The 57,671-nt window shown below is 33.1% G+C and carries 52 protein-coding genes, 1 pseudogene and 1 riboswitch (2 of these 54 running past the window's edge); of the genes and pseudogenes, 31 read left to right on the top strand and 22 right to left on the bottom strand.

Translation table 11 applies throughout. The features are described from left to right. Positions 1 to 727, top strand: partial view of an arsenite efflux transporter membrane subunit ArsB gene (gene arsB, locus SOJ_RS10425; RefSeq protein ID WP_002508062.1) — the 3' portion only. 566 nt of this gene lie to the left of the window's left edge; the window shows 727 of its 1,293 coding nt (coding positions 567-1,293); its start codon lies off the left edge, out of view; it ends in the stop codon at positions 725 to 727. A 17-nt stretch (positions 728 to 744) separates the two neighbouring features. Next, positions 745 to 1,140 carry an arsenate reductase (thioredoxin) gene (gene arsC, locus SOJ_RS10420; protein ID WP_002508061.1) on the top strand — a complete coding sequence of 132 codons (396 nt, stop codon included), beginning with the start codon at positions 745 to 747 and terminating at the stop codon, positions 1,138 to 1,140. Positions 1,141 to 1,655: 515 nt separating this feature from the next. On the opposite strand, the gene SOJ_RS10415 is transcribed toward arsC, so the two are convergent. Beyond that, positions 1,656 to 1,868, bottom strand: coding sequence for a TM2 domain-containing protein (locus SOJ_RS10415; protein ID WP_002508060.1), 213 nt, complete (start codon positions 1,866 to 1,868; stop codon positions 1,656 to 1,658). 174 nt (positions 1,869 to 2,042) lie between these two features. Between SOJ_RS10415 and SOJ_RS10410 the strand changes: the two genes are divergently transcribed. Continuing rightward, a complete protein-coding gene (locus SOJ_RS10410) occupies positions 2,043 to 2,600 on the top strand; it encodes a GNAT family N-acetyltransferase (protein ID WP_002508059.1) in 558 nt (185 codons plus the stop codon). 111 nt (positions 2,601 to 2,711) lie between these two features. Here SOJ_RS10410 and SOJ_RS10405 read toward each other — a convergent pair whose 3' ends face one another. Continuing rightward, positions 2,712 to 3,650, bottom strand: a complete 939-nt coding sequence (locus SOJ_RS10405; RefSeq protein WP_002508058.1) for a 1,4-dihydroxy-2-naphthoate polyprenyltransferase — start codon at positions 3,648 to 3,650, stop codon at positions 2,712 to 2,714. A 189-nt stretch (positions 3,651 to 3,839) separates the two neighbouring features. On the opposite strand from SOJ_RS10405, the gene SOJ_RS10400 reads away from it, so the two are divergent. The 5 genes from SOJ_RS10400 (at position 3,840) to SOJ_RS10380 (ending at position 9,297) form a co-directional block, all read left to right on the top strand. Further along, positions 3,840 to 5,192, top strand: coding sequence for an isochorismate synthase (locus SOJ_RS10400; protein WP_002508057.1), 1,353 nt, complete (start codon positions 3,840 to 3,842; stop codon positions 5,190 to 5,192). Then, positions 5,185 to 6,867: a 2-succinyl-5-enolpyruvyl-6-hydroxy-3-cyclohexene-1-carboxylic-acid synthase gene (menD, locus tag SOJ_RS10395; RefSeq protein ID WP_002508056.1), complete on the top strand. Its 1,683-nt coding sequence runs from the start codon at positions 5,185 to 5,187 to the stop codon at positions 6,865 to 6,867. The genes SOJ_RS10400 and menD overlap by 8 nt, the downstream gene beginning before the upstream one ends. Beyond that, the gene (menH, locus tag SOJ_RS10390; protein WP_002508055.1) at positions 6,854 to 7,660 is read left to right on the top strand and encodes a 2-succinyl-6-hydroxy-2,4-cyclohexadiene-1-carboxylate synthase; all 807 of its coding nucleotides are present in this window, start codon (positions 6,854 to 6,856) and stop codon (positions 7,658 to 7,660) included. Before menD ends, menH begins: the two co-directional genes overlap by 14 nt. After that, positions 7,653 to 8,471, top strand: a complete 819-nt coding sequence (gene menB, locus SOJ_RS10385; RefSeq protein WP_002508054.1) for a 1,4-dihydroxy-2-naphthoyl-CoA synthase — start codon at positions 7,653 to 7,655, stop codon at positions 8,469 to 8,471. Before menH ends, menB begins: the two co-directional genes overlap by 8 nt. A gap of 373 nt (positions 8,472 to 8,844) precedes the next feature. Further along, positions 8,845 to 9,297: a MarR family winged helix-turn-helix transcriptional regulator gene (locus SOJ_RS10380; protein ID WP_002508053.1), complete on the top strand. Its 453-nt coding sequence runs from the start codon at positions 8,845 to 8,847 to the stop codon at positions 9,295 to 9,297. Positions 9,298 to 9,368: 71 nt separating this feature from the next. Here SOJ_RS10380 and SOJ_RS10375 read toward each other — a convergent pair whose 3' ends face one another. Further along, complete coding sequence (locus SOJ_RS10375) at positions 9,369 to 10,532, bottom strand: aminotransferase class I/II-fold pyridoxal phosphate-dependent enzyme (protein ID WP_002508052.1); 1,164 nt, start codon at positions 10,530 to 10,532, stop codon at positions 9,369 to 9,371. 123 nt (positions 10,533 to 10,655) lie between these two features. Then, positions 10,656 to 11,660: an acyltransferase family protein gene (locus tag SOJ_RS10370; RefSeq protein WP_002508051.1), complete on the bottom strand. Its 1,005-nt coding sequence runs from the start codon at positions 11,658 to 11,660 to the stop codon at positions 10,656 to 10,658. 204 nt (positions 11,661 to 11,864) lie between these two features. Between SOJ_RS10370 and SOJ_RS10365 the strand changes: the two genes are divergently transcribed. Further along, positions 11,865 to 12,287, top strand: coding sequence for a MarR family transcriptional regulator (locus SOJ_RS10365; RefSeq protein ID WP_002508050.1), 423 nt, complete (start codon positions 11,865 to 11,867; stop codon positions 12,285 to 12,287). Between the two features lie 144 nt (positions 12,288 to 12,431). Here the strand turns inward: SOJ_RS10365 and SOJ_RS10360 are convergent, their stop codons facing one another. From SOJ_RS10360 to SOJ_RS10345, 4 genes are all read right to left on the bottom strand, one after another. Then, positions 12,432 to 17,543 carry a GW dipeptide domain-containing protein gene (locus tag SOJ_RS10360; protein WP_002508049.1) on the bottom strand — a complete coding sequence of 1,704 codons (5,112 nt, stop codon included), beginning with the start codon at positions 17,541 to 17,543 and terminating at the stop codon, positions 12,432 to 12,434. Positions 17,544 to 17,776: 233 nt separating this feature from the next. Continuing rightward, positions 17,777 to 18,199: a GNAT family N-acetyltransferase gene (locus SOJ_RS10355; RefSeq protein ID WP_002508048.1), complete on the bottom strand. Its 423-nt coding sequence runs from the start codon at positions 18,197 to 18,199 to the stop codon at positions 17,777 to 17,779. A gap of 77 nt (positions 18,200 to 18,276) precedes the next feature. Next, complete coding sequence (locus SOJ_RS10350; RefSeq protein WP_002508047.1) at positions 18,277 to 18,747, bottom strand: DUF2538 family protein; 471 nt, start codon at positions 18,745 to 18,747, stop codon at positions 18,277 to 18,279. Positions 18,748 to 18,768: 21 nt separating this feature from the next. Further along, positions 18,769 to 20,073: an LCP family protein gene (locus tag SOJ_RS10345; RefSeq protein ID WP_002508046.1), complete on the bottom strand. Its 1,305-nt coding sequence runs from the start codon at positions 20,071 to 20,073 to the stop codon at positions 18,769 to 18,771. Positions 20,074 to 20,549: 476 nt separating this feature from the next. On the opposite strand from SOJ_RS10345, the gene SOJ_RS10340 reads away from it, so the two are divergent. Both SOJ_RS10340 and SOJ_RS10335 read left to right on the top strand, forming a co-directional pair. Next, on the top strand, positions 20,550 to 22,208 hold the full coding sequence (locus SOJ_RS10340; protein ID WP_002508045.1) for a phospho-sugar mutase: 1,659 nt from the start codon (positions 20,550 to 20,552) through the stop codon (positions 22,206 to 22,208). 19 nt (positions 22,209 to 22,227) lie between these two features. After that, positions 22,228 to 23,377, top strand: a pseudogene (locus SOJ_RS10335) (serine hydrolase domain-containing protein). 153 nt (positions 23,378 to 23,530) lie between these two features. On the opposite strand, the gene rihC reads toward SOJ_RS10335, so the two are convergent. From rihC to SOJ_RS10305, 6 genes are all read right to left on the bottom strand, one after another. After that, entirely contained in the window at positions 23,531 to 24,439 is a 909-nt protein-coding gene (gene rihC, locus SOJ_RS10330) for a ribonucleoside hydrolase RihC (RefSeq protein ID WP_002508042.1), read from the bottom strand. A gap of 202 nt (positions 24,440 to 24,641) precedes the next feature. Beyond that, positions 24,642 to 24,932 carry a cytochrome aa3 quinol oxidase subunit IV gene (gene qoxD / locus SOJ_RS10325; RefSeq protein ID WP_002508041.1) on the bottom strand — a complete coding sequence of 97 codons (291 nt, stop codon included), beginning with the start codon at positions 24,930 to 24,932 and terminating at the stop codon, positions 24,642 to 24,644. After that, a complete protein-coding gene (gene qoxC / locus SOJ_RS10320; protein WP_002508040.1) occupies positions 24,929 to 25,534 on the bottom strand; it encodes a cytochrome aa3 quinol oxidase subunit III in 606 nt (201 codons plus the stop codon). The genes qoxD and qoxC overlap by 4 nt, the downstream gene beginning before the upstream one ends. After that, positions 25,524 to 27,512, bottom strand: coding sequence for a cytochrome aa3 quinol oxidase subunit I (qoxB, locus tag SOJ_RS10315; RefSeq protein ID WP_002508039.1), 1,989 nt, complete (start codon positions 27,510 to 27,512; stop codon positions 25,524 to 25,526). The genes qoxC and qoxB overlap by 11 nt, the downstream gene beginning before the upstream one ends. Next, complete coding sequence (qoxA, locus tag SOJ_RS10310) at positions 27,512 to 28,633, bottom strand: cytochrome aa3 quinol oxidase subunit II (RefSeq protein ID WP_002508038.1); 1,122 nt, start codon at positions 28,631 to 28,633, stop codon at positions 27,512 to 27,514. The genes qoxB and qoxA overlap by 1 nt, the downstream gene beginning before the upstream one ends. Positions 28,634 to 28,903: 270 nt before the next feature. Then, positions 28,904 to 29,221 (bottom strand): DUF5011 domain-containing protein, encoded by a 318-nt coding sequence (locus SOJ_RS10305; protein ID WP_002508037.1) that lies wholly within the window; start codon positions 29,219 to 29,221, stop codon positions 28,904 to 28,906. A 308-nt stretch (positions 29,222 to 29,529) separates the two neighbouring features. Between SOJ_RS10305 and SOJ_RS10300 the strand changes: the two genes are divergently transcribed. Next, complete coding sequence (locus tag SOJ_RS10300) at positions 29,530 to 29,754, top strand: hypothetical protein (protein WP_002508036.1); 225 nt, start codon at positions 29,530 to 29,532, stop codon at positions 29,752 to 29,754. Positions 29,755 to 29,941: 187 nt separating this feature from the next. Here SOJ_RS10300 and folD read toward each other — a convergent pair whose 3' ends face one another. Beyond that, entirely contained in the window at positions 29,942 to 30,799 is an 858-nt protein-coding gene (gene folD / locus SOJ_RS10295) for a bifunctional methylenetetrahydrofolate dehydrogenase/methenyltetrahydrofolate cyclohydrolase FolD (protein WP_002508035.1), read from the bottom strand. A gap of 203 nt (positions 30,800 to 31,002) precedes the next feature. Between folD and purE the strand changes: the two genes are divergently transcribed. The 11 genes from purE to purD are packed head-to-tail and all read left to right on the top strand — an operon-like array spanning position 31,003 to position 42,232. Beyond that, the gene (gene purE, locus SOJ_RS10290; protein ID WP_037539562.1) at positions 31,003 to 31,485 is read left to right on the top strand and encodes a 5-(carboxyamino)imidazole ribonucleotide mutase; all 483 of its coding nucleotides are present in this window, start codon (positions 31,003 to 31,005) and stop codon (positions 31,483 to 31,485) included. Next, positions 31,472 to 32,605, top strand: coding sequence for a 5-(carboxyamino)imidazole ribonucleotide synthase (gene purK, locus SOJ_RS10285; RefSeq protein WP_002508033.1), 1,134 nt, complete (start codon positions 31,472 to 31,474; stop codon positions 32,603 to 32,605). Before purE ends, purK begins: the two co-directional genes overlap by 14 nt. Further along, positions 32,605 to 33,306, top strand: a complete 702-nt coding sequence (purC, locus tag SOJ_RS10280) for a phosphoribosylaminoimidazolesuccinocarboxamide synthase (RefSeq protein ID WP_002508032.1) — start codon at positions 32,605 to 32,607, stop codon at positions 33,304 to 33,306. Before purK ends, purC begins: the two co-directional genes overlap by 1 nt. 2 nt (positions 33,307 to 33,308) lie before the next feature. Continuing rightward, complete coding sequence (gene purS, locus SOJ_RS10275; RefSeq protein ID WP_002508031.1) at positions 33,309 to 33,569, top strand: phosphoribosylformylglycinamidine synthase subunit PurS; 261 nt, start codon at positions 33,309 to 33,311, stop codon at positions 33,567 to 33,569. Then, positions 33,569 to 34,240 carry a phosphoribosylformylglycinamidine synthase I gene (gene purQ / locus SOJ_RS10270; RefSeq protein WP_002508030.1) on the top strand — a complete coding sequence of 224 codons (672 nt, stop codon included), beginning with the start codon at positions 33,569 to 33,571 and terminating at the stop codon, positions 34,238 to 34,240. The genes purS and purQ overlap by 1 nt, the downstream gene beginning before the upstream one ends. Continuing rightward, on the top strand, positions 34,233 to 36,422 hold the full coding sequence (gene purL / locus SOJ_RS10265) for a phosphoribosylformylglycinamidine synthase subunit PurL (protein WP_002508029.1): 2,190 nt from the start codon (positions 34,233 to 34,235) through the stop codon (positions 36,420 to 36,422). Before purQ ends, purL begins: the two co-directional genes overlap by 8 nt. Further along, the gene (purF, locus tag SOJ_RS10260) at positions 36,401 to 37,888 is read left to right on the top strand and encodes an amidophosphoribosyltransferase (RefSeq protein WP_002508028.1); all 1,488 of its coding nucleotides are present in this window, start codon (positions 36,401 to 36,403) and stop codon (positions 37,886 to 37,888) included. The genes purL and purF overlap by 22 nt, the downstream gene beginning before the upstream one ends. After that, on the top strand, positions 37,881 to 38,909 hold the full coding sequence (gene purM, locus SOJ_RS10255) for a phosphoribosylformylglycinamidine cyclo-ligase (protein ID WP_002508027.1): 1,029 nt from the start codon (positions 37,881 to 37,883) through the stop codon (positions 38,907 to 38,909). The genes purF and purM overlap by 8 nt, the downstream gene beginning before the upstream one ends. 2 nt (positions 38,910 to 38,911) lie before the next feature. Then, positions 38,912 to 39,478: a phosphoribosylglycinamide formyltransferase gene (gene purN, locus SOJ_RS10250; RefSeq protein ID WP_002508026.1), complete on the top strand. Its 567-nt coding sequence runs from the start codon at positions 38,912 to 38,914 to the stop codon at positions 39,476 to 39,478. Between the two features lie 16 nt (positions 39,479 to 39,494). Further along, positions 39,495 to 40,973, top strand: a complete 1,479-nt coding sequence (gene purH, locus SOJ_RS10245; protein ID WP_002508025.1) for a bifunctional phosphoribosylaminoimidazolecarboxamide formyltransferase/IMP cyclohydrolase — start codon at positions 39,495 to 39,497, stop codon at positions 40,971 to 40,973. 23 nt (positions 40,974 to 40,996) lie between these two features. Further along, on the top strand, positions 40,997 to 42,232 hold the full coding sequence (gene purD, locus SOJ_RS10240) for a phosphoribosylamine--glycine ligase (RefSeq protein ID WP_002508024.1): 1,236 nt from the start codon (positions 40,997 to 40,999) through the stop codon (positions 42,230 to 42,232). Positions 42,233 to 42,379: 147 nt separating this feature from the next. Here purD and SOJ_RS10235 read toward each other — a convergent pair whose 3' ends face one another. The 4 genes from SOJ_RS10235 to graF all read right to left on the bottom strand — a co-directional run bounded on the left by SOJ_RS10235 (position 42,380) and on the right by graF (position 45,810). Further along, a complete protein-coding gene (locus SOJ_RS10235) occupies positions 42,380 to 43,186 on the bottom strand; it encodes an energy-coupling factor transporter transmembrane component T family protein (RefSeq protein WP_002508022.1) in 807 nt (268 codons plus the stop codon). Further along, positions 43,179 to 44,600, bottom strand: coding sequence for an ABC transporter ATP-binding protein (locus SOJ_RS10230; RefSeq protein WP_002508021.1), 1,422 nt, complete (start codon positions 44,598 to 44,600; stop codon positions 43,179 to 43,181). The genes SOJ_RS10235 and SOJ_RS10230 overlap by 8 nt, the downstream gene beginning before the upstream one ends. A gap of 12 nt (positions 44,601 to 44,612) precedes the next feature. Then, complete coding sequence (locus tag SOJ_RS10225; protein ID WP_002508020.1) at positions 44,613 to 45,188, bottom strand: ECF transporter S component; 576 nt, start codon at positions 45,186 to 45,188, stop codon at positions 44,613 to 44,615. A gap of 84 nt (positions 45,189 to 45,272) precedes the next feature. Then, positions 45,273 to 45,374: riboswitch (TPP riboswitch) on the bottom strand. A gap of 301 nt (positions 45,375 to 45,675) precedes the next feature. After that, on the bottom strand, positions 45,676 to 45,810 hold the full coding sequence (gene graF / locus SOJ_RS14620; RefSeq protein WP_002508019.1) for a glycopeptide resistance-associated protein GraF: 135 nt from the start codon (positions 45,808 to 45,810) through the stop codon (positions 45,676 to 45,678). Between the two features lie 255 nt (positions 45,811 to 46,065). On the opposite strand from graF, the gene auxA reads away from it, so the two are divergent. The 5 genes from auxA to ptsP all read left to right on the top strand — a co-directional run bounded on the left by auxA (position 46,066) and on the right by ptsP (position 51,478). Further along, the gene (gene auxA, locus SOJ_RS10220; protein WP_002508018.1) at positions 46,066 to 47,367 is read left to right on the top strand and encodes a lipoteichoic acid stability factor AuxA; all 1,302 of its coding nucleotides are present in this window, start codon (positions 46,066 to 46,068) and stop codon (positions 47,365 to 47,367) included. A 194-nt stretch (positions 47,368 to 47,561) separates the two neighbouring features. Beyond that, positions 47,562 to 48,731 carry a class I SAM-dependent rRNA methyltransferase gene (locus SOJ_RS10215; protein WP_002508017.1) on the top strand — a complete coding sequence of 390 codons (1,170 nt, stop codon included), beginning with the start codon at positions 47,562 to 47,564 and terminating at the stop codon, positions 48,729 to 48,731. A 57-nt stretch (positions 48,732 to 48,788) separates the two neighbouring features. After that, positions 48,789 to 49,331: a hypothetical protein gene (locus tag SOJ_RS10210; RefSeq protein ID WP_002508016.1), complete on the top strand. Its 543-nt coding sequence runs from the start codon at positions 48,789 to 48,791 to the stop codon at positions 49,329 to 49,331. 163 nt (positions 49,332 to 49,494) lie between these two features. After that, positions 49,495 to 49,761 carry a phosphocarrier protein HPr gene (locus tag SOJ_RS10205; protein ID WP_002508015.1) on the top strand — a complete coding sequence of 89 codons (267 nt, stop codon included), beginning with the start codon at positions 49,495 to 49,497 and terminating at the stop codon, positions 49,759 to 49,761. 1 nt (position 49,762) lies between these two features. Beyond that, entirely contained in the window at positions 49,763 to 51,478 is a 1,716-nt protein-coding gene (gene ptsP / locus SOJ_RS10200) for a phosphoenolpyruvate--protein phosphotransferase (RefSeq protein ID WP_002508014.1), read from the top strand. Positions 51,479 to 51,699: 221 nt separating this feature from the next. Here ptsP and SOJ_RS10195 read toward each other — a convergent pair whose 3' ends face one another. Beyond that, positions 51,700 to 51,930: a glutaredoxin family protein gene (locus tag SOJ_RS10195; RefSeq protein ID WP_002508013.1), complete on the bottom strand. Its 231-nt coding sequence runs from the start codon at positions 51,928 to 51,930 to the stop codon at positions 51,700 to 51,702. 202 nt (positions 51,931 to 52,132) lie between these two features. Between SOJ_RS10195 and SOJ_RS10190 the strand changes: the two genes are divergently transcribed. From SOJ_RS10190 to SOJ_RS10180, 3 genes are all read left to right on the top strand, one after another. Beyond that, a complete protein-coding gene (locus tag SOJ_RS10190; RefSeq protein ID WP_002508012.1) occupies positions 52,133 to 53,485 on the top strand; it encodes a cytochrome ubiquinol oxidase subunit I in 1,353 nt (450 codons plus the stop codon). Continuing rightward, positions 53,485 to 54,501: a cytochrome d ubiquinol oxidase subunit II gene (locus SOJ_RS10185; protein WP_002508011.1), complete on the top strand. Its 1,017-nt coding sequence runs from the start codon at positions 53,485 to 53,487 to the stop codon at positions 54,499 to 54,501. Before SOJ_RS10190 ends, SOJ_RS10185 begins: the two co-directional genes overlap by 1 nt. A 98-nt stretch (positions 54,502 to 54,599) precedes the next feature. Next, a complete protein-coding gene (locus tag SOJ_RS10180; RefSeq protein WP_002508010.1) occupies positions 54,600 to 55,259 on the top strand; it encodes a potassium channel family protein in 660 nt (219 codons plus the stop codon). Between the two features lie 554 nt (positions 55,260 to 55,813). Here the strand turns inward: SOJ_RS10180 and rnjA are convergent. Together rnjA and SOJ_RS10170 are read right to left on the bottom strand one after the other, a co-directional pair. Beyond that, on the bottom strand, positions 55,814 to 57,670 hold the full coding sequence (rnjA, locus tag SOJ_RS10175) for a ribonuclease J1 (RefSeq protein ID WP_002508009.1): 1,857 nt from the start codon (positions 57,668 to 57,670) through the stop codon (positions 55,814 to 55,816). After that, on the bottom strand, positions 57,670 to 57,671 hold a 2-nt sliver of the coding sequence (locus SOJ_RS10170) for a DNA-dependent RNA polymerase subunit epsilon (protein WP_002508008.1). Its footprint extends 214 nt past the window's final position; a 2-nt sliver of its 216-nt coding sequence is all that appears in the window; its start codon lies beyond the right edge, outside the window — the gene reads right to left on this strand; only part of the stop codon is in view: it crosses the right edge, with 2 bases visible at positions 57,670 to 57,671. The genes rnjA and SOJ_RS10170 overlap by 1 nt, the downstream gene beginning before the upstream one ends.

Below are 57,671 nucleotides of genomic sequence, written 5' to 3'. Positions count from 1 at the left end.
GATTGCAAGTATTCTTGTGTTATGGCTTTATTTCAGAAAATCTATTCCAGGTAAATTTAACGAAGTAAATATTAGAGAACCAAGAGAAGCGATTAAAGATAAAAAGCTTTTTAACATCTCTTGGATTGTACTTGCTATCTTACTCGTTGGTTATTTAATAAGTGAGTTTATAAATATTCCAGTATCTATTATTGCTGGTATGATTGCTTTAATATTTGTATTATTAGCGCGTAAATCTAAAGCCGTTCATACGAAACAAGTAATTAAAGGTGCGCCATGGAATATTGTTTTATTCTCTATTGGTATGTATCTCGTTGTATTTGGCCTGAAAAATGTGGGGATTACAACACTTCTTGGTGATGTACTAACAAATATTTCAAGTTACGGCTTATTTAGTAGTATCATGGGCATGGGCTTTATAGCTGCATTTCTTTCATCTATTATGAACAACATGCCAACTGTATTAATAGATGCTATAGCAATTGGTCAATCGAGTGCCACAGGAATATTAAAAGAAGGCATGATTTATGCCAACGTTATTGGGTCTGATTTAGGACCTAAAATAACACCCATTGGCTCTTTAGCCACACTTCTTTGGTTACACGTGCTAACTCAAAAAGGAGTGAAAATATCTTGGGGTGTGTATTTCAAAACGGGAGTTATTATCACAATCCCTGTTTTATTTGTAACCTTATTAGGTTTATATTTAACACTAATTATTTTTTAAATGAGAGGTAATCATAAATGGATAAAAAAACAATTCACTTTATATGTACTGGTAATTCTTGTCGTAGTCAAATGGCTGAAGGCTGGGGAAGAGAAATACTCGGCAAAGAATGGAATGTTTACTCAGCAGGTATCGAAACGCATGGTGTAAACCCTAAGGCGATAGAAGCTATGAAAGAAGTTAATATTGATATTTCAAATCATACATCCGATATGATTGATAGTAATATTTTAAAACAGTCTGATCTCGTTGTTACACTTTGTAGTGATGCTGATGATAATTGTCCAGTTATACCGCCTAATGTGAAAAAAGAACATTGGGGCTTTGATGACCCAGCAGGTAAAGCATGGTCAGAGTTTCAACGCGTAAGAGATGAAATAGGAGATACAATTAAACGATTTAAAGAACTATAATTATCTCAATTTTAAAAATGAGCATAAATTAAATCAGAAAAATAATAAAAACCTTCAAAGTAGACACTAAAAGTGAAAACTTTGAAGGTTTTTACACGTCAAAATTAAAAAGTGTATTAATAATTATAGTTTGTAAAATTTCAAATAACTAGTTAAAGAAAATAATTAAAAAACACTCACCATTTGGTGGGTGTTTTTTGTTAATCATAAGAATTCTATAAGGTAATTGTAAAAATAAAAGCTAATCGTTTCTAAAATTAGAAACGATTAGCTTTTCAATTTTTTCGTAAATTTCAATGTATATGAAATCTATTTTTTACTTATTAAATTTCTGATTCCTTTTATAATAAAGCCTACTACTACAGATCTGAAAACACGTGATATAATATTTTTCATTATTAGTCCTCCTAAGTTACAATTCAACTTTCCATAGTTTGCTATATAGTTTCTTTACCCAATTTCAGATGAAATATTGGAGAAAATAGAAAATATTTTATCTTTTAATAAAAAAGTGGTTATTTTTCAAAAGAAATAAGACCGTCTTCGTCTGCTTTGTTAAAGAAAATCGTAATGATGCCACTAATGATAGCGATAACGTATGGAATGCCTGTCCAAAAGAACACTAAATGTATAATACCTTGTAAAAGTTGATTTGAGTAAAATTTATGAATGCCACACCAACCGAGTAAAAATGCAAGTATAACGTAAATGACTTTATTTACTTTCATATGTCTAGTCCTTTCATTTTAAAGTTCTTATCTTAATTATCTCTTATATTAAGCGATTCAACAATCGAAAACAATTAATGAAAGACGATTTCTCGTAAAAACCAATTATTACTTCGAATTTTTTATTTAATTCATATATAATATAGTTAAATAAACATAATAAGGAGAATACAAATGATTAGAAAAGCTAAACCTACCGATAAGCATGAAATTGCAAAATTATGTTATATCATATGGAGTCAATTAGACATAGATTTAGTGGAATACACCGATAAAGAAAGATTACTAAAAATCATGGAACAAAGTATGGTGGATGTACCATATAGAGGTCATTATAGTAATACTTGGATATACGAAGTTGATGGTAACATTGCAGGTTGCTTAATTGCATATCCTGGTAACAAAGAGTTAGAGCTTGAAAAGGCTTGGTTAGATATGGAGTTGGATGAAGACATTAGAGCATATGGGACGCCGATGCCAATGAAAGAGGCTAATGATGATGAATGGTATATCGAAACAGTTGCTACATTCCCAGAATTTAGAGGGCAGGGTGTCGCTACTAAATTAATTAAACATGTATTAGAAACGTATCCAGATGAAAAATGGAGCTTAAATTGTGATTTACTCAATGATGGGGCGTTACATGTTTATAAAAAATTAGGATTCCAACCTACAAGTGAATTCGATTTATATGGTCATATGCATTACCACATGGTACATATAAAAGACTGAGTTTTTATCTCTGTTAAAAAACAAAAAATCGACCTTCATGAGTATGAAGATCGAAAAAGTAATACTTACTTTATTTGATTGCTGGGTTAAACTTGCTAATTGAGAAATATATTAAATACCACCGAGCAGAGCACTAATATAAATACCTAGTGCATACAGTAGACCGAAGAATGTATTCGTTTTTCCTGTTGCAGCCATTGCTGGCATCATAGTTGCTGGCGTGTCATTCTTTTTGAATCTACGTACAGCCTTGATAGGTAGCGGGAATGACAGTAATGCAAGTAAAAAGAAAATTGAACCACCAGGTTGGAAGAATGTAATATAGATAACTAATGCATACGCGACAATGTACATTAATGCTAAGAAGCGTATTGAATTATTTTTACCCAATAAAATAGGTAATGTCTTACGACCACTTTCTTTATCTTTAACACGGTCACGAATGTTATTAGCCATATTGATTAAACCGATTGTTATAACAATCGGAAGACTGATCCAAACAACTAGACTTTGTAAATTACCTGTTTGAATGAAGAATGCAATTAAAATAATAATCATACCCATGAAAATTCCAGAGAATACTTCACCAAAAGGAGTCCAAGAAATAGGGAATGGTCCACCCGTGTATAAATAACCAATTGCCATACACACGAGTCCAATTGGTATGAGCCAGAATGAACTGTTGATGGCTATCAATAATCCTAGTAAAGCAGCAATGACATAAAATGCAATGGCTATATTCATGACTAACTTAGGACTCATGCCATTTCGAACGATTGCACCACCGATTCCTACAGAAGTGTGGTCATCTAACCCTTTTTTGAAATCATAGTATTCATTAAACATGTTTGTCGCAGCTTGAATTAATAAACAAGCGGTTAACATGGCTAAAAGCAAAGTAAGACTTAGATGATCTTCACTACCAAGTAGGAATATTTTTGCAGTAGCAGTACCAACAAGTACTGGTACCACAGCAGCGGTTAAAGTATGTGGTCTCATTAAGTGCCAGTATTTTCTGACAGTAGAATATTGTTGATATTTAGATGCCATAAAATTTTATACCTCGAATTCTTTTATATTAAAATATTTTTTATCAAATTTATTTTAATGGAAGAACTTGTAAAGGTCAAATAACGTGAAAATTATATAAATGAAATAGGCTAGATACCATACACATATTGTGAAAAGTGGTACAATATTATAATGAGTGCAAACTGATAAATGAAAGAAGTGAAATAGATGACTTTGGACGTCAAGGAAAGTGAAATTGTCGAAGCGGTATACGAAAGTAATCATACTTGGGTTTCTGTAGAAGCAAAATTAAATTATGAATTAGATCCTACTGTATTATTCCATGTTACGGAAGACAGTGCAGGAGACCGTTTTTATTTTAAAAAAAATGACAACGAAACTTCATTCTTTGGCTATCATGCTATTAAAAGATTTAAAAATGACTTTGAAAGTAAACAATCTATTTTCCGAGAATGGGAAAAATATAAAAGTGATATTGATTTAATTCATCCAAATTCAGAACGACATCATTTAAAGATATGTGGTGGATTCCAATTTTCAACACATAAATCTGGAGATGAGTGGCGTGAATTTGGTATTAATCATTTTATATTACCTGAAGTATTGGTAACTATGGAAGAAGGAAACACGTATATTACCTATACTGTAAAAGCAGATCAATTTGAAATTGACTCATTTTTATCGATTATAGATAAGTTAACTCAAGAGAATGTTAGCCCAAATTTTGAAAAAGGTGAAATTAAGCGCATTGAGGATATTTATAAAGATGAGTGGCGTGATTTAGTTAAAGATACAATAGATATATTAGACGAAAATAAAAAAATTGTGCTTGCAAGAAAACGATTGATTATGTTTGATAAAAACATAAACATCCCTTATATCTTAAACCAAGCAACACTAGGTGAACATAATAGTTACTTATTTGTATTAGAATCACAAGACAGTGTATTCTTTTCACAAACACCTGAACAGTTAATGGAAATTAATGATGAAATACTATCTACCAAAGCAGTTGCAGGTACGATTAAACGTACCCACCAAGATGATGTGGATAATGAAAATATAAATGCATTTTTAAACGATGAAAAAAACTTAAATGAACATCGTTTTGTCGTAGACAGTATATTGAATGACATTGAATTGTATGTTGAAGATATTACATACAATAAAAAACCGCAAATTTTAACAAATGATCATTTGTATCACTTATATACGAAAATTAAAGGACAATTGATTAGCAAATCTTATATTGGTTTATTAGATAATCTTCATCCGACGCCGGCGCTTGGAGGTTATCCTAAAGAGGAAGCAATTGAATATATTGAACAAAATGAGTTTGGAACACGTGGGCTTTATGGCGCGCCAGTTGGCTATATTGACATGTATGATAATTGTGAATTTATTGTTGCAATTAGATCTATGTTGATTAAGAAAAATCAGGCAACATTATTTGCTGGTTGTGGGATTGTAAGTGATTCTGATGCGGATAGTGAAGTAGAAGAGACTGCTGTTAAATTTAGCCCAATGATGAAAGCTTTAGGAGTCGAGAAATATGAATAACCATACAACTGCATTAACAAAACAGGTATTTACTTTTGTTTCAGAATTATATGCATACGGAATAAGAGAAATAGTGATAAGTCCAGGGTCTCGTTCAACACCAATGGCAATTGCAATTGAGGCACATCCTAAAATGAAATCTTGGATTCATCCAGATGAACGTAGTGCTGCTTTCTTTGCGATGGGGTTAATGAAAGGTAGTGAGCGACCAGTTGCTATTCTTTGTACATCTGGTAGTGCTGCCGCGAATTATACACCAGCCATTTCTGAAAGTAGCTTGAGTCATTTACCACTAGTGGTATTAACAAGTGATCGTCCACATGAACTCAGAGGTATTGGGGCACCACAAGCAATAGATCAAACAAATATGTTTGCAAATTATACACAATATCAATTTGATTTCCCTATTGCTGATAGTAATGGTGACCAAGACTTTATGACGAATACAGTTAAATTCCAATTACAAAAAGCGAGTCAGTATTTATATGGCCCGCATCGAGGTCCAATTCATCTGAATTTGCCATTTAGAGAGCCGCTGACACCTGATTTAGAAAAAGTTGAATGGTTAACTTCAGATACGAAGATTATGCCACATTATCAAAAAACGACGAGTCTCAATGAAATAAATGTAATTGTTAAAAAACGCAAAGGACTTATTATCGTTGGTGATATGCAGCATCAAGATGTAGATCAAATACTCACATTTGCGACGATACATGATATGCCTATACTTGCTGACCCATTAAGTCAACTACGTCGTGAGCATCATCCTAATGTTATAACGACATATGACTTATTATTTAGAGCCGGATTAGAAGTAGATGTTGACTTTATAATTAGAGTAGGTAAACCAGTTATTTCTAAAAAAATAAATCAATGGTTAAAAGATACGAAGGCATTTCAAATATTAGTGCAGAATAACGATAGACCAGATGCATTTCCAATAACACCTCATGTTTCTTACGAGATGTCTGCAAATGATTTCTTTAGACAATTATCTGAGACAACTACAGTTGAACGTAAGCAATGGTTAGAAAAATGGCAATCATTAGAGAAACATGCCAAAGTTGAAATTAAAGATTATGTAAGAACTGCGACAGATGAAGCGGCCTACGTAGCAAATGTACTAGACAAATTAACAACAGATGATGCATTATTTGTGAGTAATAGTATGCCAATTCGAGATGTAGATAATTTATTTATAGACTGTGAAGCAGCAGTCTTTTCAAATCGTGGCGCTAATGGTATTGATGGTGTTACTTCAACAGCATTAGGTATGGCGGTACACAAGAAAGTGACATTGTTAATTGGCGATTTAGCCTTTTATCATGATATGAATGGCTTGCTCATGTCTAAATTAAATGACATCAATTTGAATATCGTGCTATTAAATAATGATGGTGGAGGAATCTTTTCCTATTTACCACAGAAAGATACAGCCGATGCATATTTCGAAAGGTTATTTGGAACACCAACTGGATTGGATTTTGAACATACTGCGCTACTTTACGACTTTACATTTAAACGATTTGAATCTATTGAAGCATTTAAGTACACTGAGTTATCCAAATTTGGCGCACATATTTATGAAATTATGACGTATAGAGAAGATAACCTACAACAACATCTTAAACTCTATAAAAAGTTGAGTGATATTATCAATGTTACATTATAAATTTCATCGAGCGAATCAATCAACTAATCAATTATTAGTGATGCTACACGGCTTTATTAGTGATCAACAGGCATTTGATAACCATATTCACATATTGAAAGAAAGCGTAAATATCGTGACTATTGACTTGCCTGGACATGGTGCAGATGAATCTCCATTTCATCGAGAGTGGGACTTTCCTTTTATTAGCCAACAGTTAGATGAAACGCTAGAAGTGTTTAGTGCATATCAATTATTTTTACATGGCTATTCAATGGGTGGTAGAATAGCGTTGTATCATGCAATTCATGGCAACACTACATTGACGGGTCTTGTCTTGGAAAGTACGTCCCCAGGCATTGAAGATAGAACAGCACAGATAGAAAGGCAACAAGTTGATTATGCACGTGCCCGAGTATTAGAAATTGCAGGATTAGAAGTTTTTGTTAATGATTGGGAAAAACTGCCACTATTTTATACACAACATGACTTAGATAAGATTACTAAATTAAGTATTCGTAACATGAGAATGCGTCAAGACGCATCTAGATTAGCAAAAGCGTTGAGAGATTATGGTACTGGAAAAATGCCTAATTTATGGTCGGAATTGAATCAAATACAAATCCCAACATGTATTATTGTTGGAAATTTAGATGGTAAATTTTGTGAAATTGCTCAAAAGATAGTTTCAATTATACCGAAGACTGAACTTTTTGAAATAGCACAGAGTGGTCATACTGTTCATGTGGAAGAAATGGCAGAATTTGATAGAATAGTATTAGGTTTTATTCAAAAGGAGGAGCAAAATGACTAGACAGTGGGAAACAATTAAAGAATATAAAGAGATTAAGTATGAATATTACGATGGAATCGCTAAAGTAACAATTAATCGACCTGAAGTTCGTAATGCTTTTACACCAAACACGGTACAAGAAATGATGGATGCATTTACTAAAGCACGTGATGATCAACGTGTTGCTGTTATTATTTTAACAGGTGAGGGAGATAAAGCATTTTGTTCTGGTGGAGATCAGTCAGTACGTGGCCACGGTGGCTATGTAGGTGAAGATCAAGTTCCTCGTTTAAACGTATTAGATTTACAAAGACTTATTCGTGTAATTCCAAAACCAGTTATCGCAATGGTAAGAGGTTATGCAGTAGGTGGCGGTAATGTATTAAATGTTGTATGTGATTTAACAATTGCTGCTGATAATGCTATCTTTGGCCAAACTGGACCGAAAGTAGGGTCATTTGATGCAGGTTACGGTTCTGGTTATTTAGCACGTATAGTAGGGCATAAAAAAGCGCGTGAAATTTGGTATTTATGTCGCCAATATAATGCACAAGAAGCACTAGATATGGGATTAGTTAATACAGTAGTACCACTAGACGAAGTAGAAGATGAAACTGTTAGATGGTGTGAAGACATTAAGAAACATTCACCAACTGCTTTAAGATTCCTAAAAGCTGCTATGAACGCAGATACAGATGGCTTAGCTGGACTTCAACAAATGGCTGGAGATGCAACATTACTTTACTATACAACGGATGAAGCAAAAGAAGGTAGAGATGCGTTTAAAGAAAAACGTGATCCTGATTTTGACCAATTCCCTAAATTCCCGTAAGGAATTATTATATTAACCGTTATTGAGAGGTTAACATAAAATGTCGACAAAGTATCAGACTTTGTCGACATTTTTTTGCGCTTTTGCGCAAGTACAACTTCGATTTTACTATGTATCCTTATACGGAATTATCTAAGATATGATTTCGGTACATTATTGTGACTTTATTCAGTGATTTTGCCCATAGTAAAAGAATAAAAAAGATGAATAACTGGAATCATTACATAGATTTTATTTTTATATGAAAATAAGATAGTGTATCAATTTATAGTTGGAAATACGTTGTTTAAAAAACTCTTTTAATACTTATAATATATTTGACTATAATTTAAAAATATATAAATATTATAATGAAAAGAAATGAGGGAGAACAATGGCATCAGACGCTAACGACCAAATACGAAAAGAAATGTGCTACTTATTTTATATTACGAGTAAAGAAGTTGTAAATCGTTTTAATCGCTACTTAAAACAGTATGATATCAGCTTTCCTAACTATATTGTATTACTTTATATTGAAAACGATAAAAATGTTTATATTAAAACGTTATGTGATGAACTCTATTTAGATTCTGGTACTATAAGCCCTATAATTAAACGTTTAGAAAAAAAAGACCTAATTAATCGAATCAGAACAGAAGAAGATGAACGTAGAGTTAAAGTGAGATTAACAGAAAAAGGTTTGAAACTTAAAGAAGAATTCAGCAAAATCTCCGAAGATGTTATTCAACAATTTGATATGGAAGGTGAAGAGTCAGTTACTTATTATCAAATTTTAAAAGCGTTTGCTGAGAAAAATGTTTTTAAGAAAAATGAAGATTTATAAATATAAAGCACCCGCTAAACATTGAAGATAATTCAACATTTAGCGGGTGCTTTTGTGTCTATAATAAAAAATTATTGTTGATAGTATTCCTTAAGAAATTCTTCAAGTCTTCTCATACCTTCTTTTAAGGCGTCAAGTTCATAAGCATAGGATATACGTACATGACCTTTACCTAAATCAGTAAAAGCTGAACCTGGTACCATTGCTACATGTGCTTTTTCAAGTACATTAATACAAAATTCAAAATCGTCATCAGTAAATTTTTTGATGCTAGGGAAGATATAAAAAGCACCTTCTGGCTTAGCATCAAGTTCAAATCCGAGAGACTCTAATTTTTGAATTAAAAAATCACGACGTTCAATATAAGCTTTATTCATATATTGTGGTGCTTCTAAGCCTTCATTTAAAGCAGCAATACAAGCAATTTGTGCTGGTACATTTGCACAAATACAATTATAAGCATGCATAAATGTTAACTTTTCAATTAAGTACTCAGGTCCAATTAAAAATCCAATACGGATACCAGTTGCAGAATGTGATTTACTTAAACCACCTACGAGTAAAAGTTGATCGCGGATAGCATCAAATTCTGCAAAAGAAGTATGTTTTCCACTAAATGTGTTTTCAGCATAAATTTCATCACTAATTATGAATATCTCTTTATCTTTCAAGGTCTCAGTGATTGCTTGAACCTCATCATACGATAATATGACGCCAGTAGGGTTAGTTGGATAGTTAAGTAATATTGCTTTTGTATTGTTCGTAATATGAGCTTCTATGGCCTCAGGAGTGATTTTATACTGAGACTGAGTTGTATCTATGAAAATTGGAACGCCACCCAGTGTTTTAATTAAAGGAATGTATCCTGCATAAATAGGGCCAGGAACAATAATTTCATCGCCTTGATTAATAATACTTCGTAATGCTGTATCTAAAGCTTCACTAGCGCCATTAGTAATAATAATTTCTTCAGTACTATACTTAAAATGATAGCGTTGCTCAAAATATTCACTTACAGCGTTTCTTGTTTCAAATAATCCTTTATTATGCGAATAGGTTGTTTGATCTTCATTTATCGCATTAATATATGCAGATTTAACTACATCTGGCATAGGAAAATCTGGTTGGCCAATTGTTAAATTGATACAGTTATCAATGTTCTTAATACGACTTGAAAATTGACGTATGCTTGGTGCACTTAAATATTTAGTATTATTGTTTAAAGAAAGTTTCATTGATTATTTCACCTCGAGATTAAAAATACCGAATTGTATTTTTATATGTATGATTAATAGATATCATCAAATTATTTCTATCATAACATATTTAAAATAAATACAATTCGGTAAAAGCTTTTATTAACCTTTGAATTTAGAAGGTGACTGCAAATTAATAACTGGGTTTGTCCATTTTGATACAAAACGTGTCGATAAAATATAAACAATGAAACATGTTGCACTTAAAAGATAAATATAAGTTAAAACAGATATTTCATCTTTAAACGGATGAAGACCGAAACCACGAACCACTCCGATTACAAGACCATGTAATAAATAGATATGCATTGTTCTACGTCCTATATAAGTAAAGAATTTTTCTTTTTCAGGTATTAAATTCAAGAAAGAAAACATTGTTGCTAAAATAATAAAATAAAGGAGTAATCTTTTGAACGGACTGTAAAGATCTTGTTTCCCTTCTAATGACATATATGGCGAATCACCTAACAACCAGTCTGAATTGATTGGATGAATGGTATAGATTATATAGAAAGTCACTAAAATTATAAAAGCAATAGGGACGAACTTTTTATTTCGTAAAATTTGAGTATGTTTACTTGTAAATAAATAACCTAAATAAAATATCGGAAAGAACATAATCGTTCTTGAAAAACTCAAATAATTATCAATATTGTCAGAATAACCAGCAAATAATGAAAAAATGATTGCTATTGGTAAGACAAAATAAGGTTTATAGTCTTTAACAATTACTAAAATCACATGAAAGAAGAATAATGTAAGTAAAAACCAAAGTGCGAACACTGGATCGAAAGGATCGAATTGAACGCTATCTTCTTTACCAGTTAAATAATAGTATATAGAGAAAAAAACAAAGAAAATAATATAAGGTATTAATAGTTTTTTAGAGACTTTTTCTAAATAACCAGCTTCTCCTGCTTTTTTTGCAAAGTAACCAGAAATAAATAAAAATGCTGGCATATGAAAGCTGTATATTGTTAAGTACAACGACGATAGATATGTACTCGATTCATTGTAAGGTTGTAATAAATGCCCAAAGACAACAAGAAAAATCAATATTGCTCTTGCATTGTCAAAAAAGTAATCTCTCTTTTTTAATTGTGCCATGCTTTTTCTCCTTTAAAAGTGCCGGGTGAATTTTATAATCACTGATACTAATTTATTATAAATCATATGAGAAATGCAACAAAATAGATCGATTTGTATTTTATTATTGTATATTATGTAGAATGACATTATAATATTAAGAAATATAATAGTGTCATTTGATTGGTAGTAACAAGTAAATTAACATAGTGGAGATGAAGCAACATGTACAAACAACTAGAACAATTAATTACACTGACGAGTAACGATTTGAACTTAGTAAGTAGAAGGTTTGGCCAACGTACAGATTTAACTTCAGAGCAATTAGAAATGTTAAGAATTTTATACAATTATGAAGTTTTATCTCAATATGACTTAACTATGAAAATTAATAAAGAACAATCAATTGTATCACGTTGGATAAAAAAACTTTGCCAAATGGGTTACATAACTAGTAAACAATCTAATAAAGATTTGAGATGTAAAGATTTAATGGTAACGGATAAGACAAAGGAACTCGTACAACAAATTAATGAGGTAAGGGTAGCTTTAATTGAAGCGCGTTGCCAAAATTTAACTTCACAAGATATAGAAGACTTAAACCATTTGCTATATAAATTAAACGTTCGTCATGCTTATTTACGTTAGATTATTAGGGCTGATTAATTTATAAGAAAGCACCAATAAATAAAAATTTAAGAGTACATGTTTCACTCATAGAAAATATCTGTTGAGTGATCATGTACTCTTATTTTAATTGTATAAAAGAAAATATAGTATTGTAGGTGTAAATTAAGCTTTATAAGTATTTACATCAAAATATTTACCTAATTTACCCATTGAATCATAGAATCCTTTAATACGTGTGGCATTGTGCTCTGCCCATCTTACGTCAGTTGCGTATTGATGTTCACCTGGATTTTCAGGGTTCCAACGCATTTTATAAAGTGTATTTTGACCTTGGCTGATGTATGAACTTGAGATGAATTTAGCGCCACCAACGATTGCTTTTTTAACTGTATCCCAACCGTTAGATTTGGCAGTAGCGAAACCTTGTTTAACTGCATCGTTATCAACTGCTCCGATACCAAACATATTATAATATTTGTTTGGACCATCTGTTACGACTTTATCATCTACTACATCGCCACCGTTAGCAAGTTTTGAAGTACCATCGCCTGTTTCTAATAGGGCATGTGAGATTAAATAAACTTCATTTATATTGTAAGCCTTAGCTGCTTCACTGAATGCTTCGCCTTGACCTTCTAAAATGCCTTTACCAACTAAAAGTTTATCTAAATCTGCTGAAGCAATATCTTGAGATTTATCTAAACGTAAGAATTGATATTTTTGAGTAGGGTCTTGTGCTAATTTACCAGTATCCATAGCATTTTTTATTTCGATAGGTGTAGCATCTTCCCATTTACCTGGTGTGTGTTGAATTTGAGGTTTGGTTTTTAAACCTGCTTGAATTGCAACAGCTTCATCTAGCGTTAGACCAGATTGATAATATTTGATTAATTCTTTGCGTAAGTCTTCTTCTTTAATCCAAACCATTTGGCCATTAGATAGTTTACCGTGATACCAAGTCACACCATTGATAACTTGTGTCTCGAATACTGTAAAGATACTTTCATAGAAATCATTTAATGAGCCTGCTGGTTGATTAGAAGTTGGATCTAAGTAATAACTACCATCAGCATTATAAATAACATAATCAAATTTATAAGGTGTAACTGCCGATTTAGTTACGCCAGATTTTTGAGTTTCGGTTGCAACTTTATTATTTGTATTTGTATTTAAATCTTTAGCTGCAATCCATCCAGTCTTGTTATTAACATTACCGTACACGTATTCATCTTTATCTACTTTAACTGATTTAGAAGCATTAAATTGATTGTTTTTCACATTTTTTAATGAATCTAATTGTTGAGCTTTTGTACCCCAAGGTACTGCATAAAGTCCATTATTTGTAGATTTAACTGTGAATTGACCATTTTTAGCAGATGTTTTACTTAAATCACGTGTATTGATGTCTTTTGTATTAACCCAACCTAATGGTGTGTTTTGGTTAGAATTTTGAATTAATACGTAAGTGTTATCGTCTTGTGTACGTTGTTTTGTAATGTTAAATGTACGGCCTGATAATTTAGATGCATCTTTGGCTTTTGTATCATTAACTTTAGTCTTAATACCAGAATTTGTATTATTTAATTGACCAATTTTACTTACTGATTGAGTTGGGTTTGCTGTATTTTTAGTAGCAGCTTCATTAACTGTAATATCACCGGTTTGCATCCAACCTATATTACTATTCGTTTTGTTATCTGTTATTAAGTAGAAACTATTACTTCCAAGTGTAGCTTTTTTACTTAATTTATAAGTATTGCCATTCACATATGGTTTTTGTACACCTTGTTTGTCGTAAACTGAAGTGTAGACACCATGATTTGTTTTGGCTACAGTACCTTGTTGGTTAGTAAGATTAGTTACTGATAATTGACCTGTATTTGCAGGTGGGGCAACAGTTGAACTTGGTGAAGACAACTTACTTAAACTTACCCAACCAGATAAATCATTTACAGAGCCATAAACATAGTTTGTTTTACCAATTTGTTGTTGTTTCGTTGCTTTAAATGTTTGGTTAGCGTTACCTGAAACAGTTCCAGCTTTTTGAGAGCTAGTACCCCAAGGGACTGTATATAAAATTTCGCCTGGTTTAATATTATAAGTTTTGTTTATCGCAGTAACAGGTTTAGCTGTATTATAATCCACATCATTTTGGTGAACCCAACCAATTAAGTTCCCTTTATTATAATCAGTTACCAAATAGAAATTTTCGTTGCCTATTTTGGCTGATTTTGTAACTTTTAGTGTTTGATTTGTACGATCAGTTTTTTTACCTTGGTGGTCGTAAACTGTTGCATATAAGCCATCATTCGTAGTATTAATACGGCCAACACCATTATTAGCTTCTACTGTTAATGAACCTGTTTTTGGTGGGGTAACAGTACTACCAGTGTTACTAGAACCACCTGTACTACCTGAGCCACCAGTATTGCTAGAACCATCTGTATTTGTAGATTCGTCTTTTCCACTAGTACTACCTGAAGACGTTGCTCCCCAAGGTGCTACTTGACCAGTTTTAATTAAATATTTTTCATAGATTAGGTCATATAATTCATCATAACTGTAGTTATATGAAGCTAAGTAACCATGAGGGTCCGTATGATTAGAACCACCTAGGAAAGTACTAACGGCTTGGTGAGTCCAAACTGTACCTTGTCCATCGTACTCAGCACTATCTGGTGAAAGACCATAATATTGTAAGTTTGTCGCTGCATAATCAGCATAATTGTTAATTGAACGTGCAAATGAATCATAATCATGTGTATGAACTAACTCAACATGAATAAATCGATCGTTTGCAGCTGGACCAGCGCCCCAAGCAAGATAGTCAGTATTTGCAGTTTCAATAATACGATTACCGTCAATATATGCATGAACAAAAGCACTATTATAATTATTCTTCATGTAGTTAATTTCACCAGTAATAGTTGAGTTATCATTTGCAGTTTCGTGTAAAACGATACCTTCTGGTTTACCATAACGATAATTATATTGCGGTAAATAACTTGCAATATCTTGTTCATAATTTGGAGCTTGGAAGTTATTGTTACGAATATAGTTATTAAGTGATGAACTCACTTGTGGACTATATGCTGGTAGAGAACTTGTTGTGCCTGCTTCTCTTGTTATTGCAGAACGCGTTGAAAGCGTATTATTTACATTAGTGGATGCTACTCTTAATTTAGGAGTAGCTTCTGTACTTACCGTTGTCGCAGTAGTACTTGGCGTACTAGGCTTAGTTGCAACTGCTGTCGCAGTTGATGTTGCCTTACTATCTTCGCTTGTGCTTTGTTCACTTACGTCAGAAGAGTCATCTACTTTATTATCTTCAGTAGTTTTAGCATCTTCATCATCTTGAACGTCTTCATTAGAAGCGTCTTCTTCAGATTGTTGAGTATCTTCAGAATCTTGTTCACTTACGTCAGAAGAGTCATCTACTTTATTATCTTCAGTAGCTTTAGCATCTTCAGAATTCTGTTCGTTTACGTCAGAAGAGTCGTCTATTTTATTATCTTCAGAAGTTTTAGCATCTTCACCATCTTGAACGTCTTCATTAGAAGCATCTTCTTCAGTAGCTTTAGCATCTTCAGAATTTTGTTCACTTACGTCAGAAGAAGTGTTGTCCTCTTTATTTTGTTCAGTAGATTGATTAGTTTCATCATCTTGAACGTCTTCATTAGAAGCGTCTTCTTCAGTAGCTTTAGCATCTTCAGAATTCTGTTCGTTTACGTCAGAAGAGTCGTCTACTTTATTATCTTCAGAAGTTTTAGCATCTTCACCATCTTGAACGTCTTCATTAGAAGCATCTTCTTCAGTAGCTTTAGCATCCTCAGGATTCTGTTCGTTTACGTCAGAAGAAGTGTTATCCTCTTTATTTTGTTCAGTAGATTGATTAGTTTCATCATCTTGAACGTCTTCATTAGAAGCGTCTTCTTCAGTAACTTTAGCATCTTCAGGATTCTGTTCGTTTACGTCAGAAGAAGTGTTATCCTCTTTATTTTGTTCAGTAGATTGATTAGTTTCATCATCTTGAACGACTTTATTAGAAACGTCTTCTTCAGTAGCTTTAGTATCTTCAGGATTCTGTTCGTTTACGTCAGAAGAAGTATTGTCCTCTTTATTTTGTTCAGAATTTTGATTAGCTTGATCGTCTTGAACGTCTTTATTAGAAGCGTCTTCTTCAATAGCTTTAGTATCTTCAGAATTTTGTTCGTTTACATCAGAAGAAGTGTTGTCCTCTTTATTTTGTTCAGTAGATTGATTAGTTTCATCATCTTGAACGTCTTCATTAGAAGCGTCTTCTTCAGTAGCTTTAGCATCTTCAGAATCTTGTTCACTTACGTCAGAAGAAGTGTTGTCCTCTTTATTTTGTTCAGAATTTTGAGTAGCTTGATTGTCTTGAACATCTTTATTAGAAGTGTCTTCTTTAGTAGCTTTAGTATCTTCAGAATTTTGTTCGTTTACATCAGAAGAAGTGTTGTCTTGAGCTGTATTTTGTTCAGTAGCTTGCGTATTTTCAACAGTTTGATTGTTATTAATTGGAGTGGTTGTATCATCAGTTGACTTATCTTCATTATTTTGAACATTAGTATTTTCTTCAGACTGTTGAGCATCTTCAGAACTTTGTTCGTTTACGTCAGAAGAAGTGTTGTCTTGAGCTGTATTTTGTTCAGTAGTTTGCGCATTTTCAACAGCTTGACTGTTATCAACTGCAGTAGTTGTATCATCAGTTGAATTGCCTTCGTTGTGTTGAATATTTTGATTAGAAGTATCTTCTACAGATTGTTGAGTCTCTTCGGAATCTTGCTGGTTTAGGTCAGAAGAAGTATTGTTTTGAGCGGGCTCTTGTTCAATACTTTGAGCATCTTCAGAATCCTGATTGTTTTCAGTTACTTCATTAGCTTCAGATTGCGTGTTCGCTTGGTCTTCTTGACCTGAAATTTGTGGATTGTATGTATCTTGACTTGGTGTTTGCTCAGAGTTCAACTCATCTAATTCTGCATCGTAAGTGTTAACTTCGTTTGCTAAGGTCTGTTCAACTTGTGTAGGGTCTTGGTATGATTGTGTACCTGAAATATTAGCGGTAGGTTTACTAACTTCAGATTTGATTTGTTCACTTTGTTTAAGTGTATTCTTATCATCTAACACATTCTCGTTTGTAGATTTATTTTGTACGTCATCTGCAGCTTGTGCTTGATGAGATGTTAAAGCTGTACCTGCTAACGTTAGTGCTACCATCGACGGTACTTTATAAGTAAACTTTTTCTTAGTCATTAAACTGCCCCTTTAACTATATAATTTAATATCTATTATAATACGACTTTTGGAGGAGTGGTTTACTTTTTACTGATTTGTAATATAAAATTAATCTAATTAAGTTTTGGAAAAGTTATAACATCTGATTTAATGCGTTATAAAGCTTAATTTTGAAAATATTGAAATATTACACAAATCGAAATATTACAAAAGATAGTTGCAATATAAATACAAAAATATATTAAATTGGGTTAAATAGATTTTGTCATAGCAATATGATCAATATTTTCCTCAATAAAAATCTTTCCAAAAGGTTTATATCCTAGAGATTCATAAAAAGTTTGTGCGTGGCATTGTGCATTTAGCATTAAGGAATGATGGCCTTGATTTTTAGCGATTTCTTCTAAAAATTGCATGAGTAGTTTGCCATATCCAGATTTTCTATGAGATGAAATAATAGCAACTCTTTCTATTTTAACGGCATTGTCATAAGGACGAAATCTACCAGTGGCGAAGGGGATGTTGTTTTCATCATATCCAATGATATGCGTAGCAATAGCTTCGTATTGATCTATTTCATTTTCTAACGGTACACCTTGTTCAAGAACAAATACTTGTTTTCGTACACTGTATGCATCTTCCATCATGGAAGACGTTGTAACAATTTTAAACATAACTATTCCTCGTTTCATTTATTTTGGTTAAAAAAACACCCTATCAAAGTTTAATATGATAGGGCGTTTTTTAATGATTATTGTGCTTCTTTTCTAATTATCGCAGTATATTGCCAAAAAATTCGCATTTGTGCAATATTCCAATTATTCATACCCATTGTAAAACCAGATGGTCTAAATAAATTAACATCTGTAACCTCTAATGCAGCCGCAATAAGATATTGGATGGGTACGCTAATTTCTTTCATTGTTTCTGTAATACCATTTTGATTATAAACCCATGAAAACGGTAATTCTGATTCAAAAACATCAACTTTTTCGAATATTTCTGGAAGTCCAACAATATAACATGCACCATCGATGATAGGATTATTATCACTATCTTTATAGTATATGCGTAAAGCTTCATAGTTTTCACGGTGTTCATGATTGACATAGAAAAATTCATTTCTAAAAAGCGCCATATCTTTGCTGTGTATCATTTGTTGTTCTAAAACATTAAACATTCCGTTTATATGAGCAAGTTTTTCGTATGTTTTGCGTGACATATAGTGAGCTCCTCTCTACAGTTAATATTGATTAGTTGGTACTTCTTGAGTATTTTGTTGCTGGTTAGGATCTATTTGTTGCTGATTATTATTGTTTTGTTGCTGATTATTATTGTTTTGTTGCTGATTATTATTGTTTTGTTGCTGATTAGGATCTACTTGTTGTTGATTAGGATCAATTTGTTGTTGATTGTTATTCTGTTGTTGTGAATTATCATTGTTTTCAGTGCCATTTAATTCTGATGAATTGTCTTCATCATTATCATTGGAAGTATCATTTTGATTTTTTCTAAGTAGACTACTGTCTAACTCTGTTTGTGGTACGAGTGTACCATAAAAATCAGTGACACGTTGATTTAAGAAATCACTTGTATCTTCAATCTTAGGTAAATTTAAATCATCACGTAGTAAATTTGAAGTGTCTTGAATACTATTAATATCTGGATTGTAATAATAGATTCCATTTAAGTAATCATCTTCACCTTTAAGTTGTTTACTTTTGATTTCAACATCATCTTTTAAATAAGATGTTGCAAGAGCTTTTACCTCATCATAGCTTAAATTATGTTTTGAATTATTCCCAACTATTTCAATAACATCATCTAGCTTACTAAAGGAACCAGCATTTTGTGCCTTAGCAAAGAGTTTTTTAAGTAACTCCATTTGTCTTTGACCACGTTTTAAATCAGAATCATGATGTCGTGTTCTAGCGACTGCTAATGCTTCGTCGCCATTTAGTTTTTGAAGTCCTTTTTCAACTTTTATTTTGCCACTGTCATCAGTATTTGGTTCACTGATGTCATAAGGGACATTATATTCAATGCCACCAAGTTCATCAACAGCATCTACGAATGCATCCATATTAATACGTACATAATAATCAACCGGTACGTTTAAAGTAGCTTCTACAGAATCCATTGAAGCTGTAGGTCCACCATAAGCATGTGCATGAGTGATTTTATCGTAATAACCTACTTTTGGAATATAACTGATTGTATCACGTGGAATGCTTAGCATTCTTATTTGCTCTTTATCGGAATTAAATGTTGAAAGAATCATTGCATCGGTTCTTGATTGTTCAGTACTTTGCCCATTTTTTTCTCGTCCACTATTTCCATCAATACCTAAAAATAAGATAGAAATAGGACCTTTAGAAGGATCGACTTTAGATTCACGAATGTTTGATTTCCTAGAGGAGTCACCATCGTTAAAAGAATTCTCAAAAGCGCCTTGAGATGATTTGAGTAGAATGATAGCAAATATAACCGGAACAACGACAAGAACTAAAGATAGAAATATTAAAAAATATTTAAAAAATTTATTCATGTTTGAAGCTCCCCATGTATATGATTTTGTACATGTTACTATATTATCGTTAAATGTTATAGCTCTTTTAACTATATTAAATATTTGTAAAGAAGAAAATGTACTATAACTTATAATTTTATTACTATAGCTAGTAAATATCAACTATGAATGTGTTATTTTCAAGTTTAAAGTAAAATTAAATTAGGGTATGTGAAGTATAATGCTTATATATTGGAATTTATCAGTAGAAACTAACAAAATTGTCATTTGCTTAGAAATGATTTATAGCGATACATGAGCTATAATATATAATAGAAATATCATCTTGTGAACAATAACTGTGTTTCAAGGAAATGACAAAATAATTATAAATATAAGAAAAAAGGGCTTTGCTACGTTATAATTTAAGAACAATGCTTTCTATAAAATATTTTTAAAATTAATAATTGAAATGGATATATCTTTAGCAAAAGATATGAGGAGGAAAAGTGAGTATGAAGCAAGAATGGTTAGATAAAATAGATGAGAGTTTAGTGAAAGATTTTTATGAAATACAAACTGAAACAGAAAAAGAAGAAGGGTTCAAAGGAAGTTTAGCTTTTGGAACTGCAGGTATTAGAAGCACTTTTGGCTTAGGACCAGGAAGATTAAATGCATTTACAATTCGCAAAGTGGCTTTAGGTTTAGCTCAATTTTTAAGAAGTAAAATTGATTCACCAACTGTAGTAATACACTTTGATACGAGATTTTTATCTAAAGCATTTTCACAAGAAATGGCTAGTGTGCTAGCTAATAATAATGTTATACCTATTTTATCAGAAGATTATAAATCTACTCCAGAGTTATCATTTGCCGTTAGACATTTGAATGCAGATGCAGGTGTGATGATAACAGCTAGTCATAATCCTAAAAATTATAATGGTATAAAAATTTATGATGAAAAAGGTGGCCAATTATTACCTGATGAATCCGAACAACTTAGTAATTATATTAATACGATAGAATCTCCATTATCGATTAAAAAGGGCGATTTTGAAGTATTAAAAGAAAATAATAGAATTAAATATATTACTAGTGAAGTAACTGAAAAATATAAAAGTGAAGTTAAAGATTTAGTAGGTTCGATTGATGAAAAAGGTGCAAAAGTAGTATTAACCAGTTTACATGGTACAAGTTTACCGTTAGTTTCAAATATATTAACAGAATTGGATTACCAAAATTTTGTGATAGAAGAAGAGCAATCTACACCGGATGGTAATTTCCCAACTGTAGAAATTGCTAATCCTGAAGATGAAACTGCTTTTAATTACGGCCTAGCACTTGCAGAAAAAACAGACGCACAACTGATCATAGCTACAGACCCTGATGCAGATAGATTTGGTTTTATTGAGCGTTATGGAAAAAATGAATATAGATATTTTAATGGTAATGAAATTGGGTTACTGTTTATGAAATTGAGATTCCAAGAATTAGTTGAAGCAGGCGCACCACTTTACATTATTAAATCTATCGTCACAAGTGAGTTAGCAGAAAGATTAGCATTAGCGTTAGATGTACAAGTTAATAATGTGCTGACTGGATTTAAATATATTTCTGATTTAATTGAGCAAAAAGGTGCAGACAATGAGACGCAATTATTACTCGCATTTGAGGAAAGCCACGGCTATTTAGCGAAATCAATTTCTAGAGATAAAGATGCAATTCAAATGGTACCTTTATTAGTTAAATATAAAAATCTATTATCTAAAAATAGTTTAACATTTAAAGACACTATGGAAGATATTTATCAAAATATTGGTGCATTTAAAGATAGAACACTCGCACCGTCATTTGAAGGAGCCGAAGGTGTAGAAAAGATTTCGAATATAATGAGTCAATTTAGAAATAACGATATATTCTCAATTTGTGGTATAGATGTAAAACAAATAGAAGACTATCATACGGGTGAAAATAGAAATGTTATAGAGGGTACAACAGAAGTATTAACGTTACCGAAAACGGATTTAATTAGATTTATTTTTGATAATGGATTTATCGCGCTTAGACCATCTGGAACAGAGCCGAAAATTAAACTCTATTTCTCTCTGAATGTAGAAGATATAGATGCAATTACAGATCAATTTGAAAAAGACTATATTCAAAATATAGATTAATTTATGTAGAGGCAGCAAGATGACATCAAAAAAACTAAAACAATTTATGATTTTTTTAATCTTTATTTTAACAATAATCACTTTTACAATTGGATACAGATATTATCAAGATAATAAACAAGACACGAAATACCAAAGTATTCATACGAATAATTTGAAAACAGTTATGGATAAAAACAACCCACAAATAAACGCGATTCATCAATATTTAGAAAAAGTTAATTTTAACGGCACTGTAGCTGTTTTTGAACGTGGTCAACTTAAATTAAATAAAGGATATGGTTTCAAAAATTTTGAAACAGATGAAAAGAATAGGGCAGACACATTATATTTAATCGGATCTTCTCAAAAATTCACCACCGGATTAATGCTTAAGCAATTAGAAAATGAGCAAAAAATTAATATGAATGATGTGGTTCATCAATATTTGCCATGGTTCAAAACATCTAAACCTATTACATTAAATCAACTTATGCTTCATCAAAGTGGTTTATATAAATATAAAGCTTCAACTTCTTATAAAGATCTAGATAGTGCAGTACAGTCAATACAGCGCAAAGGTATTGAGACTAAATTTTATAATAAAAATAGATATAATGATGCTAATTATTTAGTTTTATCTCGTGTGATAGAAGAAGTAACTGGTAAATCTTTTTCAAAGAATTTCGAAAACAGATTATCAAAGCCATACGGATTGGAGCATACGGCATTTTTTAATGATGAAACTTTTAAAAAAAGATATGGCGGAAGGCTATAAAAAAGATGAAAATACAGGTAAACCGGTTAAGCAGAAGCCTAATGTTTTAAACCAATATTACGGCGCTGGTAATTTATATATGACACCTCATGATATGGGGAAATTGATATTAACTCTACAAAAAAATGAACTGTTCAAAGATAATATAACAACGCCTTTACTACATGAAAGTTTAACGCCACGTTATCCAAAAGCGTATCGTTATGGTTTTTATTCACTTCCTAATAAAAATCGAATTAATGGTGGTTTTTTTGGACAAGTATTTACGGCATATTTTAATGACGACTATATTGTGGTGCTTGGGACAAATTATGAAGATAATGATGTGAATAATGAGGAAAAGATAAAACACATTTTTAATAAATTACTAAAACAAGACAAACCTTATAATATAGTAGGGCAACGTTATTAATTACTTGATTATTGTAGTAACCTAAAGTGAAGTAATTTAAAACACTCCTAACTGCAAAGTGTAAAGGAATAACCTTTAACTTGATGACAGTATTAGGAGTGTTTTTTCTTAAGTATAAATAATAGTCATATTATGCTACAAATCATATTCAACTTATTTACAGTATTTTAGTGCATTGACGAACATGTCCTCAAACGTATCTGGATGAATGGACAAGACCACTGAACAATTAGGGAAGCGAGATTTGAAATCAGTTACTGTTGCACCTTTTGTAAACGTACCATTCGTTTCTATTTGTACATCGGCTTCCTGTACATTGAATTTTTCAGGATGAAGCAAATAAAGCACAGTATATGCATCGTATACATTAATCCCTTTTTCAAAATCATCGCCTTTGTAATGCTTGAAGAGTTGATGCAACATATCACCAGTTTCATTTAGTGTTGATAGTTTATTTACAAATGTATGGCTTAATGTTGAACTTCTTGCTACATCAAGTCCTACCATGGTTAAAGGCAAACCAGAATTAAAAACGATTTGTGCAGCTTCAGGGTCACAATAAATATTAAATTCCGCTAAAGGGGTGACATTACCACGGCCTGCGCTGCCTCCCATTAATACAATTTCCTTAATATAATCTTTTACTTCTGGATAAGTAGAAAGTAATAAGGCAATATTCGTTAATGGACCTATAGGTATAAGTGTTATAGGAATCTCACTACTTATTAAAGCTTTTCGCATTGCTTCTACAGCATGTGTTGAAGCTAAATCTTTTTCATTTACTTTAGGAAATGGATAACCATCCATACCTGACTCACCATGAACTTGGCTTGCATCTACAATATCAGAAACTAATGGTTGAGAAGCCCCTCTATGAACGGGCACGTCACTTGCAAAGAATTGCTTGAGTTTCAACGTATTTGCTGTAGTTTTCTCAATGCCAACATTACCATTAATTGTAGTAATCATTCGTAGGTCAAAGTTTGGATGATTTAGCGCGATACTTATAGCAGCGGCATCATCAATACCAGGATCGGCATCTATAATGATTGGTTGTTTCATAATTGTTAAGTCCTCCTAAGTCATTTTGTTATTGTATGGATCCATTTTACATTGTTTTCTTTTAAAAGTGTTGTATATAAATTAATGTATATTTAAGTTGAGCATAAAAGTAGGGAAAAAACATAAAATTTAACGGGAACTAACTTCTATAATTTAATTAATAATAAAAAAGACTTCTCTAAAAGAGAAGTCTTTTCTTGGATTATAAGTGAGCTGAGTGTCCACCTTGCATTACCCAATAAGTACCAATAACAGTAATTAAAGTAATGATAATCGCAAATATAACTTTAAATGCTTGTAAGTTTCCGTCTCTACCTTCAGTTAAGTGCATGAACATTAATAATTGAACTGCAGCTTGTATAAAAGCAAAACCAAAAATGATGGTAATCTTAACGTTAAGTTCCATAGATGTGTATAAAGTTACAAACACTGCTAATATTGTCAGAACGATTGAGGCAATAAAACCTACTGTGTGTTTTACTATTGTATTCATCCGCTAAACACCATCCCTATCATATATACGGCAGTGAAGATGAAGATCCATACAACATCTAAAAAGTGCCAATATAAACTTACTATAAATAATTTAGGAGCATTGTCTTTATTTAATCCTCGCATAGCTACTTGAATTAATAAGCAGATAATCCAGACGATACCTAACGATACGTGGGCACCATGTGTTCCTAATAGTATAAAGAAACTAGACCAATAAGAACCAATAGAAAGGTTAACACCTTCATGTACATAGTGTATGAATTCATAGATTTCAAAGCCCACGAACACGACACCTAATAATACAGTGATAATCATCCAAATCATCATTAATTTTTCTTTTTCTTTTCTCATGTAGTAAATTGCAATACCACATGTATAAGAACTAATCAATAAAGCGAATGTCATTATCAAAACGAGGGGCAATTCAAATAACTCGGTAGTCATTTTACCACCATAATCGCCACCATGTTGCAGTGTTAGTAACGCTGCAAACAACGTACCAAATAATGAGAATTCAGCTGTAAGGAAAATCCAAAAGCCAAGCTTATTTAATTCACCTTCATGCGAACGTTGATCAATTGTGTTTGCATCATGACTCATGACTTACAGCCTCCTTTTCTTTTATTCGTGCTTCACGTAAACGTTTTTCAGTTTCAATTACTTCAGAAACTGGAATATGATAACCGTGATCTACTTGGAAACTACGGTAAATCATAGTTCCGAAAATACCAATTAAACAAAGAATAGCCGGTAGCATTGTTTCAAAGACTAGGAAGAAACCACCAATAGTGAAGAATATTCCCATCCAAAAACCAACTGGCGTATTGTTCGGCATGTGGATATCTGTGTAATTATGGTTATCTAAATAATGACGACCATGTTCTTTCATATCAACAAATGTATCATAGTCGTTCCAGTCTGGTGTGATAGCAAAGTTGTATTTAGGTGGCATTGCAGCTGCAGTTGACCATTCTAAAGTACGACCTAAGCCATCCCAATTATCACCAGTTGCTTCACGTGGTGCTTTGAAGAAACTGTAAACAATACTTGCGACTAAGAACATAAAGCCTAATGCCATTAATAGGGCACCGAAAGTTGAAATTACGTTTAGTAACCACCAACCATCTTCAGGCATATAAGTGTATAAACGACGTGGCATACCATCAAGACCTAGTATGAATTGAGGTATGAAACAAATGTTGAAACCAATTACAAAGAACCAGAAACACCATTTATTTAATGTCTCGTTCAGCTTAAATCCAGTCATCTTAGGCCACCAGAATATTAAAGCTCCTAGACAGGCAAATACAACCCCCGCTACTAATGTGTAGTGGAAATGGGCTACTAAGAAGTACGTGTTGTGGTATTGGTAATCTGCTGCTGCCATAGAAAGCATAATACCAGTTACCCCACCAATTAAGAAGTTAGGTATGAATCCTAATGCGAATAGCATTGGTGATTCAAAGGTAATACGACCTTGGTAAAGCGTGAACAACCAGTTAAATATTTTGACACCGGTTGGTATACCAATAAGCATTGTTGAAATCGAGAAGAATGAGTTAATTAATGCACCATTACCCATTGTGAAGAAATGGTGAACCCAAACTAAGAAACTTAAGAATGCGATACCTGCAGTCGCCCAAACCATACTTTGGTGACCAAATAGGCGTTTACGCGCAAACGTTGGAATGATTTCAGAGTATATACCGAATGCTGGTAGGATAACGATGTATACTTCGGGGTGCCCCCATACCCAGAAGAAGTTAGCCCAAAGCATTGGCATACCACCATTAGCAACTGTAAAGAATGCTGTACCGAATATATTATCGGTTGTAAATAGTGCTAATGCTACTGTTAGTACTGGGAAAGCCAAGATAACGATTAAAGCTGTAATGAAAGTAGTAACCGTAAACATTGGCATCTCCATAAATTTCATTGTAGGTGTTTTCATTCTAAGTATAGTTACAAAGAAGTTAATACCTGTCATCAGTGTACCGATACCAGAAATCTGTATTGCAATTAAGTAATAATTGACACCTGGCCCGGGACTGAATTCGCCTGCGAGTGGTGCATAGTTAGTCCAACCAGCTGCAGGTGAGCCTCCGATTATAAATGACAGGTTGAATAAAATCATACCTGAGAAGAATAACCAGAAACTTACGCTATTTAATACAGGGAATGCAACGTCTCGAGCACCAATTTGTAAAGGTACAATGACATTCCATAAACCAAATATGAAAGGCATTGCCATAAAGATAATCATGATAACACCGTGTGTACTAAAAACTTCGTTATAGTGATTTGAGTCCAAGAACGTATTGTTAGGAATCGCTAATTGTGTACGCATCATTAATGCGTCAATACCACCACGAACGAACATTAATACGGCACAGATTAAGTACATTGCTCCGATTTTCTTATGGTCGACAGATGTGAACCATTCTCTGTATAAATATTTCCATAATTTAAAATAAGTAATTACTGCGATTAGTCCAATGATTCCAAATGGGGCACCGATTTGTGCCATTGTAATCATCCAAGTACCTTCAACAAGTAATTGATCCCATGGAAAATTCATTAATGTTCACCTCCAGATTCATGCTCTTTTTTCTCTATTTCAGATACTTTTTCGTCTTTAGCACCTTTAGAGATTTTGTCCATTTCCTCGACGTTATGTTTTTCTTCGTCTTTGAATTCACTGTTGTATGGTTCATCGTTGCCAAGAATCATGGCTTTCATACCATGTCTCTCATAGTTCGCATTTGTGATTTGCGGTTTACGTGCAGGTTGATCAGGTTCATCTAACACATCTTCAGTTAATTCTTCTTCAGTGTTAAAGTTCGGATCTTTCTGTACGTAATTGAAGCGATCATAAGCGTGGAAAATATACTCAGGATCTGCTGCAGGATCAACAAATGCTAGATGGGTACCACTGAAAGTTAACTCTTCATTTTCAGTAGTTGGTAAAAGTTGCTTATCAAATGTATCTTGATCTAACTCTTTTTTACTTTGAGCATCTTTGACCCAATCGTTAAATTCACTTTGACTTACTGAGTTAACATCGAAAGTTTGACGAGAAAAACCTTCGCCATTGAAGTTTGAGTTACGTCCACGGAACGTACCTTCTTCACTGGATGTTAATGTCCAGTCCATCGTCATACCTGTCATCGCGTATTTCTGACCACCAAGTTGTGGTATCCAGAAACTTGTCATCATATCCATTGATTGGAGTTTGAAAACAACCGGACGATCTTTCGGTATTGTTAAGTGATTAACAGTTTCAATTTTTTCTTCAGGATAACTAAAGAACCACTTGTAACCAGCACTTGTAGCATAAACTACAATTGGATCATCCTCTTTGTCTGGTGTTTCCTCATACATGTAAAGTGATTTAACCGTTGGAATGGCTATAGCAATTACAATGAGAATTGGAATAATGAACCAGATCGATTCAAGTAAAAAACTATGATGCATCTTTCCTGTTTCCTCTGTTTTGCCCATTCTATATTTGAATAGAAAGACTGTGAACAAGAGAATTACAGCGACAACTATAGCAAGCATGAAGATGATTGAATAGATAATCAAGAACTTCGTATCACTTGCCATTGGCCCTTTTGGGTTTAAAACTTCTACATTCTCACAACCACTAAGTAAAATTAGCGAGCCAAAGAGTAGAAGCAAAGACTTAAATTTTGACACTTTTTTGACCTCCTAATACTACAATTGTAGGGCTTAACATCAATTTTAAGATATTACGCAATTATTACAAGTGTTTGTGCGAAAAAAATTATTGTAAAATTAAAAGAAACCCAACAGAACCAATGTCTGACGGGCTTTTAAAGATTTGTTAAAATTATGTGTACATTTTGTGAAAAGTGTCATAATTAAGTCGAAAGAGTAATTTTGTCTTAAAAATTGTGATAATCGTTATCATTTACGATTTTTGAGAGTATGTATGGAACCTAGGTGTTACTTAACTTCAACATAGCGTATAGATTTTTTTACAGCGCCATTTGAATCTTCAACTTTGTATTCAACTTTATACTTTCCAGTTTTATTTGTATTTATATCTCCATCAACGGTAATTTTATGAGTTAAATCGCCATCTTCTTTATCAAAGGCACTTACACCATTAAGTAAATTGTAATCGTCACCTTTTTCGATGATTGTATCATTAGTACCTTTTAGTTCTGGTGTTGAATTATCAGTAGCTTCTGCACTTAAGTTAGGTGACACAAGTGTTGCAGATACGCCTAACGCTGATAATGACTGTATTAGTTTATTCATAACGTTAACCTCCGTATGACCGTCATTTGTTTTATTCAACTATACTATACTTTAAATGAGTTTAGAATACATCGTACTATAGTCTTAATATAACCTATGACTTTGAATCTAGCTGTAATTTTCAGTAAACATTTAGTAAATTGAACGTTCTGCGAGTTTTGACATAACAAACTTCAAATAATATTAAATTTAATTCGAAAGTCTTGGGGGAGGGTTTTAACTGTAAATGAAAAATGTCATTGAAAGATCTCAGTCATTTTTATATTTGGACAATATATTATTATAGATGTAGAAAGTGGAAAATTGGAATGTCATGTAAAAGACACTATTTATATAGTAGAAGGTGGTCTAAATTATTCATATTTACAGTAAAAAGAGATGTTGATAAGGATTATGAAGGTGGAGTTTCTTCAATAATAGTTGATAAATTTAAAGTAGGTAAGTTTATTTCAAGAGATTCAGAAATATATGGAGGAAGTTTTTACTTAAAATCTATTATCACAACTTTACGACAAAAAGGTATAAATGAATAGAAAATAAAGTTCGAATCATTTATACCTTAAATAAGTACTGGTGTGAAATTATTATTTAGATGTTTAGATGAAGCATTTGAATTTTGAATATTATATAAAAAGAGAGGTTAGATTTCACATTGTGACATCTAACCTCTCTTTATTTAAATATTAATTGTAACAATACGTAATAATTATTCTAGAATGATTATTCAATACCTCTACGCATTTTTTCCGCCATAAGCGTATTATTTAAAACCATAGTAATAGTCATTGGGCCAACGCCACCAGGAACTGGAGTAATTGCGCCTGCAACTTCTTTTACTTCATCATAAGCAATATCACCTTTTAATTTACCATTTTCGTCTGGTGTGTTACCAACATCAATTACAACTGCGCCTTCTTTGACATCTTCTTTTGTAACTAATCCCGGACGACCAACAGCACTAACGATGACATCAGCATTTTTTAAATAATTTTGCATATCCTTAGTTCTTGAATGCAGAATCGTAACAGATGCATTTTTTTGTAATAACAATTTAGATACTGGTTGTCCTACGATATGACTACGTCCGATAACAACTGCATCTTTACCTTCTAAATCAATATCAGCATGATTTAATAATTCCATAATGCCTAAAGGTGTACATGGAACGAAAGTTTGTTGGTCTATATAAAGTTTACCAATATTTTCAGGGTGGAAGCCATCCACATCTTTTGTTGGATCTATAGATTCTATAACTTTTTGTTCACTTACTTGTTTTGGTAAAGGTACTTGTACTAATATACCGCTCACAGTATCATCTTCATTTAAACGTTTAAGTTCGTTTAGAACGTCTTCTTCAGATGTTGATTCATCTAAATGTACGATTTCAGAAATCATACCAATTTTTTCTGCTGCTTTCTTTTTAGAATTTACATAACTTTGACTTGCACCATCGTTACCTACAAGTATTACAGATAGTTTAGGTGTGTAACCCTTAGATTGCAAAGCTTCAACTTGATCTTTAAGACCTTGTCTGTAATCTTTTGCGATTTGTTTCCCGTCTAAAATTTTAGCGACCATGAAAAATCCTCCTCCAATGTGTGTACTTTACTTAACTTTAACATAAAAAACTCGATGAATAACAACCAAAAGACGTAGATTGAATCATTTTTTTGATTTAAAGTTCGATTTTTGATTGAAAAACCATCGTTTAGTTGTTATGCTATATCTGTAATATACATCTAATAGTAGTATCATTTCAAATTTCTGAAAGGGTGTTCATTGTGAAAGTGGTAGTTATAATGGGGAGTTCTTCTGATTGGGAGACAATGAAAGAAAGTTGTCTTATGCTAGACCAATTAGAAATTCCTTATGATAAAAAAGTAGTCTCAGCGCATCGTACGCCACAATTAATGTTTGAATTTTCTAAAGAAGCAAGAGAAAAAGGATATGATGTCATTATTGCTGGAGCAGGTGGTGCGGCACATTTACCAGGTATGGTAGCATCAATGACAACATTACCCGTGATTGGGGTACCAATCGAGTCAAAAAGTTTAAAAGGATTAGATTCGCTATTATCTATCGTTCAAATGCCAGGAGGTATACCAGTAGCAACAACTGCGATAGGCAAAGCTGGTGCCAAAAATGCAGGCGTGTTAGCGGCTAGGATTTTAAGTATTGGCAATAAAACAGTCCAAAAAAATTTGGAAAATTTCGAAAAATCATTAGTTGAGAAAGTGAGTGAGATGCAACATGAGCTTCAGTAAATTAAAATTCGGTTCGACTATTGGAATTATTGGCGGAGGTCAGCTAGGTAAAATGATGGCACAATCTGCCCAAAAAATGGGATTTAAAGTCATTGTACTTGATCCTGATCAAGAATGCCCTTGTCAATATGTTGCACATGAATTTATTAATGCCGCTTACGATAATCAAGAAGCTTTAAATCAACTTGGTGAATCATCGGACGTCATTACTTACGAATTTGAAAACATTTCAGCAAGTCAATTACAAACATTAGTCTCAAAATATAATGTTCCTCAAGGTTATCAAGCAATTCAGTTACTACAAGACCGATTGACTGAAAAGCAAACGTTGCAAGCAGCACAAACTCAAATTGCACCATTTGTTCAATTATCTGAACCGAGTGATTTGAATCAAGCAATTGAAAATATTGGTTATCCATTTATCGTAAAAACACGTTTCGGTGGTTATGATGGTAAAGGTCAAGTTTTGGTTAAAGACGCAATTTATATTGATGAAGCAAAGTCGCTTGTTGATAAACAAGAATGTGTAGCCGAACAATTTCTAGACTTACAAAAAGAAGTTTCACTTACAGTGACGATTGGCAATGATAACCAAATCACGTACTTTCCACTCCAAGAAAATGAACATCAACATCAAATACTTTTTAAAACAATTGTACCAGCCCGTACAGATATAGAAAAAGAACAAGAAGCACAAAATGAAGTTAAAAAAATTATTGATCACATCCATTTTGTAGGTACATTTACCGTTGAATTCTTCATCGATACACATAATCATTTATATGTTAATGAAATTGCACCGAGACCACATAATTCAGGACACTATTCAATAGAAGCATGTGATTACTCTCAATTCGATACACATATATTAGCAATTACAGGACAAAAATTACCACAATCTATTGAATTGCTAAAACCTGCAGTAATGATGAATTTATTAGGTAGAGATTTAGATCTTTTAGAAGATCAATTTGCTGACCATCCAGATTGGCATGTGCATATATATGGTAAAAACACACGTAAATCAGATAGAAAAATGGGTCATTTAACTGTTTTAACTGATGATGTGACTCGTTCTGAAGAAATATTGTTAAACAGATATGAAGGGAGATACAACTAATGTCTTTGTTATATGAAGGGAAAGCGAAAAGAATTTTCTCAACTGGAGAACCTGAAATACTACGCGTTGAATATAAAGATGAAGTGACAGCTGGAAATGGGGCTAAAAAAGATTTCATAGAAGGTAAAGGACGATTAAACAATCAAATTACTACTAGAATTTTTAATTTTATAAAAGCTCAAGGCGTGAATAGTCACTTTATTGAACAGACTTCTGAAACTGAACAACTTGTGAAATCGGTAGATATTATTCCTTTGGAAGTAGTAGTAAGAAATATTGCAGCTGGTTCTATAACAAAGAGATTAGGTTTTGAAAAAGGTCATGAATTTGATGCTCCACTCGTAGAGTTTTTCTATAAAAATGATGATTTAAATGATCCATTGATTACAGAAGATCATATTAAGTTATTACACATAGCAACAGATGATGAAATTGCTATTTTAAAAGAAGCGGCTAAAGAAATAAACACGATACTTGTTCAATTAATGGATCAAATGGATTTAAGGTTAGTTGACTTTAAAATTGAATTTGGGCGTACGACAGATGGTCAAATTATATTAGCTGACGAAATTTCACCAGACACTTGTCGCATATGGGATAAACATAGCGATACAAATTTTGATAAAGATGTATATCGTGAAGACACGGGATCAATTATTGAAACATATCAAACTTTCTTAAATAAATTGGAGGCACTATAAAAATGAAAACAATCGAATTACACATCACTTTACAACCGCAAGTACTTGATACACAAGGACAAGCATTAAACCGCGCAGTACATGATTTAGGATATAAACAAGTGAACGATATTCGTGTAGGTAAAGTTTTATATATGACAATTGATGAAGCAACTGACGAAGCTGTACACAATGTGGTTACAACACTAAGTGAAAAATTATTTGCTAATACTGTAATTGAAGAATATAGTTACAAAGTTTTGGATGAAGGAGAGAAAGCTTAATGAAATTTGCAGTGTTGAAATTTCCAGGATCAAACTGTGACCGAGATATGTATAACGCGGCAGTGAAATCTGGTGTCCAAGCAGAATTTGTAGATTATAGAAATACTTCTTTAGAAGGGTTTGATGGTGTACTTATACCTGGCGGCTTCTCATTTGGAGATTATTTACGCTCAGGTGCGATGGCGAGTGTTGCACCGATTACTGAAGAAGTTAAACGTTTTGCATATGAAGGGAAACCAGTTTTAGGTGTATGTAATGGTTTTCAAATTTTGACTGAAATTGGACTGTTACCAGGTGCATTATTGCATAACGACTCTCATTTATTTGTGAGCCGTAATGAAACTTTAAAAGTTGTAAATAATAAAACGATGTATACCAATTTATATGAAGCAAATGAAGAAGTAATTTATCCAGTTGCACATGGTGAAGGGCACTATTATTGTACACCAGAAATGTATGAAGCATTAGAAGCCAACAATCAAATTGTTTTAAAATATCTGGACAATCCGAATGGTTCGTATAATGACATAGCCGGAATTATTAACGAAAAAGGAAATGTATGCGGTATGATGCCACATCCAGAACGCGCAATTGAGTCAATTCTAGGCACTGATAGTGGAGTGAAATTATTTGAAGCAATGGTAAATAGTTGGAGGGAACAAAATGTCTAAATTTTTAGAACCAAGCTCAGAGGAAATTAAATTAGAACGCTTATATAAAGATATGGGTTTAACTGATAAAGAATACGACAAAGTTTGTGAAATCTTAGGACGTGCACCTAATTTTACTGAAATAGGTATTTTTTCTGTAATGTGGAGTGAACATTGTTCATACAAACATTCAAAGCCATTTTTAACACAATTCCCAACTACTGGTAAACATGTATTAATGGGGCCGGGTGAAGGCGCTGGTGTCGTGGATATTGGCGATGATCAAGCAGTAGTATTCAAAGTTGAATCACATAACCATCCTTCAGCAGTAGAACCTTATCAAGGCGCAGCTACAGGAGTGGGCGGCATCATTAGAGATATCGTTTCTATGGGTGCAAAACCTATCAATTTACTAAATAGTTTACGCTTTGGTGAATTAACAGAGAAACAAAATCGTCGTTTATTGCGTGGTGTTGTCGCTGGTATCGGTGGTTATGGTAACTGTATTGGTATTCCAACTACTGCAGGTGAAATTGAGTTCGATAGTAGATATGATGGCAACCCTTTAGTTAATGCAATGTGTGTAGGTGTAATCGACCACGACATGATTCAAAAAGGGACTGCAAAAGGTGAAGGCAACCCAGTGATTTATGTTGGATTAAAAACTGGCCGCGATGGTATTCATGGTGCTACATTTGCTTCTGAAGAACTAAGTGAAGATAGCGAAAGCAAACGACCATCTGTTCAAATTGGTGATCCATTTGTGGGTAAAAAACTAATGGAAGCAACACTTGAAGCAATTACATTTGACGAACTTGTGGGGATACAAGATATGGGTGCAGCCGGACTTACTTCTTCATCTTCAGAGATGGCAGCAAAAGGTGGCAGTGGTTTACACCTTAAACTTGAAAATGTACCAACTAGAGAAGAAGGCATTTCACCATATGAAATGATGCTCTCTGAAACGCAAGAACGTATGCTACTTGTTGTTGAAAAAGGTACAGAGGATAAATTTTTGAAATTATTCGACAAGCATGAATTAGATAGTGCAGTAATTGGTGAAGTGACAAATACAGACCGTTTTGTTCTTACTTATGAAGACGAAGTATATGCTGACATACCAGTACAACCGTTATCAGACGAAGCACCTGTATACACTCTAGAAGGTGAAGCACCAGAATATAGTACAGCAAAAAATGATTATAGCAATATTGATGTGGAAAATGTGTTTGACCAATTACTACAACATCCTACAATTGCATCAAAGCGTTATTTATATGAACAATATGACCAACAAGTCGGTGCAAACACCATTGTAAAACCTGGTTTGCAATCATCTGTAGTACGTGTTGAAGGTACAAATAAAGCTATTGCATCCACAATTGATGGTGAAGCACGTTACGTATTTAATAATCCGTATGAAGGCGGAAAAATGGTCGTCGCTGAAGCATATCGTAATTTAATATCTGTAGGTGCTACACCATTAGCTATGACTGATTGTTTGAATTATGGTTCTCCAGAAAATAAAGAAATCTATCAACAACTTGCAGACTCAACAAAAGGTATGGCAGAAGCTTGTGAAGTCTTAAGCACTCCTGTCGTGTCTGGTAACGTGTCGTTATATAACGAAAATAGAGAAGCATCTATTTTCCCAACACCGGTTGTAGGTATGGTTGGATTAATTGAAGATATTCAATATCTAAATGAATTTACTCCGCATGCAGGAGATACTTTATACATTGTTGGTGAAACAAAAGACGATTTTGGCGGAAGTCAAATTGAGAAACTACTTTACAAAGAGGTCAATCATGAGTTTGAAGCGATTGATTTATCGGACGAAGTACGTAAAGGCGAATCTATTAAACAAGTAATTCGTAATGGTGTTGCATCACATGTACAAACAGTTGGTAAGGGTGGATTACTAGTGACATTGGCTCGTATAAGTGCACATTACCAATTAGGTATGAACGTTAATTTAGATGTTACAAATGAACAACTTTTCAGTGAAACACAAGGTCGTTATGTTGTTGTAGTTAAAGAAGGTCAATCGTTCGATGTAGAAAACGCAGTAGAAATTGGTAAGTTAACTCAAGACAACCATTTCCTCGTATCAAACAAGGAAGTTCGAGTAACACGAGAAGTTAAAAATCTGAATGAATTATGGGAAGGGGCTATTCCTAAATGTATGACTACAGTGGATTAAATGAAGAGTGTGGTGTATTTGGAATTTGGGATCATCCGGAAGCTGCACAGTTAACATATATGGGGTTACACAGTTTACAACACCGTGGCCAAGAAGGCGCTGGTATCGTGTGTTCGGATGGCGAATCACTTGTTGGACAACGCGGTATGGGTTTACTTACTGAAGCAATTTCAGATACCCAACTTGAATCTTTTAAATCCTATAAACATGCAATTGGTCATGTACGTTATGCCACTTCTGGTAATAAAGGAATAGAAAATATCCAACCGTTTTTATATCATTTTTATGATATGAGTGCCGCAGTTTGTCATAATGGTAATCTAATTAATGCACAAAGTTTAAAAAGATCGTTAGAACATCAAGGTTCTATTTTTCATTCTTCATCAGATACAGAAGTAATTATGCATTTAATACGTCGAAGTAAGGCACCAACCTTTGAAGATGCGCTTCAAGAAAGTTTGAGAAAAATCAAAGGTGGCTTTACTTTCGCATTATTAACGAAAGATGCGTTATATGGTGCAGTTGATCCTAATGCAATTCGCCCGTTAGTTGTAGGCAAAATGAAGACTGGTGCATATATCATTGCTAGTGAAACATGTGCGATTGATGTATTAGGCGCAGAATTTGTGCAAGATATTCATGCAGGTGAATATGTTGTGATTAATGACGAGGGTATTAGAGTAGAGTCATATACAAGACATACGACAACTGCAATTTCAGCAATGGAATACATTTATTTCGCAAGACCTGATTCTACGATTGCTGGTAAAAATGTTCATGCGATTAGAAAACAATCAGGTAAACAGCTTGCCCAAGAAAGCCCATCTGACAATGCTGACATGGTCATTGGTGTGCCAAACTCTTCTCTATCTGCGGCTTCAGGTTATGCAGAGGAAAGCGGATTACCTTATGAGATGGGACTTGTTAAAAATCAATACGTAGCACGTACATTTATTCAACCTACGCAAGAACTACGAGAGCAAGGCGTACGAGTTAAGCTGTCTGCAGTTAAAGATATCGTTCATAATAAAAATATTGTACTTGTTGATGATTCCATTGTAAGGGGTACGACAAGTAAACGCATTGTACAAATGTTAAAAGACGCTGGTGCAAATGAAGTGCACGTTCGTATTGCATCACCAGAGTTCATGTTCCCAAGTTTTTATGGTATAGATGTCTCGACTACAGCTGAATTGATTTCTGCGAATAAATCGCCTCAAGAAATTAGCGAGCATATTGGATCAGATTCCTTAGCATACTTAACTGTCGATGGACTTATTCAATCTATTGGACTGAATGAAGATGCACCATACAGTGGTTTATGTGTAGAAAGTTTTACTGGAGATTATCCAGCTGGACTTTATGACTATGAGTCTGACTATCTAGAGCATTTAAGTGAGCGTCAAAAGGAATATTTAGCAAATCATACACAATACTTTGATAAAGAGGGGAATTTAAATGTCTAAAGCATACCAACAAGCAGGTGTCGACATTAACGCAGGTTATGAAGCGGTAGATCGTATGTCAAGTCATGTCAAAAGAACAATGCGTAAGGAAGTACTTGGTGGACTTGGCGGTTTCGGCGCAACATTTGATTTGTCACAATTGAATATGAAAGCACCATTACTTGTTTCAGGAACTGATGGTGTTGGAACAAAGTTGAAATTAGCTATAGATAACAATAAGCACGATACAATAGGTGTCGATGCCGTTGCAATGTGTGTGAATGATATTTTAACAACCGGTGCAGAGCCACTTTATTTCTTAGATTATATCGCAACACATAAAGTTATTCCTGAAGTCGTTGAACAGATTGTCAAAGGGGTAAGCGATGGCTGTGAAGAAACAAACACTGCACTTATTGGTGGAGAAACAGCTGAAATGGGAGAAATGTATCACGAAGGAGAATATGATTTAGCAGGTTTTGCTGTAGGCGCTGTAGAAAAAGATGAATATATCGATGGTACTTCAGTAGCACCAGGACAAGTCATTATAGGTCTCGAATCTAGTGGTATTCATTCAAATGGTTATAGTTTAGTTAGAAATTTAATTAAAAAATCTGGCATTAACTTAAATGATAAGTTTGATGAACAACGCACATATCTAAATGTCTTTTTAGAACCTACACGCTTATATGTTAAACCAGTGCTTGCTGTCAAAGATGCAGTGAAAATCCATGCAATGACGCATATTACTGGCGGTGGTTTCTATGAAAACATTCCTAGAGCTTTGCCTGAAGGAATTACGGCAAAAATTAATACGTCACAATTCCCAACACCACCAATATTTGACTGGTTACAAGCACAAGGAGAAATCTCAACTGAAGAAATGTATAACGTTTTTAATATGGGTGTTGGCTTTACATTAATTGTAGACAAAGAAAATGAAGCAGCAGTGTTAAATATATTGAAAAAACAACAAGTTAAAGCATACCAAATTGGTGAAATTGTTAAAGGTGATCAGCCAATTCAATTATTGGAGGTATAACTGTGACTAAAATAGCTATTTTTGCGTCAGGATCAGGCAGTAACTTTGAAAGCATCATGACTCAAATCGAAGAAGGTAATTTACCGAATATAGAAGTCACTGCCTTATATACAGACCAAGTAAATGCGTATTGTATTGAGCGTGCTAGAAAATATAATTTAGATGTTCATATCAATGAACTTAAAAATTTTCCTTCTAAAGCAGATTATGAGCGCAAAATTATCGAATGGCTTACTTCAGAACAAGTAGAATGGATTGTCCTAGCTGGTTATATGAAACTGATTGGTGAAAATATATTAAAAGCATACAATAGACGTATTATTAATATACACCCTTCACTGTTACCTAAATATAAAGGTAAAGACGCAGTAGGCCAAGCTCTGGAGAGTGGCGACACGATTACAGGTACAACAGTGCATTATGTGGACAGTGGGATGGACACAGGAGAAATTATCGAACAATGGACATGTGATATATATACGGACGATACTAAAGAACAACTAGAAGAAAGAATTAAAGTGATGGAACATAAGTTATATCCGAAAGTGATATCCAAAATCATTCAATAAGAGGTGCCAATACAAAATGAAAAAAGCAATTTTAAGTGTGTCTAATAAAAGTGGTGTTGTGGCATTTGCCCAATCCTTAAACCAATTAGGGTATGAGTTATATTCTACAGGTGGCACGATGCAAGCTTTAGTTGAAGCAAATGTTCCAGTAAAATCAATTTCAGAATTAACACAATTTGAAGAAATTATGGATGGAAGAGTTAAAACATTACATCCATCTGTTCATGGTGGTATACTAGCTGATCGTGATAAGCCAGAGCATTTGGAACAATTAAAAGAGCAACATATTGATCTTATAGATATGGTTGTAGTTAATCTATATCCATTTAAAGAAACTGTAGCGAATCCTGACGTTACAGAAGGCGATGCAATTGAAAACATCGATATTGGTGGACCAACTATGTTACGTGCTGCAGCTAAAAACTTTAAGCACGTGACGACAGTCGTACATCCAGCAGATTATAATGAAGTTATCGAAAAATTGAAAAATGACGATTTGGATGAAGCGTACCGTAAGTCACTTATGATTAAAGTGTTTGATCACACAAATCAATATGATGCAGCAATTGTTGAATTCTTTAAAAATAATAAAGAAAGTTTACGTTATGGCGAAAATCCACAACAATCAGCACAGTTTGTTCGTACATCTACTGCAGCGCACACACTTGGAGGCGCTAAACAGTTACATGGTAAACAATTAAGCTATAACAATATTAAAGATGCAGATGCAGCTTTATCACTTGTTAAGCAATTTGAACAACCAGCGGCAGTAGCGGTAAAACATATGAATCCTTGTGGTGTAGGTGTTGGAGAAACAATTAATGATGCTTATCAACATGCTTTTGAAGCGGATAGTCAATCTATTTTCGGTGGAATCGTTGCTTTAAATAGATCTGTAGATAGTACGTTGGCAGAAACTTTACATGAAATATTCTTAGAAGTTATCATTGCTCCAAAATTCACACAAGAAGCATTAGATATTTTAAGTAAAAAGAAAAATATAAGACTTTTAGAAATTGATATGACGATTGATAATAGTGAACAAGAAGTCGTGTCTGTTTCAGGTGGTTATTTAGTACAAGATAAAGATAATGTGAAATTAACACGTGACGATATGAAAGTGGTTACGGAAGTTGAGCCTACTGAAGCACAATGGGATGCAATGTTATTAGGATGGAAAGTGGTTGCATCTGTGAAAAGTAATGCTGTCATTCTAAGTAATGCAAAACAAACAGTCGGTATTGGCGCAGGGCAAATGAACCGTGTTGGGTCAGCAGAAATCGCCATAGATCGTGCGATAGAAATGAATGATCAAGTTGCAATGGTATCAGATGGTTTCTTCCCAATGGATGATACAGTTGAATTAGCAGCTAAGTCAGGTATCAAAGCTATTATTCAACCAGGTGGATCAATTAAAGATCAAGCATCTATTGATATGGCGAACAAATATGGTATTGCAATGGTAACTACAGGCGTTCGACACTTTAAACATTAAGGGAATTGGAGGCAATATACTTTATGAAAGTACTTGTAATTGGTGCAGGTGGTAGAGAGCACGTAATAGCGCACAAACTGAAGCAATCACCACTTGTTAATGAAATATTTGCAATCCCAGGTAATGACGCAATGTCGAAAGTTGCACAGGTACATAGTGAAATAGCAGAAACAGAACATGAACAAATTGTGGCTTTTGCACAACAACACGGTATTACATGGGCAATCATTGGCCCTGAACAACCTTTAACAGAAGGATTAACTGACAAATTAGAAGCTGCACAAATAAAAGTATTTGGACCTAATCGAGCAGCAGCACAAATAGAAGGTTCTAAATTATTTGCGAAAGAATTAATGAAAAAATATGATATTCCAACTGCTGAATATACTCAAATTACAAATAAGCAAGATGCATTAACTTATATTCAATCATGTGAATATCCTGTTGTATTGAAAAAGGATGGATTAGCGGCAGGTAAAGGTGTTATCATTGCGGAAAGTTATGAGGAAGCATTATCGGGTGTAGAAGAACTATACCAAGAAGAAGGAATCGTGGTTTTTGAACAATTTCTTGAGGGTGAAGAATTCTCATTAATGACTTTCGTAAATAATGACTATGCTGTGCCGTTTGATTGTATAGCTCAAGACCATAAACGTGCATTTGATGGCGACTTAGGTCCAAACACTGGAGGAATGGGGGCGTATTGTCCAGTTCCTCATATTGACGCATCTATTATCAAACGAACAAATGATGAAATTGCACAGCCTATTGCAAAAGCAATGGTTAATGAAGGCTACTCATTTTTTGGTGTACTTTACATTGGAGCAATTATTACAGATGAAGGTCCAAAAGTGATTGAGTTTAATGCACGTTTCGGCGATCCCGAAGCTCAAGTGCTTTTAACTCGTATGGAAAGTGATTTGATGCAGCATATTTTAGATTTAGAAGCTAAAAAACCAATACAATTTCAATGGAAAGTCGATTCCGTAGTAGGTGTTATGCTTGCATCTAAAGGTTATCCAGCAAATTATGAAAAGGGTAAAACTGTTTCTGGATTCGATTTAGATGGTCAATACTTTGTAAGTGGATTAAAAAAAGAACAAGATATATATGTGACATCTGGTGGCCGTGTCATTCTAGCTTTAGGTGAGGGAAAAGATATTGCAAGTGCAAAAGCTAAAGCGTATGAAGCAGTCGATAAAATTAAAAGCAATGCATTGTTTTATCGAAAGGATATTAGTGATAAAGCACTTAAATAGCAATTAAAGTAATTTACAAATGATTATTTTGAATTATATAAATGTAATCAAGAAAATTGAATTAGCTATCAAAAAAACGTTAAGACAAAATGGTTTAAGTTTTGTCTTAACGCTTTTTTATTTAAATTATATGGATAGTAAAGTGATTCAGTAAATACTTGAAATACGCACATCATTAATTCCTGTGATTGGAATATATTGTGCTAGGAAATATGCAGCGATTAAAATAGAACTTACAACTACGATTAATAAAAGATCTTTATACGAGAAAGGTGCATAATAATAGTATGTTCTAGGTCCGTCTTTAAATCCTTTTTTCTCCATAGCAACTGATAATTGATGTGCTTTTCTGATGTTTTGACTTAGTAGTGGTATTACAAGGTGTTTTAAACGTTGAAATCCTCTATAATTACGTGAATCAATCATTTGATAGCGCATTTTCAATGATTTTCTGAGTTCGAACAATGAAGTGAACATCAAAGGTACCATTCTAATTGCTGCCATAAAGGCATAAGCCACTTTAGGTTTAACTTTGAGATGTTGCATAAGACTATAGAAAATCATGACGATTTGTGATGTGAAGGCAATTAAAATTCCAAAAAGAGAAACTGTTGTCGTACGCATTGCTAAATGTAGACCACGATATAAACTTTCGGTAGTAATTTGAATAAAGCCTAGCTTAAATATCGTGTGTGTCCCATCACCATAAAAAATCATGAATAAAGCAGATATCAAACTAAAAGTGACAGTAAAGAGTATGAAAACAAAAGTGACCTTGAATTTCAAACCATTAAATAAAAGTAGGAATATCAACATTAATAACGTTATATAGAGCATATAATCAAATTGATGTACAAAGATTACAAAGAAAAACAAAATGACTGCAATTGCTAATTTAGTAATAATGTTGACGTCATCAACAAATGAATAGTGTTTTTTCCACATCTCAAACATAAGTATCACCCTTTAATTCAGTTAATTGATGTTGATCGACATGGAGTCTACGGGTCGGATACCGTGCAATAATTTCTGAATCATGCGTCACCATTACAATCGTTTGTCCATTTTGTATACGGTTTTGGAATAATTTAATAAGGTTAAATGTATTATGACTATCGAGACCAAAGGTAGGTTCATCAAGTAAAATAAAGTCAGAAGATGAACTTAGTGCAATAGCAACGCTTAGACGTCTTTTTTGGCCTGTAGACAGTTCAAATGGATGCTGTGTTTTAACGGCTTGTAAATTTAGTATTTCAAGCATGTTTTGAGTCTCTCGCTCAGCTTCAGCAGTTGAACGGTTTTTATTCTTATATTGAATGTAAATTTCATCATATACAGAATGTGTAATAAATTGTAATTCTGGGTTTTGGTAAACTAAATACATATGCTTTGCGGCGGTTTTAATTTTTGATAGAGTATGATTGTTAAAATACATTTTTCCGTCATATTTAATTAGTTGCATCATCGATTCTAACAAGGACGTTTTGCCACTACCATTTGAGCCAGTAATGGTAATCCATTCGCCAGCATAAATGTTTAATTCTGATATGTTGATCAGTTGCTGTTTACCTCGTTTAATCAAACCGTTTTTAAATTTAAAGCTATCATCTGATTGTTGTGTAGTTGCATCATTTTGAGTTTTCGATGATGGTGGGGCGTATTGCCAAGCATTAGGATGCCAGACACCATATTCTGTTAATAGATGCTCATAGTCATGCAATATCTTATTAGGAGGTGCATCGGCTATTATGGCACCATCATAATTTAATAGAATGACACGATCAACATGTTGCCAAATATGTTCTACTTTGTGTTCTACAATTAACACAGTTTGGTCATGCCACAATGATTTTATTTTTTGCCATAAATCCGCAGTTGCATCCACATCTAGCATTGCTGTTGGTTCATCTAAGAATAGGGTGTTTGCTTGTTGTAACAAAGTTTCTGCAATTGCTAATTTTTGTTTCATTCCACCACTCAATTGATTAATATGTTGATTTTCATCGACATTTAAATCTACTGCTGACAAGGCAGATTGAATTCGGCTTTCCATTTCATCACGTGGTACGTGCAAATTTTCTAAAACAAAAGCCAGTTCCTCATATACTTTAGGCATACAAAATTGAGTGTCTGGATCTTGAAAAATAACGCCACAATCTTCTTCAATTTGTAATTCATCATATTTCATAGGTAAATCAATTAGAGTAGGAACGATACCACTTAAAACGTTTAATAACGTACTTTTACCTGAACCAGAAGGACCTAAGAGCAACACTTTTTCTTTGTTTTTTATATGAAGTGTTAAATTATCAAATATTTTATTATTACTGTTAGGGTATTTTAAGCGTAAATTTTTTGTGACTATCAACTTGATTGCTCCTTATAAATTGTCGTAATCGCTCTGAGTTGCAGGTCTGAATAATTTAGTGACACCGGTTTGATCTAAGGCTTTTACAATATAGTAAGATAAAAGTCCAGCCACAACAATTCCGCTTATAAGTCGAAATACGATATATAGCATAAGGTTCCAACCAGCTATTTCACCGAGATAACCGTAAGCAAAATCCAAGGGTAAAGTTGATACTGAGGCTAAGAAACCAGCCAACATTGCAACCATTGCTGAGCGAGATTTATATCTGAAAAGTGCAAAGATGAGTTCACATGCTAAACCTTGTATTAAAGCATAAATCATTGTAGCGATATCAAAACGGCCCATAACGATGGTTTCGCCGGCACCTGCAGCAAATTCAGCTAAAATAGCAATGCCTGCTTTAGGAATAATAAGATAAGCTACTATAGCTGCCATAAACCAAGCACCGTAAGTTAGTTCTTCAAAATGTAGACCTGTAACTTGTAACGCTTTATAGACAAAATTCCAAATATTATAAATGACAGCGAAAACTACTGCTATTAATACAGTTACCAGTATCTCAGAAAGTTTTAATCCTTTTGACATATATACTCCTCCTATATAAAAAAACGCACAACCTTCTAGAAAGGTGAGCGTTAAATACAGGCATACGGATACCATTTTTTATAAAAGTATCGCAATACACTTTCCTACGCTAGTTTAATCTAGATCAGGTTCAAAGGGTTTGAGGGTATACCTCATCTCAGTCACTAAACACCCCTAGTGCGAATGATTATTTAATTTAACTCTAATGTATGATTTTTAATCACTTCTGTCAAGGTTGTAAATAAAATTAATCAAAAATATTATGTATTCAAAATATATTGAGCCTTTCACTATATAAAACACTCTAAATGATTTAAGTTAGACGAAAGGTGAGGGAAGATAACATAAAGCTAAAAAAGAGAGCGAAACAGTAATCAAAAATTGACTCTGTAATCTCGCTCCCACAAAGTAGAATAGCTATCAGATAACTACTACTAGTATAATAATTAAGTCTGATACGTTTATATACGTCTAATTTACGCTTTAATTAATCAAATGTATCTTGAATATTTTTTTGCGTTTCTTCGCTATTTTCTTCAGACGAATCTTTTTCATCTTTTAATTTATCTTCAGTTTCTTTAGCTTTTTCAGCTGCTTTTTTATTTAATTCTTCTTTACTCATAAACAAAACACTCCTTCATGTTTTAATCATCTATACAATATAAATACCACGAAGAAAAAGAGGTAAACAAAAGTACTTAAAAAATGAAGGATAAAACTGTAAAATTAAAAGTAATATTAAATAAATTGTTTAGAGTAAAGGTATATGTGGAAATTTGACTATACAACTAATTTATATCATACTATAGACTTATTTATTGAAATTATTAAAGACAAGAGCTAAATGTTAATATATAATAACTTTGAGGTGAATGGTATGTCTTTTATGAAGAAACACGCTGAGATATTATATAGTTATATTATAGGCATCGTTTCGCTTTTCACAGGTCTCATCATTTTAATTAATTTACCAATGATCCATAAATTAAATGGCAAAGGTAAAATTGATTTACACATTCATAATGTATGGGATTTTATAAACGCATTTTTTGCTGAAATAATTAGGGTAATGAGCAATTACATAGGGGATTTTCCAGTAGTTAGCGCCATTTTAATAATTATATTTGGCATTGGATTAATTATGCTAGGAATTACTTTATTTAGAACAACACGATATGACTACGATATTTCAATATTCTTTTTAGTTATTGGTATTTTATTCTTTATCATAACGCTAATTTTAATGACCCAAGTTTATAGTTTTTTCGCTATTATTTTCGTAATACCATTTGTAATTCACATTGGTTATATCGTTTATAAAGATGAGTTAAATATAGAGCATAGAAAATATCATTATTTATGGATTATTTTCAGTTATGGGTTTAGTTATTTGATAACACAATTGGTGTTATATGGAAGAATCGAAAGTGATGAAATTATACCAATCGACATCTTAAGTGTTAACACATTTTTCATAATTATGTGGCTACTGGGACAAATGTCAATTTGGAATTTCTTATTCTTAAGAAGATCATTGCCATTAACAAAACAGGAATTAGGCGAAGAAGAACCAGAATTATCAAGAACGAGTAAGGACACTGTAACGAACCAAACGATAGAACGTTGGAAGACTTTACAAGACAAAACGACAGAATTCACACGTAAAACTCGCAGAAGTGTAGATATTCAGAAAGTAAGAGATAAGAAAGATAAATTTATTGAAAAATGGAAGAACATTATTGATATACAAGAAGATGATGTTCCAAATTGGATGAAGAAACCGAAATGGATTAAACCGAGTTATGTAGAATTATTTTGTGGTGCTGTTTTATTATTCTTCACATTAATTGAATTTAATAATAGAAATTCATTATTCGTTTCTGGTAATTGGGAGATTGGCCAAACACAATATGTTATTGAATGGATAACGTTGTTCATCTTAATGATCATCATCATTATTTATATTTTAACGACATTGACGAATTATTTGAAAGGCCGATTTTATTATTTACAATTATTTATGGTAAGTTTATTGTTCTTTAAATTATTCACTGAATTTATGAATATAATGGTTCATGGGCTATTACTTTCAATTTTCATTACACCGATTCTAGTTATGATGTTAATTGCAATTGTGGTAGCGTTTATAATTAAATTGCGAGAACCTTCTAGAGATTAAGAACTTAATACTGTTGTTTGACGAACCTATCTTCCAATTGGTTGGAAGATAGGTTTTTTTATTAAAAAAGATAAATACTTAGTCAAAACGTTTGAGCTAAATGAATATTAATGATGTTACGATGTACTTGAAATGATAAAATAAGTAAGCGACAGATAAATATAAAAAAATAGTAGAAAGGCTGACATAATTTTATGAAAACTGCCACATTAAATAGAGGTAAAGAAACAAAATATTTAAATGAATATCCATTGGTAAGCGAAGATGATATTTACGCACACGATCACTTACACGAAGGAGATTTATTTCAATTATTAAATGATAAAGACCAGTATATTGCAACAGCATATGTTGGACGTCAGCATAAAGGCATCGGTTGGGTATTGAGTTACTCGCGTGATGAAATTGTTAACACACAATTTTTTGAAAGATTATTTGATATTGCGAAAAAAGAACGTGAATATTTTTATAATGTAGAGGGTACAAATGCATTTAGAGTATTTAACGGAGAAGGTGATGGTGTTGGTGGTCTTACAATCGACAATTACAACGGTCATTACTTAGTTCAATGGTATTCTAAAGGTATTTATAAGTTCCGTTATAATATTTTGAGTGCGCTGAAAGCAATATTTGGTTATACGTCAATTTTTGAAAAGTTACGTTTTAAAGATGCTAATGTAGAAGGTGGCTTCGTTGACGGAGATGCACCGGAATTCCCAATTGTCATCGAAGAAAACTTTACATTTTATAATGTGCATTTAAATGATGGGCCAATGACGGGCATCTTTTTAGATCAAAGAGAAGTAAGAAAGAAATTAAAAGACCAATACGCGCAAGATAAAAATTTATTGAATTTATTCAGTTATACAGGGGCATTCTCAGTTGTAGCTGCAGAAAATGCAGAGATGACAACAAGCGTTGATTTAGCTAACCGTTCTCGAGCGCTTACTGAAAGTAATTTCGGTTTAAATTCTATTGACCCAGCGTCACAATACATTTATGTTATGGATACTTTTAATTTCTATAATTACGCTCGTCGTCATGATTTCTTCTACGATACAATTGTTATCGATCCGCCAAGTTTTGCGAGAAATAAGAAAAAAACATTTTCTGTATTAAAAGACTACGATAAATTAATTGTTGGTGCACTCGATATACTTGGACCTGAAGGTACATTGCTATTATGTACAAATAATAGTACGTTTTCACTAAAAGCTTTTAAAAATGTAGTTACAGAAACATTAACTAAAGAAGAAGTGGACTTTGAAATTATTGATGTCATGGGCTTGCCAAAAGATTTTAAGACGCATGCACACTATAAACCTTCAAAATATTTAAAAGCGATTTTTGTAAAAATACAGTAAAGTGTGAAAAAACGGGTATTATTCTTAGTGTATAGAATTTACTAAGGAGTGAACATAATGAGTTTTAAAAATAAAATCACAAATAACGTTACACAAAAAGTAGGAAATAAAGTCTTAAATATAGAAGATATAAATAATAAAGGTAGCATACCAACAACACATAGTGAAATTGAAGAACGTCGCCAACGTGCAGAGGCTTTAGTAAGAAAAAAATCAATGCTATCATCTGGGGTAAGTGTAGTACCTATTCCTGGTTTAGGCTTCAGTGTAGATATTAAACTTATGAAAGATATAATTGAGGACGTAAATAAAATTTATGGTCTTGATCATAAACAAGTTAATACCATGGGAGATGACATGAAAGAGCGTGTGCTAACTACTGCGGCAATTCAAGGCAGCCAATTTATTGGTAAAAAAGTATCAAGTGCTATTCTCAAAGTAGTTATTCGTGATGTAGCGAAACGTACTACAGCAAAACAAACGAAATGGTTCCCGGTAGTAGGTCAAGCAATCACTGCTTCTATAAGTTATTATTTCATGAAAAAAATAGGTAATGATCATATTCAAAAATGTGAAAAAGTTGCTAAATCACTTGTGTAAAACTACAGCGTTTTCACAAATTGTTAAATAAACGCTGAATATTGTCATGTCATGGGTGCAAGGAATTGAATTTATATATATAATTTGGTAATCTTATTATATAAAACTTTGTTAGGTTTTATAATAAACTAACGATTCTAACTATACGAAGGAGAAATAAATTATGGAACAAAAATCATATGTAATTATCGATGAAACAGGTATTCACGCTCGTCCAGCGACAATGCTTGTTCAAACTGCCTCAAAATTTGATTCAGATATTCAATTAGAATATAACGGTAAAAAAGTTAACTTGAAATCAATCATGGGTGTTATGAGTTTAGGTGTAGGTAAAGATGCTGAAATCACTATCTACGCTGATGGTAGCGACGAAACAGACGCAATCGAAGCAATCACTGAGATTTTATCTAAAGAAGGATTAACTAAATAATATGACTAACTATATAAATGGCATTGCTGCATCTGATGGTGTAGCTATTGCTAAAGCATATTTATTAGTTGAACCAGATCTTTCATATAATAGTGAAAAGATTACAGATATCGACGCTGAAATTGCTAAGTTCAATGACGCCATCGAAACATCTAAAGTTGAGTTAACAAAAATAAGAAATAATGCTGAAAAAAATCTAGGTGCTGATAAAGCAGCGATTTTTGATGCTCATTTATTAGTTTTAGATGATCCAGAGTTAATTCAACCGATTGAAGACAAGATTAAAAATGACCAAGTTAACGCACCAACTGCATTATCTGAAGTAACTGGACAATTCATTACTATATTTGAAAATATGGATAATGAATACATGAAAGAACGTGCTGCTGATATCCGTGACGTTTCTAAACGTGTGTTAGCACATATTTTAGGTGTAGAGTTACCAAATCCTAGTATCATTGATGAAAGCGTTGTTATAATTGGAAACGATTTAACGCCTTCAGATACTGCTCAGTTAAATAAAGAATTCGTGCAAGGCTTTGTAACAAATATTGGTGGAAGAACATCACACTCAGCAATTATGAGCCGTTCTTTAGAAATACCTGCGGTTGTAGGTACAAAATCTATTACTGAAGACGTTAAACAAGGCGATATGATTATCGTTGACGGATTAACAGGCGAAGTAATTATTGATCCTACAGATGATGAAGTAATCGCTTATGAAAATAAACGTGAACGTTTCTTCGAAGATAAAAAGGAATTACAAAAATTACGCAATGAAGAAACAAAAACAATTGATGGTAAACATGCTGAATTAGCTGCAAACATCGGTACACCTAATGATTTAACAGGTGTTATTGAAAATGGTGCAGAAGGTATTGGTTTATATCGTACGGAATTTTTATATATGGGTAGAGATGAAATGCCTACTGAGGATGAACAATTCGAAGCTTATAAAAAAGTTCTAGAAACGATGGAAGATAAACGTGTTGTTGTACGTACATTAGATATCGGTGGCGATAAAGAGTTACCATATCTAAATTTACCTGAAGAAATGAATCCGTTCTTAGGTTATCGTGCGATTCGTTTATGTTTAGACCAACCTGATATTTTTAGACCACAACTTCGTGCATTATTACGTGCATCTGTTTACGGTAAATTAAATATCATGTTCCCAATGGTTGCAACAATCAATGAGTTCCGTGATGCTAAAGCATTATTACTTGAAGAAAAAGAAAACTTAAAACAAGAAGGTACAGATGTTTCTGATGATATTGAATTAGGTATCATGGTTGAAATTCCTTCAACTGCTGCATTAGCAGATGTCTTCGCAAAAGAAGTTGATTTCTTCAGTATTGGAACAAATGATTTAATTCAATATACAATGGCGGCTGACCGCATGTCTGAACGCGTTTCTTACTTGTATCAACCATACAATCCTTCAATTTTACGTTTAGTAAAACAAGTGATCGAAGCATCACATAAAGAAGGTAAATGGACTGGTATGTGTGGCGAAATGGCAGGCGACGAAATCGCTATTCCATTATTATTAGGCTTAGGATTAGATGAATTTTCAATGAGTGCTACATCAGTGCTTAAAGCGCGTCGTCAAATCAAAGGTTTAAGCCAAAATGAAATGGAAGAATTGTCACAAAGAGCAATTAATTGTGCAACTTCTGAAGAAGTACAAGAACTAGTTGAGCAATATGCTAAATAATAAATAATAATTGAACATTTGAGTTCGAAAAAAGCTGATAGACCATTTATAGTGGGGCTATCAGCTTTTTTATTTTGCTATAAATTCAAAAAAATTAGAATTAACGTAATAAGTCATTGCATGTTGTTAAACAGTAACTTTGTAATAACGCTAAAAATCATATAGTTTAGAAAGTGAAAGATTTACTAATTCAAATGTAGGATGGCTACATTGCTTGATAATTATTCTATATTTAAAGTGTGGTTGATTTTATCAATGTCAATTTGGTACATTGGCTCATTATTCAACAAGATAAAAGGTGTGGCGAAAGCATCATAGTCTATCATTTCATTTCTATATTGGGAATTCGAGATGTTTTTTTCGCTATATGAGACGCCTTTATCTGACAAATAGTTTTTTATGAAAGTACAAGGTGGGCATTCATTTTGCGTATAAATTATTATTTTATCCATTAAAACTCGTCCTTCCTATTTTAAATTCGATATACTTTAATATAAGAAACTTTTTAAATTATTACAAATCTTTGACTTACATGCAAGTGGTCATTAATTTGTCACTATATTTTGAACGCAACTTATTTCAATACAACGTAAAGCAGTTTATAATGAATGAACGTTGTGATTTTTGTCACAAATAAATAAAAAAGGTGATATTATGGATTCAGTTGAATTAGCCCGTTTTTTAACTGCGATGACACTCGCGGTTCATATCATATTCGCAACGATTGGTGTGGGCGTGCCATTAATGTTTGCTGTTGCTGAATTTTTAGGTATAAAAAGAAATGATCCAAAATATATAACATTAGCCAAAAGATGGTCTAAAGGATATACCATTACGGTAGCTGTTGGTGTTGTGACAGGAACAATTATTGGACTGCAATTATCACTATTATGGCCAACCTTTATGCAAATGGGCGGTCATGTTATTGCATTACCATTATTTATGGAAACATTTGCTTTCTTCTTTGAAGCAATTTTCTTAAGTATTTATTTATATACATGGGATAGATTTAAGAGTAAATGGACTCATTTCCTTATTAGTATACCTGTCATTATAGGTGGTACATTCTCAGCATTCTTCATTACAGCGGTCAATTCATTTATGAATACACCAGCTGGCTTTGAAATGAAGGATGGGAAAATGGTTAACGTCCAACCTTGGGCAGCAATGTTTAACGAATCATTCTTAATTAGATCATTCCACGTTGTTGCTACAGCACTTATGACGATGGCATTTGTACTTGCTGCAATTGCTGCATTTAAATTATTGAAAAATAAATTCAAAAAAGACACAGAATATCATAAAAAAGCATTGAAACTAACGATGATTCTTGGCGTAGTATTTACTTTAGGTTCTATGTTAGCTGGAGATTTATCAGCTAAGTTTCTACACCAAGAGCAACCAGAAAAACTTGCTGCTTATGAATGGCACTTTGAAACAGAGTCCAATGCAGATTTAATATTCTTTGGTAGTTTAGATGAAGAAACACAAGAAGTATCCGGTGCCATAAAAATACCTGGCATACTCAGTTTCTTGGCTGATAATAATACAGACACAGAAGTAAAAGGATTAAATGAGTTTCCAGAAGAACTGCATCCACCGATGATTGTACACTATTACTTTGATATTATGGTTTCTATGGGTGTATTCTGCTTGATTATATCCGGTGCGTTTATATTAACACTGATATTTAAGAAGTTACGCAAATTCACTTATTCAAAACCAATGTTGTATGGTGCATTGTTAACTGGACCAGCAGCAATGATTGCAATAGAAGCTGGGTGGTTCTTAACTGAACAAGGTCGTCAACCATGGTTGGTTCGTGGTTACCTTAAAGTAGCTGATGCTGCAACTCAAGCAGGTGGTTTAACACTCGTGACAATATTATTCGGTATCTTATATATAATATTAATCGTGACTACCGCATATGTATTAATTCGGATGTTCAGTAATAAACCAGCATATAAAGACGTAGAAGAAAATACACCAGAAAGAGGTGATGAGTAATGATATTTGCTTATATAGGTATTACAGTACTTGGAATATTCTTATTCTCTTATATTATTATCGCCTCTATTGATTTTGGTGCTGGTTTCTTTACACTTCACGCAAAAGTGACTAAACAAGATAAACAAATTAACCATTTAATAGGTCGTTATTTAAATCCTGTGTGGGAAGTAACAAACGTATTCTTTGTATTCTTTTTCGTTGGCATCGTAGGTTTTTTCCCTGATGCAGCGAAATACTTTGGTACCGTACTACTCGTACCAGCTTCAATTGCGTTAATATTACTAACAATTAGAGGTAGTTTTTACGCATTTGAAAATTATGGACCTGATTCAAAACTCATTTGGTTAGCAATGTACGGCTTGTCAGGATTGTTTATTCCAGCTGCGCTTGCTACAACGCTAACAATATCAGAAGGGGGCTTTATTACAGGTTCAGGTGATAATATAGATTTGAACTGGCTTGAATTAGCCTTGAGTCCTTATTCATGGTCTGTCGTATTCTTAGCCGTTATATCAGTGCTATATATTTCTTCAGGCTTCCTTACGTACTATGCTTCAAAAGCTAAAGATAAACCAGCATATGATTTATTAAGATATTGGTTCTTGTTCTGGGGACCGCCGATGATCGCAATTTCATTATTCGTATTTGTATCGTTAAGACTACAAAACGAAGCGCATTTCTTAAGCGCAGTAACTGATTATTGGTGGATGTTCCTACTAAGCTTTATAAGCTTTATAGGTGTCATGGTACTTACATTAATAAAAAAATGGCACGGATTTGCATTTATCCTTGTTATACTACAAATGGCATTTGCATTTTTCGGATATGGCGCCAGCAAAATGCCATACATCTTATACCCATATGTTCGTATAGATGAAGGTGTCGTTAATAGTAGCATGGCCATTGCTTTAATTATTGCATTTGTTTTAGGTTTACTTTTACTCATTCCATCGTTAATATTATTATTAAGATTATTTGTTTTCGACAAAGATTATGTTGAAGGAAAAAAATAAATTAATTTTTTAAAATGAGGTAATGATAGTTATTCATTTGCTTGCTTAGGTTGATGAGTAGCTATCTTATCCGTGATTTTTTAAATTGGAGGACGCATATGGACAAAGAGTATGTGGTTATCGGCTTAGGTCGATTCGGTGGCAGTATAGTAAGAGAACTTAATGCATTAGATATGGATGTTATGGCAATTGATATGAATGAAGCACGTGTAAATGAATATAGTGATATTGCCACACATGCTGTCATTGCTGATACAACAGATGAAGCTGTTATGAAAAGTTTAGGCATCAGAAATTTTGATCACGTTATCGTAGCAATAGGTGAGAATATACAATCAAGTACATTAACAACGCTAATTTTAAAAGAGTTAGGCGTTAAGAAAGTAACAGCTAAAGCGCAAAATGATTATCACGCAAAAATTTTGAATAAAATTGGTGCGGATACAGTTGTCCATCCAGAAAGAGATATGGGAAGAAGAATCGCTCACAATGTCGCAAGTGCAAGTGTGTTAGATTATTTAGAACTTGCAGATGAACATTCAATTGTAGAGATTAAAGCGAGCGAAAAAATGGCTGGCCAAACCATTATAGAATTAGATATTCGAGCACAATTCGGGATAAGTATTATTGCTATAAAAAGAGGTAAAGAAATTTTAGTTTCTCCTGATCCTAATATTAGTATTGAAATCGGTGATATATTAATTATGATAGGGCATGATAATGACTTAAATCGTTTTGAGAAAAAAGTAGTTCGATAACAATGTAATATTGAAGAAGTCTCCAAAATTGGAGGCTTCTTTTTATTATTTCGATTATTATATTGGCAGTGGCAGGCTGAACTGAAAATGCGCTTTTATCAATCTTTTAAAGAAATACTACTTCATTTATGAAGGAAGGTGGTTCTTATGCAAGAGTTGAAGTTTTTGTATTCCATTTTCTAGTCAACTTTGCTGGGCTGGGACGACGAAATCTTGTTAGAAAAATTAGATTTCTGTCTCACTCCCACCAGATGAACTGTTTGAATGCTTAAAAATACAATTGAAAGAATATGAAAATAACATCGATATAACAGCTGAAGAAATAAACAAGTATTCAACTTTAATAAAGATTATTAGTTCAAAACCACATAAAAATACTATTAATTAAACGAGGTGTGTTAATAAATGGTAAAAGGCTTAAAAAGTGCTATGTTAAGCAGTAGAAATTATGGAATTGCTTTTATGTAGTAAAATGTTCAGTTTTTATGAAATAGATTAGTCATAGCAAAACAGTCCACACATTGTTTTGACAATGTGTGGACTGTTTATAAGACCTATGATTCAGATGATTGATTTGTTTCATCTTTTTTAGGTTTAGGTTTTGGATTGTTATTGTTATTGCTTTTTTTCTTGTTTTGATTGTTAGGTTTTGAATTTTTTGCTGGTGCTTTCGTGTTGTTGTTTTTAGGTTTGTCATTTTTAGGGCTAGGTTTCTTAGCAAATGATTGGTTGTTATCTTCATTTACTTTCATAATGACTGGTAAGATCATTGGTTTACGTGCAGTCTTTTCAAATAGATAAGGCTGTAACGTTTCAATGATTGAGGATTTAATTTGATGCCATTGAATCTCTGGGTTTTGATTTAATTTTGAAATAACATCCGTTTTGATTCTACGTTGTGCATCATAAATCAATTGTCCAGATTCACGCATGTATACAAAACCACGTGAGATAATATCAGGTCCAGAAAGTAGTTTGTTTGTTTTGAAGTCTATACTTACAACAACAATCACTAAACCTTCTTCTGATAATAGTTTACGATCACGAATAACTACATTACCGATATCACCAATACCACTACCATCAACTAATACATTACCTGATGGTATTCTACCAGCTTTTCTAGCAGAATCATGTGTCAGTGCTAAGACATCACCTATATCAAAAATAAATACATTATCTGGTTCAACGCCACACTCAACACCTGATTGACCATGCGCTTTTAGCATACGGTATTCACCATGGATTGGTAAAAAGAACTTAGGACGTAACAGACGTAACATTAATTGTTGATCGCCTTTAGAACCGTGACCAGAAGTATGAATATTAGATACTTTATTATGAATAACTTCTGCACCGGCACGATAAAGTGAATTTATTGTGCGATTAATACTTTTCGTATTACCTGGAATAGGTGAAGAACTAAATACAACTGTATCTTCAGGGATGATTTTAATTTGTTTATGCGTACCGTTGGCAATTCTAGATAATGCTGCCATTGGTTCACCTTGAGAACCTGTACATAGAATCAATAATTCATGCTTAGGCACGGTATTGATTTTATTTGGTTCAACAAACGTTTCTGGTGGTGCTTTGATATAGCCTAATTCCATACCAATCTTAATGTTGTTTTCCATTGAACGACCAAATGTAACAATTTTACGGTTGTGTTTAATTGCAGCTTCAACTGCTTGTTGAACACGATAGATGTTTGATGCAAATGTGGCGAATATGATTCGTCCATTACAATCATGGAATATCTTTTCAACATTTTGGCCGACTTCACGTTCACTTAAAGTAAAATCTGGTACAAGTGAATTGGTAGAGTCAGAAAGCAAACAAAGTACGCCTTCTTCACCTAATTTTGCCATTTTAGCTATATTTGCTGGTTCACCAACTGGTGTGAAATCAAATTTGAAGTCACCCGTATGAACAATATTTCCTTCTGGCGTATTAACGATAACACCATATGCTTCTGGAATACTGTGTGTAGTTAAATAGAATGAAACTTCAAAATGTTTAGATTTGATGACACTACTTTCATCAATTTCAATAAGTTTTGCAGTTCTTAATAAATGATGTTCTTCTAATTTATTTCTGATTAAACCTAAAGCTAATGGTCCACCATATATAGGCACATTAATTTGCTTTAATAGGTAGGGCACACCACCTATATGGTCCTCATGTCCGTGAGTGATAAACAGACCAACAATTTTATCTTGGTTCTGCTCTAAATAAGTAATATCAGGAATGACATAGTCAATACCTAATAAATTATCATCAGGGAATTTGATACCTGCATCGATAATAACGATTTCGTCCTGATACTCAACGGCATAAGTATTTTTACCAATTTCGCCTAAGCCACCAAGAGCATAAACCGCAACTTCATTTTTATGAATTTGTTTCATT

Source organism: Staphylococcus sp. OJ82 (genome assembly GCF_000294465.1).
GTDB classification, from domain to species: domain Bacteria; phylum Bacillota; class Bacilli; order Staphylococcales; family Staphylococcaceae; genus Staphylococcus; species Staphylococcus equorum.
The sequence above is the reverse complement of the archived record's forward strand: the minus strand, read 5'-3'. Positions and strand labels throughout refer to the sequence as shown.

What these genes read in the sequence shown, in the direction of transcription:
- SOJ_RS10350 (WP_002508047.1), bottom strand. Translation starts at nt 18,747, where the DNA reads ATGTCACGCAAAACATACGAAAAACTTGCTCATATAAACGGAATGTTT.
- SOJ_RS10405 (WP_002508058.1), bottom strand. Translation starts at nt 3,650, where the DNA reads ATGGCATCTAAATATCAACAATATTCTACTGTCAGAAAATACTGGCAC.
- SOJ_RS10415 (WP_002508060.1), bottom strand. Translation starts at nt 1,868, where the DNA reads ATGAAAGTAAATAAAGTCATTTACGTTATACTTGCATTTTTACTCGGT.
- SOJ_RS10345 (WP_002508046.1), bottom strand. Translation starts at nt 20,073, where the DNA reads ATGAATAAATTTTTTAAATATTTTTTAATATTTCTATCTTTAGTTCTT.
- rnjA (WP_002508009.1), bottom strand. Translation starts at nt 57,670, where the DNA reads ATGAAACAAATTCATAAAAATGAAGTTGCGGTTTATGCTCTTGGTGGC.
- menB (WP_002508054.1), top strand. Translation starts at nt 7,653, where the DNA reads ATGACTAGACAGTGGGAAACAATTAAAGAATATAAAGAGATTAAGTAT.
- SOJ_RS10355 (WP_002508048.1), bottom strand. Translation starts at nt 18,199, where the DNA reads ATGTTTAAAATTGTTACAACGTCTTCCATGATGGAAGATGCATACAGT.
- purM (WP_002508027.1), top strand. Translation starts at nt 37,881, where the DNA reads ATGTCTAAAGCATACCAACAAGCAGGTGTCGACATTAACGCAGGTTAT.
- SOJ_RS10300 (WP_002508036.1), top strand. Translation starts at nt 29,530, where the DNA reads ATGTCATGTAAAAGACACTATTTATATAGTAGAAGGTGGTCTAAATTA.
- arsC (WP_002508061.1), top strand. Translation starts at nt 745, where the DNA reads ATGGATAAAAAAACAATTCACTTTATATGTACTGGTAATTCTTGTCGT.
- purQ (WP_002508030.1), top strand. Translation starts at nt 33,569, where the DNA reads ATGAAATTTGCAGTGTTGAAATTTCCAGGATCAAACTGTGACCGAGAT.
- purF (WP_002508028.1), top strand. Translation starts at nt 36,401, where the DNA reads ATGTATGACTACAGTGGATTAAATGAAGAGTGTGGTGTATTTGGAATT.
- SOJ_RS10210 (WP_002508016.1), top strand. Translation starts at nt 48,789, where the DNA reads ATGAGTTTTAAAAATAAAATCACAAATAACGTTACACAAAAAGTAGGA.
- menH (WP_002508055.1), top strand. Translation starts at nt 6,854, where the DNA reads ATGTTACATTATAAATTTCATCGAGCGAATCAATCAACTAATCAATTA.
- SOJ_RS10305 (WP_002508037.1), bottom strand. Translation starts at nt 29,221, where the DNA reads ATGAATAAACTAATACAGTCATTATCAGCGTTAGGCGTATCTGCAACA.
- ptsP (WP_002508014.1), top strand. Translation starts at nt 49,763, where the DNA reads ATGACTAACTATATAAATGGCATTGCTGCATCTGATGGTGTAGCTATT.
- SOJ_RS10365 (WP_002508050.1), top strand. Translation starts at nt 11,865, where the DNA reads ATGTACAAACAACTAGAACAATTAATTACACTGACGAGTAACGATTTG.
- menD (WP_002508056.1), top strand. Translation starts at nt 5,185, where the DNA reads ATGAATAACCATACAACTGCATTAACAAAACAGGTATTTACTTTTGTT.
- qoxC (WP_002508040.1), bottom strand. Translation starts at nt 25,534, where the DNA reads ATGAGTCATGATGCAAACACAATTGATCAACGTTCGCATGAAGGTGAA.
- SOJ_RS10195 (WP_002508013.1), bottom strand. Translation starts at nt 51,930, where the DNA reads ATGGATAAAATAATAATTTATACGCAAAATGAATGCCCACCTTGTACT.
- qoxD (WP_002508041.1), bottom strand. Translation starts at nt 24,932, where the DNA reads ATGAATACAATAGTAAAACACACAGTAGGTTTTATTGCCTCAATCGTT.
- rihC (WP_002508042.1), bottom strand. Translation starts at nt 24,439, where the DNA reads ATGAAACAACCAATCATTATAGATGCCGATCCTGGTATTGATGATGCC.
- SOJ_RS10340 (WP_002508045.1), top strand. Translation starts at nt 20,550, where the DNA reads ATGAAGCAAGAATGGTTAGATAAAATAGATGAGAGTTTAGTGAAAGAT.
- qoxB (WP_002508039.1), bottom strand. Translation starts at nt 27,512, where the DNA reads ATGAATTTTCCATGGGATCAATTACTTGTTGAAGGTACTTGGATGATT.
- SOJ_RS10380 (WP_002508053.1), top strand. Translation starts at nt 8,845, where the DNA reads ATGGCATCAGACGCTAACGACCAAATACGAAAAGAAATGTGCTACTTA.
- SOJ_RS10180 (WP_002508010.1), top strand. Translation starts at nt 54,600, where the DNA reads ATGGACAAAGAGTATGTGGTTATCGGCTTAGGTCGATTCGGTGGCAGT.
- auxA (WP_002508018.1), top strand. Translation starts at nt 46,066, where the DNA reads ATGTCTTTTATGAAGAAACACGCTGAGATATTATATAGTTATATTATA.
- SOJ_RS10190 (WP_002508012.1), top strand. Translation starts at nt 52,133, where the DNA reads ATGGATTCAGTTGAATTAGCCCGTTTTTTAACTGCGATGACACTCGCG.
- purK (WP_002508033.1), top strand. Translation starts at nt 31,472, where the DNA reads ATGAGCTTCAGTAAATTAAAATTCGGTTCGACTATTGGAATTATTGGC.
- purL (WP_002508029.1), top strand. Translation starts at nt 34,233, where the DNA reads ATGTCTAAATTTTTAGAACCAAGCTCAGAGGAAATTAAATTAGAACGC.
- folD (WP_002508035.1), bottom strand. Translation starts at nt 30,799, where the DNA reads ATGGTCGCTAAAATTTTAGACGGGAAACAAATCGCAAAAGATTACAGA.
- SOJ_RS10410 (WP_002508059.1), top strand. Translation starts at nt 2,043, where the DNA reads ATGATTAGAAAAGCTAAACCTACCGATAAGCATGAAATTGCAAAATTA.
- SOJ_RS10225 (WP_002508020.1), bottom strand. Translation starts at nt 45,188, where the DNA reads ATGTCAAAAGGATTAAAACTTTCTGAGATACTGGTAACTGTATTAATA.
- SOJ_RS10400 (WP_002508057.1), top strand. Translation starts at nt 3,840, where the DNA reads ATGACTTTGGACGTCAAGGAAAGTGAAATTGTCGAAGCGGTATACGAA.
- purS (WP_002508031.1), top strand. Translation starts at nt 33,309, where the DNA reads ATGAAAACAATCGAATTACACATCACTTTACAACCGCAAGTACTTGAT.
- purD (WP_002508024.1), top strand. Translation starts at nt 40,997, where the DNA reads ATGAAAGTACTTGTAATTGGTGCAGGTGGTAGAGAGCACGTAATAGCG.
- SOJ_RS10215 (WP_002508017.1), top strand. Translation starts at nt 47,562, where the DNA reads ATGAAAACTGCCACATTAAATAGAGGTAAAGAAACAAAATATTTAAAT.
- purC (WP_002508032.1), top strand. Translation starts at nt 32,605, where the DNA reads ATGTCTTTGTTATATGAAGGGAAAGCGAAAAGAATTTTCTCAACTGGA.
- SOJ_RS10370 (WP_002508051.1), bottom strand. Translation starts at nt 11,660, where the DNA reads ATGGCACAATTAAAAAAGAGAGATTACTTTTTTGACAATGCAAGAGCA.
- SOJ_RS10185 (WP_002508011.1), top strand. Translation starts at nt 53,485, where the DNA reads ATGATATTTGCTTATATAGGTATTACAGTACTTGGAATATTCTTATTC.
- purH (WP_002508025.1), top strand. Translation starts at nt 39,495, where the DNA reads ATGAAAAAAGCAATTTTAAGTGTGTCTAATAAAAGTGGTGTTGTGGCA.
- graF (WP_002508019.1), bottom strand. Translation starts at nt 45,810, where the DNA reads ATGAGTAAAGAAGAATTAAATAAAAAAGCAGCTGAAAAAGCTAAAGAA.
- SOJ_RS10360 (WP_002508049.1), bottom strand. Translation starts at nt 17,543, where the DNA reads ATGACTAAGAAAAAGTTTACTTATAAAGTACCGTCGATGGTAGCACTA.
- SOJ_RS10235 (WP_002508022.1), bottom strand. Translation starts at nt 43,186, where the DNA reads ATGTTTGAGATGTGGAAAAAACACTATTCATTTGTTGATGACGTCAAC.
- SOJ_RS10375 (WP_002508052.1), bottom strand. Translation starts at nt 10,532, where the DNA reads ATGAAACTTTCTTTAAACAATAATACTAAATATTTAAGTGCACCAAGC.
- SOJ_RS10205 (WP_002508015.1), top strand. Translation starts at nt 49,495, where the DNA reads ATGGAACAAAAATCATATGTAATTATCGATGAAACAGGTATTCACGCT.